Annotated in this window: 43 protein-coding genes, 1 tRNA gene and 1 other RNA gene (1 of these 45 running past the window's edge); 17 read left to right on the top strand and 28 right to left on the bottom strand. The window is 42.7% G+C overall.

Annotation, left to right across the window (positions count from 1 at the left end; genetic code table 11):
- Positions 1–417: 417 nt before the first annotated feature.
- Both AAEY88_RS08820 and AAEY88_RS08815 read right to left on the bottom strand, forming a co-directional pair.
- Positions 418–1,776, bottom strand: a complete 1,359-nt coding sequence (locus AAEY88_RS08820) for an NCS1 family transporter (protein WP_350561511.1) — start codon at positions 1,774–1,776, stop codon at positions 418–420.
- Positions 1,777–1,813: 37 nt separating this feature from the next.
- The gene (locus tag AAEY88_RS08815) at positions 1,814–2,506 is read right to left on the bottom strand and encodes an aspartate/glutamate racemase family protein (protein WP_350561509.1); all 693 of its coding nucleotides are present in this window, start codon (positions 2,504–2,506) and stop codon (positions 1,814–1,816) included.
- Between the two features lie 151 nt (positions 2,507–2,657).
- Here AAEY88_RS08815 and AAEY88_RS08810 point away from each other — a divergent pair, with 151 nt between their 5' ends.
- The 3 genes from AAEY88_RS08810 (at position 2,658) to lspA (ending at position 7,481) form a co-directional block, all read left to right on the top strand.
- Complete coding sequence (locus AAEY88_RS08810; RefSeq protein ID WP_350561507.1) at positions 2,658–3,383, top strand: GntR family transcriptional regulator; 726 nt, start codon at positions 2,658–2,660, stop codon at positions 3,381–3,383.
- Between the two features lie 512 nt (positions 3,384–3,895).
- Positions 3,896–6,775, top strand: coding sequence for an isoleucine--tRNA ligase (ileS, locus tag AAEY88_RS08805; protein ID WP_350561505.1), 2,880 nt, complete (start codon positions 3,896–3,898; stop codon positions 6,773–6,775).
- A complete protein-coding gene (lspA, locus tag AAEY88_RS08800; RefSeq protein WP_350561503.1) occupies positions 6,768–7,481 on the top strand; it encodes a signal peptidase II in 714 nt (237 codons plus the stop codon). Before ileS ends, lspA begins: the two co-directional genes overlap by 8 nt.
- 219 nt (positions 7,482–7,700) lie before the next feature.
- Here the strand turns inward: lspA and AAEY88_RS08795 are convergent, their stop codons facing one another.
- Positions 7,701–8,348: a DUF1294 domain-containing protein gene (locus tag AAEY88_RS08795; protein WP_350561501.1), complete on the bottom strand. Its 648-nt coding sequence runs from the start codon at positions 8,346–8,348 to the stop codon at positions 7,701–7,703.
- A 353-nt stretch (positions 8,349–8,701) separates the two neighbouring features.
- Positions 8,702–9,367: a trimeric intracellular cation channel family protein gene (locus AAEY88_RS08790; RefSeq protein ID WP_350561499.1), complete on the bottom strand. Its 666-nt coding sequence runs from the start codon at positions 9,365–9,367 to the stop codon at positions 8,702–8,704.
- Between the two features lie 509 nt (positions 9,368–9,876).
- Here AAEY88_RS08790 and fkpB point away from each other — a divergent pair.
- Positions 9,877–10,374: an FKBP-type peptidyl-prolyl cis-trans isomerase gene (gene fkpB, locus AAEY88_RS08785; RefSeq protein ID WP_350561497.1), complete on the top strand. Its 498-nt coding sequence runs from the start codon at positions 9,877–9,879 to the stop codon at positions 10,372–10,374.
- A gap of 88 nt (positions 10,375–10,462) precedes the next feature.
- Positions 10,463–11,503, top strand: coding sequence for an aldo/keto reductase (locus tag AAEY88_RS08780; protein ID WP_350561495.1), 1,041 nt, complete (start codon positions 10,463–10,465; stop codon positions 11,501–11,503).
- Positions 11,504–11,611: 108 nt separating this feature from the next.
- Here the strand turns inward: AAEY88_RS08780 and AAEY88_RS08775 are convergent, their stop codons facing one another.
- Positions 11,612–12,412 carry a lysophospholipid acyltransferase family protein gene (locus AAEY88_RS08775; protein WP_350561493.1) on the bottom strand — a complete coding sequence of 267 codons (801 nt, stop codon included), beginning with the start codon at positions 12,410–12,412 and terminating at the stop codon, positions 11,612–11,614.
- A 389-nt stretch (positions 12,413–12,801) separates the two neighbouring features.
- Between AAEY88_RS08775 and hflX the strand changes: the two genes are divergently transcribed.
- The 4 genes from hflX to AAEY88_RS08755 all read left to right on the top strand — a co-directional run bounded on the left by hflX (position 12,802) and on the right by AAEY88_RS08755 (position 17,192).
- Entirely contained in the window at positions 12,802–14,313 is a 1,512-nt protein-coding gene (hflX, locus tag AAEY88_RS08770; RefSeq protein WP_350561491.1) for a ribosome rescue GTPase HflX, read from the top strand.
- Positions 14,314–14,760: 447 nt separating this feature from the next.
- Positions 14,761–15,195 carry a CidA/LrgA family protein gene (locus tag AAEY88_RS08765; protein ID WP_350561489.1) on the top strand — a complete coding sequence of 145 codons (435 nt, stop codon included), beginning with the start codon at positions 14,761–14,763 and terminating at the stop codon, positions 15,193–15,195.
- The gene (locus AAEY88_RS08760; protein ID WP_350561487.1) at positions 15,192–15,902 is read left to right on the top strand and encodes an LrgB family protein; all 711 of its coding nucleotides are present in this window, start codon (positions 15,192–15,194) and stop codon (positions 15,900–15,902) included. The genes AAEY88_RS08765 and AAEY88_RS08760 overlap by 4 nt, the downstream gene beginning before the upstream one ends.
- 489 nt (positions 15,903–16,391) lie before the next feature.
- Positions 16,392–17,192, top strand: a complete 801-nt coding sequence (locus AAEY88_RS08755) for a lytic transglycosylase domain-containing protein (protein ID WP_350561485.1) — start codon at positions 16,392–16,394, stop codon at positions 17,190–17,192.
- Between the two features lie 211 nt (positions 17,193–17,403).
- On the opposite strand, the gene tsf is transcribed toward AAEY88_RS08755, so the two are convergent.
- The 5 genes from tsf to AAEY88_RS08730 form a co-directional block, all read right to left on the bottom strand.
- Positions 17,404–18,288: a translation elongation factor Ts gene (tsf, locus tag AAEY88_RS08750; protein ID WP_350561483.1), complete on the bottom strand. Its 885-nt coding sequence runs from the start codon at positions 18,286–18,288 to the stop codon at positions 17,404–17,406.
- Between the two features lie 357 nt (positions 18,289–18,645).
- Positions 18,646–19,491 carry a 30S ribosomal protein S2 gene (gene rpsB / locus AAEY88_RS08745; RefSeq protein WP_350561481.1) on the bottom strand — a complete coding sequence of 282 codons (846 nt, stop codon included), beginning with the start codon at positions 19,489–19,491 and terminating at the stop codon, positions 18,646–18,648.
- Positions 19,492–19,796: 305 nt separating this feature from the next.
- Complete coding sequence (locus tag AAEY88_RS08740) at positions 19,797–21,056, bottom strand: multidrug effflux MFS transporter (RefSeq protein ID WP_350561479.1); 1,260 nt, start codon at positions 21,054–21,056, stop codon at positions 19,797–19,799.
- Between the two features lie 343 nt (positions 21,057–21,399).
- Positions 21,400–22,212: a crotonase/enoyl-CoA hydratase family protein gene (locus AAEY88_RS08735; RefSeq protein WP_350561477.1), complete on the bottom strand. Its 813-nt coding sequence runs from the start codon at positions 22,210–22,212 to the stop codon at positions 21,400–21,402.
- A 249-nt stretch (positions 22,213–22,461) separates the two neighbouring features.
- Positions 22,462–26,085, bottom strand: coding sequence for an ATP-binding protein (locus AAEY88_RS08730; RefSeq protein WP_350561475.1), 3,624 nt, complete (start codon positions 26,083–26,085; stop codon positions 22,462–22,464).
- 516 nt (positions 26,086–26,601) lie between these two features.
- Here AAEY88_RS08730 and cysM point away from each other — a divergent pair.
- The 6 genes from cysM (at position 26,602) to AAEY88_RS08700 (ending at position 34,707) form a co-directional block, all read left to right on the top strand.
- Positions 26,602–27,573, top strand: coding sequence for a cysteine synthase CysM (cysM, locus tag AAEY88_RS08725; RefSeq protein ID WP_407074439.1), 972 nt, complete (start codon positions 26,602–26,604; stop codon positions 27,571–27,573).
- Between the two features lie 148 nt (positions 27,574–27,721).
- Positions 27,722–28,546, top strand: coding sequence for a 3'-5' exonuclease (locus AAEY88_RS08720; RefSeq protein ID WP_350561473.1), 825 nt, complete (start codon positions 27,722–27,724; stop codon positions 28,544–28,546).
- A 51-nt stretch (positions 28,547–28,597) separates the two neighbouring features.
- Positions 28,598–30,139 (top strand): 23S rRNA (uracil(1939)-C(5))-methyltransferase RlmD, encoded by a 1,542-nt coding sequence (gene rlmD / locus AAEY88_RS08715; RefSeq protein WP_350561471.1) that lies wholly within the window; start codon positions 28,598–28,600, stop codon positions 30,137–30,139.
- A 357-nt stretch (positions 30,140–30,496) separates the two neighbouring features.
- Positions 30,497–33,055 carry a bifunctional (p)ppGpp synthetase/guanosine-3',5'-bis(diphosphate) 3'-pyrophosphohydrolase gene (locus tag AAEY88_RS08710; RefSeq protein WP_350561469.1) on the top strand — a complete coding sequence of 853 codons (2,559 nt, stop codon included), beginning with the start codon at positions 30,497–30,499 and terminating at the stop codon, positions 33,053–33,055.
- Positions 33,056–33,150: 95 nt separating this feature from the next.
- Positions 33,151–34,077: a bifunctional DNA-formamidopyrimidine glycosylase/DNA-(apurinic or apyrimidinic site) lyase gene (gene mutM, locus AAEY88_RS08705; protein WP_350561467.1), complete on the top strand. Its 927-nt coding sequence runs from the start codon at positions 33,151–33,153 to the stop codon at positions 34,075–34,077.
- Between the two features lie 189 nt (positions 34,078–34,266).
- Positions 34,267–34,707: a hypothetical protein gene (locus AAEY88_RS08700; RefSeq protein WP_350561465.1), complete on the top strand. Its 441-nt coding sequence runs from the start codon at positions 34,267–34,269 to the stop codon at positions 34,705–34,707.
- A gap of 163 nt (positions 34,708–34,870) precedes the next feature.
- On the opposite strand, the gene typA is transcribed toward AAEY88_RS08700, so the two are convergent.
- Together typA and AAEY88_RS08690 are read right to left on the bottom strand one after the other, a co-directional pair.
- Entirely contained in the window at positions 34,871–36,718 is a 1,848-nt protein-coding gene (typA, locus tag AAEY88_RS08695; RefSeq protein ID WP_350561463.1) for a translational GTPase TypA, read from the bottom strand.
- 364 nt (positions 36,719–37,082) lie between these two features.
- On the bottom strand, positions 37,083–38,384 hold the full coding sequence (locus tag AAEY88_RS08690) for an OmpA family protein (protein ID WP_350561461.1): 1,302 nt from the start codon (positions 38,382–38,384) through the stop codon (positions 37,083–37,085).
- Between the two features lie 677 nt (positions 38,385–39,061).
- On the opposite strand from AAEY88_RS08690, the gene AAEY88_RS08685 reads away from it, so the two are divergent.
- Positions 39,062–39,682 (top strand): GspH/FimT family pseudopilin, encoded by a 621-nt coding sequence (locus AAEY88_RS08685; protein ID WP_350561459.1) that lies wholly within the window; start codon positions 39,062–39,064, stop codon positions 39,680–39,682.
- A gap of 73 nt (positions 39,683–39,755) precedes the next feature.
- Here the strand turns inward: AAEY88_RS08685 and AAEY88_RS08680 are convergent, their stop codons facing one another.
- The 12 genes from AAEY88_RS08680 to AAEY88_RS08625 all read right to left on the bottom strand — a co-directional run bounded on the left by AAEY88_RS08680 (position 39,756) and on the right by AAEY88_RS08625 (position 55,683).
- Positions 39,756–40,568, bottom strand: coding sequence for a pyridoxine 5'-phosphate synthase (locus AAEY88_RS08680; RefSeq protein WP_350561457.1), 813 nt, complete (start codon positions 40,566–40,568; stop codon positions 39,756–39,758).
- 103 nt (positions 40,569–40,671) lie between these two features.
- Positions 40,672–41,409 (bottom strand): DNA repair protein RecO C-terminal domain-containing protein, encoded by a 738-nt coding sequence (locus AAEY88_RS08675; RefSeq protein WP_350561455.1) that lies wholly within the window; start codon positions 41,407–41,409, stop codon positions 40,672–40,674.
- Positions 41,410–41,463: 54 nt separating this feature from the next.
- Positions 41,464–42,627 carry a GTPase Era gene (era, locus tag AAEY88_RS08670; RefSeq protein ID WP_350561453.1) on the bottom strand — a complete coding sequence of 388 codons (1,164 nt, stop codon included), beginning with the start codon at positions 42,625–42,627 and terminating at the stop codon, positions 41,464–41,466.
- A gap of 219 nt (positions 42,628–42,846) precedes the next feature.
- Positions 42,847–43,644, bottom strand: coding sequence for a ribonuclease III (gene rnc, locus AAEY88_RS08665; protein ID WP_350561451.1), 798 nt, complete (start codon positions 43,642–43,644; stop codon positions 42,847–42,849).
- 311 nt (positions 43,645–43,955) lie between these two features.
- A complete protein-coding gene (gene lepB / locus AAEY88_RS08660) occupies positions 43,956–44,858 on the bottom strand; it encodes a signal peptidase I (RefSeq protein ID WP_350561449.1) in 903 nt (300 codons plus the stop codon).
- A 141-nt stretch (positions 44,859–44,999) separates the two neighbouring features.
- On the bottom strand, positions 45,000–46,796 hold the full coding sequence (lepA, locus tag AAEY88_RS08655) for a translation elongation factor 4 (protein WP_350561447.1): 1,797 nt from the start codon (positions 46,794–46,796) through the stop codon (positions 45,000–45,002).
- A gap of 333 nt (positions 46,797–47,129) precedes the next feature.
- Entirely contained in the window at positions 47,130–48,374 is a 1,245-nt protein-coding gene (locus tag AAEY88_RS08650) for a capsular biosynthesis protein (RefSeq protein ID WP_350561445.1), read from the bottom strand.
- Positions 48,375–48,534: 160 nt separating this feature from the next.
- Positions 48,535–51,111 carry a capsular polysaccharide biosynthesis protein gene (locus AAEY88_RS08645; RefSeq protein ID WP_350561443.1) on the bottom strand — a complete coding sequence of 859 codons (2,577 nt, stop codon included), beginning with the start codon at positions 51,109–51,111 and terminating at the stop codon, positions 48,535–48,537.
- Positions 51,112–51,166: 55 nt separating this feature from the next.
- A complete protein-coding gene (locus AAEY88_RS08640; RefSeq protein ID WP_350561441.1) occupies positions 51,167–52,957 on the bottom strand; it encodes a polysaccharide biosynthesis/export family protein in 1,791 nt (596 codons plus the stop codon).
- A 124-nt stretch (positions 52,958–53,081) separates the two neighbouring features.
- Positions 53,082–54,188, bottom strand: a complete 1,107-nt coding sequence (locus AAEY88_RS08635; RefSeq protein ID WP_350561439.1) for a capsule biosynthesis protein — start codon at positions 54,186–54,188, stop codon at positions 53,082–53,084.
- A complete protein-coding gene (locus tag AAEY88_RS08630; RefSeq protein ID WP_350561437.1) occupies positions 54,166–54,837 on the bottom strand; it encodes an ABC transporter ATP-binding protein in 672 nt (223 codons plus the stop codon). The genes AAEY88_RS08635 and AAEY88_RS08630 overlap by 23 nt, the downstream gene beginning before the upstream one ends.
- Positions 54,838–54,870: 33 nt before the next feature.
- Positions 54,871–55,683, bottom strand: coding sequence for an ABC transporter permease (locus AAEY88_RS08625; RefSeq protein ID WP_350561435.1), 813 nt, complete (start codon positions 55,681–55,683; stop codon positions 54,871–54,873).
- Positions 55,684–55,814: 131 nt separating this feature from the next.
- Between AAEY88_RS08625 and AAEY88_RS08620 the strand changes: the two genes are divergently transcribed.
- Entirely contained in the window at positions 55,815–55,952 is a 138-nt protein-coding gene (locus AAEY88_RS08620) for a hypothetical protein (RefSeq protein ID WP_350561433.1), read from the top strand.
- Here AAEY88_RS08620 and AAEY88_RS08615 read toward each other — a convergent pair.
- The 4 genes from AAEY88_RS08615 to bioA all read right to left on the bottom strand — a co-directional run.
- Positions 55,931–56,007 (bottom strand) — tRNA-Met (locus AAEY88_RS08615). The genes AAEY88_RS08620 and AAEY88_RS08615 overlap by 22 nt on opposite strands.
- A gap of 152 nt (positions 56,008–56,159) precedes the next feature.
- Positions 56,160–56,526, bottom strand: an RNA gene (gene rnpB / locus AAEY88_RS08610) — RNase P RNA component class A.
- Positions 56,527–56,601: 75 nt separating this feature from the next.
- Positions 56,602–57,309 carry a dethiobiotin synthase gene (gene bioD, locus AAEY88_RS08605; RefSeq protein ID WP_350561431.1) on the bottom strand — a complete coding sequence of 236 codons (708 nt, stop codon included), beginning with the start codon at positions 57,307–57,309 and terminating at the stop codon, positions 56,602–56,604.
- Positions 57,310–57,445: 136 nt separating this feature from the next.
- A protein-coding gene (gene bioA, locus AAEY88_RS08600; protein WP_350561429.1) for an adenosylmethionine--8-amino-7-oxononanoate transaminase crosses the window boundary here: on the bottom strand, positions 57,446–57,671 show its 3' portion. Its footprint extends 1,103 nt past the window's final position; 226 of the gene's 1,329 nt are visible here — the last part of the coding sequence; its start codon lies off the right edge, out of view — the gene reads right to left on this strand; the stop codon is at positions 57,446–57,448.

Below are 57,671 nucleotides of genomic sequence, written 5' to 3'. Positions count from 1 at the left end.
GATGGTACGATCTTACGATGATAGCGAACGACTTAAGACAGCAATTATTTGAAAAAAAATTGTACGAGTTACCACTACTTTTTTAACGGCTAACTGATGATAATTGTTTTTTAACGGCTTGTTTTAAATGGCTGAATAGATATCAGCGCTAGCGTGATGATTAGTTATAGCACAGTTTATAATAGGGTGGCTAGCCATTAAGTAAAAAATTAATTATAAATTCATGGTAAACATTTTCTTAGCTCACACGAAATAATTTAGCACAATAATCAACCATTGTTAAGTACAGTTGTACATTTTTTCTAAAATGAGCGATAAGTGGTACTGCTCTTTTTATCCTACCCGACATGCAAATCCCCACGGCAGTGTATTCTACCGTGGGGATTTGTGGGCTACTGATCAGCCAAGCAAGATAATTTATGACATAAAACGTTTTGCGGCAGGCATCTTGAGCATTAATAGCCAATAAACACCACCGGCTGGGATCAAGCCTGCATACCAAGAGATGCTTGAGAATGTCAGCGCAACCACCACGCCAACAATCATAGCGATGACAGCGGCCATATTGACACCTTTATAAGGGCCCTCTGGGTCATAAAGTTTATCAATATCTAAGGTTTGCTTGCGTAGAAAATAGTAATCAACAACTAAGATTGCAAATATTGGACCTAAGAATGCTGAATAAGTTTGAATAAATATGCTTAAACCTGCCGCAGATTCGTCTTTCACCAATTCCCAAGGGAATGTGCAGAATGCCAACAAGCCAACAATGACAGCAGCGGTTTTAAACTTAAGGTTAAAAATGTCCATTAAAGCATAAGCAGGTGGAACAACGTTATTCAAAATATTAGTCGTGACCTGGGCAAAGGCGATAAAAATCATAGTGATGACTAACAAAGGCTTGTTATCGACCGCGCTTGAAAACACACTGATGGGATCAACTTCACCAGTGGCACTGGTTACCATTAGACCGATCAAACCCATGAAAAGGGTCGCCGGTAGGATTGAGTTTGCGTAGATTACAACTTGACGGAATAACCCAACTTCCCTTCGCAATTCGCGTGAATAGTCAGAGACGTTCAGCATCATGGTGCTGTAGACACCCAAGAATAGCATGGTTGCACCCCAGAACGGTGTACCCCAAGTCCCTTCAACATTAACAAGGTTGGTCGAAATAACATCACCGTACTTATTGATTACACTAAAAAACATATAAGCGAGTGAGCCGATGATAAAAACCGAACCAATATTTTCAAGCCATTTTATACCGTGAAAACCAAGGACAGATAAACCAATTTGCAAGAACTGAAAGCCGACAAAAAAGACCACAATATTGTTATAGCCAAACAAGGTATCAGAGACTAAATTTAACGCACCGGCACCGATCCAGCTTTGGAAGCCGAGCCACACAATTGCTGGAACTGAGCGAACCAATGCTGGAATACGGTTACCTGAAAAGCCGAATGCAGACCGGGCTTGCACCATGAACGGAATACCATATTTATGACCTGCTCGACCATTGATCATCAATGCCGCACCGATGACAGTGCAACCAATGGTAATAGCTACCACCACTTGCAGTAAATTCAACGTACCGACAAGACCTGATCCAACCGTGAATGTCCCGATGGATACACACCCACCTAACCAGGCAAACAGATAAGACCAAGGGCCCATGATCCGCGTGGTTTGCGGCGCAAGGCTTTCTTCCCCAACCGCTTTATGATCGAGTACTTTTACCCCTGCCGTCGCTGCGGCAACTTTTGTATTTTCCATTAGGTTTATCTTCCTTGATAAAATTTATTGGTTGGTTTTAGACTGGCATTGCGTAGGCGCCAACTTTACTAGTTTTTAGCCCACAGCCTACCAATGCCTCAACCATACGTGTTGCAACAGCGACGCCGTCAATGACAGGAACCCCTGTTTCTTGAGTCAACCACGTTGTTAGATCTGCCATGCCAGCACAGCCCAAAACGACTGCTTCACAATTGTCTTCTCGTACAGCACGTAGAATCTCATCACGAACTTTTTCACGCGCTCCTGAATCCGGCTCTTCGAGTGCCAGCACTGGTATTGAGGCCGACCGCACACGTCGGCACCGATGGGACAAACCATAACTGTGAATAAGTCCTTCAATCACAGGAACAGAGCGCGGCAATGTAGTGACGACACTGAACGAGGTTGAAATCATGCTTGCCGCTTTGACCGCCGCCTCACATATTCCAAGAACAGGCCCCGAAAAAACTTCGCGGCAGGCACCAATACCAGGGTCATCAAAGCAAGCAACAACGACACCATCGATGCCTTCTGCTTCTGCTTGCTGTAAGCGTTTGATCAAACCGGGTACAGATAAGGCTTCGTCATGGTGTCCTTGAATAGATGCGGGGGCATCAGTTCCAGAGGCACCAATAATTACGGTGCCTGCGCTAGCTATTTGACGGGCACTTTCTACGATCTTATCCGTCATAGAAGTCGTTGAATTGGGGTTCATAACTAAAATTTTCATAGCACCTCACCGTTAATCATTTTATTATTGACAACAAATAATTGTTGTTAACAAACATTGTTAACTATTATTGTTAACAAAACAACTCATTATTAACAAAACAACTGAAAACTTTTAGTATTTGTTGTGAAGGAGAGGATGGCACCCTATAATGGCTGCCATGGATATAGTAAAAACAGAAAAACTGGCATCTAGAGCCGATGAGATACCAGAACAGGCGATTATCAGCTCAATTACAGCTGCAGTGTCAGAACAGCGGTTGCCAGCAGGTACGAAGCTAGGCGAACAAATGTTGAGCGACATATTCAAATGTAACCGAGCAAATGTTAGGCGTGCGCTTTCTACGCTTGCGACCATGCATGTTGTGCAGTTGCGGCCCAATCGAGGTGCTTTTGTCTCAACACCTTCGCCCAAGGAAGCCTGTGATGTGTTTGAGGCGCGCCGCACGATTGAGCGAACCTTAGCGCGCAGTGTGATAAAAAATATTTGCCTGCAAGACATCTCTGATATGCGTGATACGATAGCCGCTGAGGCTAACGCGCGTGCGCAAGGCGACAAACCCGCAGAACTGCGCCTATCACGTGCTTTTCACATGCATTTGGCCACAATCGCCGACAATCAAGTTCTAGAACGGTTCTTGAGCGAACTGACGTTGCGTACTACCTTGATCATTGGCTTGTATAATAAGGTCGGTTCCTCTAGCTGTGCCGAAGACGAACATTTGGGCATTGTAGAAGCGATTGAAGAGCGGGATGAAGAGCGCCTTCTCTTATTGATTGATCGACATCTGAACCATTTGGAGGCTGGCCTTAACTTTCAACACTCTGCAGAACCCTTCTTTACCCTAGCAGAGCAGCTGGCAAGCACAGCAGACTAAATGCTTAGAAAAAGCACTTTTTACTTTGGAGTCACAGCCTTCTGAGTCCGCCCAATAGTGTCCTTTAGGCAGTTTATCCAAATGCAAGTGTCATCAAGGTGTCAGACCGCGCCAGCTGCAAGGTTTGCCGTAGAACCACTTTCAGACCCCAAGTCTGAATTTCTGCACCTAACGATAAATAGTAGTTATATCCACCCTAATCCTGTGATCGACCAGCATGTCGTGTACCTCCCAATAAAAAAGCAAATACTAGCAATATCAACGCACGGCCAAAAAAATGAAGTCGAGCCAACGCCCATCATTTACATCAACTGCTCATTGCCTAGCAACGTCTGAGATCTGAGCATCATGTCCCCTATTTTTAGTCAATTATTTATCCTATAATAGGTGGCCTTGATTTTGCTAATCGTGCTTGCTGATTTATGAGCCACCATTTAACAGATCAAACCCTAACCACTATCTTTCCTGACTATTATCTTTCCACTGTATAAATAGAGACAAAGACAACGACTATGACCGAATCTATCGACTATAAAGATACCTTAAACCTCGCTGACACCTCCTTTCCGATGCGTGCCAATCTTGCCAAACGCGAGCCAGATTGGTTAAGCGCGTGGGAAGAAAACGACGTCTATGGCAAGATTCGTCAGGCTCGCGTTGGCGCTCCTAAATATATTTTGCACGATGGCCCTCCGTACGCCAACGGCCAAATTCACTTAGGCCATGCGGTTAATAAAGTGCTTAAAGACATTATTGTGAAGTCTAAAACCATGTCAGGTTTTGACGCGCCTTATGTTCCTGGTTGGGACTGCCATGGTCTACCAATTGAACAAAAAGTCGAAGCAAAAGTCGGTAAAGTCGGGCAAAAAGTCTCAGCCACAGAATTTCGTGGCCTTTGCCGCGAGTACGCCAGCAGCCAGGTAGCGCTACAAAAAGTAGACTTTAAACGCCTGGGCATTTTTGGCGATTGGGATAATCCTTATTTGACCATGAACTTTGCGCAAGAAGCCAATATTGTGCGTGCGCTTGCTAAAATCTATGACAATGGTCACGTCACACGCGGTATGAAACCCGTCAACTGGTGCTTGGACTGTAGCTCGGCGCTGGCTGAAGCAGAAGTCGAATACCAAGACAAAGTGTCGGACGCTATTTATGTCAGTTTTGATGTATTAGATACCCAAAAGGTCACTGCCTTTGCTGCGATTGACGAGGCTGAGCTAAAAGATGGCATTGCGGCGGTCATCTGGACGACAACGCCTTGGACCTTACCTGCAAACCAAGCCATTGCTGTACATCCTGAGCACGACTATAGTGTAGTGAGTACTGAAAAAGGCAATTTGCTATTAGCAACAGAGCTCATTGAAACGGCTTTAAGTGCGCTTGATTTGAACAATCAAGGGGTATTAGCAACGGTAGCAGGCCGCGAACTTGAAGGTATGCATGCTCAACATCCCCTTATCGAAGATCGTCAAGTGCCGCTTATCTTAGGTGACCATGTTACGACCGATAGTGGTACTGGTCTGGTACATACTGCACCTGGTCATGGTCTAGATGATTATATCGTCGGTCTCAAATATGATTTGCCCGTTGAAAACCCAGTCAGCGGTACTGGCGTCTATTTAAGTACGGCCGCTGTATTTGCAGGCGAGCATATCTACAAAGCCAATCCAAAAATCATCGCTACCTTGCATGATAACGGTCATCTACTGAGCCATACTAAAATCGAGCACAGCTATCCCCATTGCTGGCGTCATAAGTCGCCGATTATCTTTCGGGCAACGCCGCAGTGGTTTATTAATATGGAAACTCAAGGGTTGCGTGAACGCGCTCTTGCTGATATCTCATTGGTGAATTGGACACCCGCATGGGGCAAGAGTCGTATTGAAGCGATGATGATCGGTCGTCCAGATTGGTGTATCTCACGCCAGCGGACGTGGGGCGTGCCCATTGCTTTCTTTATCCATAAAGAAACTGGCGAGTTGCATCCAAATACCTTAGCGTTGATGGAAACTGCTGCCCAGAAAATCGCTGTAGGTGGGGTCGAAGCTTGGTTTGATGCCAGCTGTGAAGACTTCTTAGGTAGTGAGGCCGCTGATTATGATAAAGCCACTGATACTCTCGATGTCTGGTTTGACTCAGGAACGACTCATTTCACCGTACTTGAACAGCGTGATGAGCTGACCAACCCAGCTGATCTGTACTTAGAAGGCTCAGATCAACATCGCGGCTGGTTCCAGACCTCGCTACTAACTTCTGAAGCCATGTACGAGCGCCCCCCGTTTAAGCAAGTATTGACCCACGGTTTTGTGGTTGATGAAAATGGCCGCAAAATGAGTAAATCACTTGGCAACATCATCACCCCGCAGGAAGAGATTAATAAAACCGGCGCAGATATGCTGCGCTTATGGATTGCCTCTAGTGATTATCGTTATGAGATGAATGCGGGTAAAACGGCCTTTAAAGGGGCGATTGATATGTATCGCCGCATTCGTAATACCTTACGTTTTTTATTAGCCAATACCGATGACTTTAGCCCAGTGACCGATAGCGTAGACATTAAGGAGTTGGTTAGCCTCGATAAATTTACTATTGAGCGGGCGCAAACCGTACAAGCCCAAATCATCGAAGCTTATGATGCGATGGACTTTCACCAAGTTACTCAGCACATCACGGCATTTTGCTCACAAGACTTAGGCGGATTTTATCTAGATATCATCAAAGATCGCCAGTACACCACCCAAGCCGATGGTAAACCGCGCCGCTCAGCTCAGACCGCGATTTATCATATTGCTCAAGCTTTGATTCGTTGGATTACACCGATTCTATCCTTTACCGCGCAAGAAGCATGGGAAGTGCTGCATGGTATCGATACCAATTCAGAAAATTCAAATAACTACGTCTTTACCCAAACCTGGTACGAGTTCCCGGAATTGGAGTTAAGTGCGATCAGCACTGATGACTGGCAGCGTATTATGCAAGCTAAAGATATGGTCAATAAACATATCGAAACTGCACGTGGCAACAAACTCATCAATGCTAACTTATCCGCTGATGTGACGTTATATGCTGATGGTGCGATGCATGACAGCCTAGCAAAGCTTGGAGAAGAGCTGCGTTTTGTATTAATTACCAGTAGTGCAACGCTGCAACCGATTAGCCAAGCCCCTACTAATAATGAAAAGCAGATAAATGCTAAAGCAGAAAATAATCTCGAAAATAGTACAGACGAATCGGCAGATTTGAGCGTGACAATCAAGGCAGCTGACGGTACTAAATGTGTACGCTGCTGGCATGTGCGTGATGATATCGGTGTCGATCCTGCCCATCCCGAGCTATGCGCACGCTGCGTGACTAACGTCTTTGGCAACGGCGAGGTGCGGCATTATGCATAACACGCCTGAGCGCGCGAGTAACAATGATGATGAGATTGATTTAAATGATGGTAGTTTAGATGTTGTTAATTTAAATAATGATAATTTAGATGGCGATAAAGCGGTTAATCAATCAGTTGACCCCAGTGAAGATCATGCGCCTAAACCTGCCCATGTGACGACAGGAAGCTCATTAACGCCTAAAGGTCGGCTACTCAAAACGCCAAAGCTGATCGCTAATGGCAAACGCGCCTTTGGGTGGTATCTGCTGTCACTGGCCGTACTTATGCTTGATCAATGGACAAAGTGGCTGGCGGAAACTAAGCTGAATTTTCATGAGCCCGTTGCAGTTATTGAGCCCTTCCTTAATTGGACACTGGCCTATAACTACGGTGCAGCGTTTAGCTTCTTGGCAGATGCTGGCGGTTGGCAAAAGTGGTTTTTTTCAGGTTTGGCACTGGTTATGTCCCTGTTTTTGATAGTCTACCTGATTAAAGTACCGCGTAACGCCAAACTGTTATCTATTGGTTTGGCATTGGTACTCGGCGGCGCAGTGGGTAATTTAATAGATCGCCTGTTACATGGTCACGTTATCGACTTTATTCATGTTCACAATGCTGATATCTGGCATTACCCCATTTTTAATATTGCCGATATGGGAATTAGTATTGGGGTGGCGTTGATTATCATTGATATGTTATTTTTAGAGAAGAAGCGGCAACGCTAATATAAATCAGTACAAATAAAAAACCCTGTCATAGCTTTTTATGGCAGGGTTTTTTATTTATTAAAAAATCTAGTGATATGTTGGGCCATTACAAAAATTAAGGTAATAGCATTATAGTCAATCCATAATAATATGAATACAAGGAAGCCAAGTGCAGGCTATACATCAGTATGGCTAGCGAGGTTGATGATGTAATCGCTTTATTGTGGGGAAACGATATCAAAAGACCTCCAAATCCCCACCTATCAGTATAAACAATAACCCTGCCAAATTAATCAATACCGTCAAATAATAAGTCATCCGAAACTCAGATTTTTGAGATTTATGGCGCAAATAAGTCTGCGCAACCATCGCCCCTACCCAGCCACCAAGCGCACTTAAAATATGCAAGGTTGATTCAGGGGTACGCCAATTACCGCTGTTGGCATCGGCTTTGTCTTTGGCATAAGTCAGGTAAGTTATAAGCCCTAATAGCGCGTACCAACCAATAACTAGCCAGCTGAGCTTATCGGTAATTGCCAGTAGTATCAGCACCACATAAAATCCAGCACCAAGAAACAAACGTTTCTTTTGTCCCGCTTCAAATTCTGCCTGACGGCTACGCTTTTGATTACGGTGGCGAATCTGTTGGTTCTTTTGCGCCATCTGTTGTTGAACGAAGCCAAGCTCTTGTACTTGCTTTGCTTGCGTGCGCCCTTGACTGTCTTGGCCGACGGTAAAGATAACTTGCTCGCCAATATCAGGACGGCGCGGGGCTTTAAACTCACTGACATGAAAGAATACCGACTCGCCCGCTTCAGTCTCAATAAAGCCAAAGCCCTTATCTTCTTGCCATTTATTAATACGGCCTTGTTGTTTGGTTGTCATACTTACCTATTTTTCTGATTATTAACTATTCTCGATAGTTATTATATCTTTTTAAACCTCTAAGACGTGTTGAGCATTCACAAATAAGTACTGCTGATAGATGAAAAGGTTCCAGACAAGACGCAAATTAACGATAATGCTGGTGCCTTAACCAGGTTTGCCACGCAATAGGGCCGTATTTTAGCTTCAGCCCGAAGGCACAGGACTATTTTTTGAGGCTATTTTGTTAAAGCTTATTCTCTTAGAATGTCTAAATTATATAGTCTTTACCTTACATAGCCTAAAAAACAGATTCTGTCAGTGCCATGGTTAAATATTCAACACGCCCTCACTTCATTTAGAGTTGACCGTCTTTAATACTTCCATTCGAGGGTTGGAAATTGCCAATCGTAGCGGATAGCCAGCATGCGTAAGGTAAAAATTGTACTCATAACTGAGATATCAGCAACCCAATCTGTTACGCCCAAATGCTGCAGTGCAAAGTAGAGAACACCGCCCGTTAAAGCTGCGGAGATATAAATTTCTTGCTGCAGCACTAGCGGAATCTCGTTGCAGATCATATCGCGAATGATGCCGCCAACCACGATAGTAATCACCCCTAATAGTAATGCCACGGGCATATTTTCGCCCATACTATCGGCAACCTTGACCCCGATTAAAGTAAATGCTGACAGACCGATAGTATCGGAGAGTTTGAGGAACCTATCGACTCGTCTTGAGTTAGGGTGAAAAAATATTTGCATCACCAATGAAGACATCGTGATGACGGTAAGGTAGCTCATATCTACCATCCAAAATAGCGGATGTCGATCCAAAATTACATCGCGTACCGTGCCGCCACCAATAGCAGTAACTATAGATACCAGCAAGCAGCCGAATACATCAAAGTTTTTATGCTTGGCCAGTATCGTGCCCGAAATACTACAAGCCACAATGCCGATCATATCAAACAAATATATCAAAGAGCGCGGGTCAAAAGTGGTGATCAGCGCTGCAGGATTCAATGCAATAGCCAACATGGGCGAGTCTCACTACTGTCGTAATTATTATTAAACGATATGGGGAGGGATAACTCTAAAAAATAGTCTCTGTCAATGTTATGGTTAAATGTTTAACACGGCCTCATAGAAAAATCTGAGAGTGTGCTCTTAGATTTTTTTAATCACATATATAACGTGTTCTATATTCACACTAGATAACCATAATGTAACTGTTCAGTTAAAGAATGTAAACAATAAGTTAAAACTTGGTAGGATTCTAAAAAAGGTGCTGAGAGAAGGAGGCAGTTAGGTAATTTCTGAACCTATATAGGACGCAAGAAAAATAAGCTTTGGTTCATATTATTGAGCATTCTTCTAGATCAATGAAGGCTATAGCTGATGACAGCATCGTTTTTGAAACACTATCTAATATTTATATCTACGCTCAATGCTTACCATGACATAACCGTGCATAATCATCTGGTTATGCTAAACTATTTATCGTGATTACCCTCCTAAATCCTACTTAATAAAGGATATGCCCACCTATGACCGAACCTCAGTTTATCAATCCCAATGAAGACACACGTATCACTTACGGCAGTCTTGTTAAGCTACATTTTGAAGTCACGCTTGAGAACGGCACTGTCATTGATTCCACCTTTAGCCGTGACGCCCCAGTCACCTTAACCATCGGTGATGAGAGTTTATTACCGGGCTTTGAGCAGGTATTAATGAACTTACGCGCTGGTGACACCCGCAGTGCTCACCTCGATCCTGAGCAAGCTTTTGGTGAAGGGAATCCTGATAATGTTCAACATTTTAGTCGCACTCAGTTTGCACTGATTGCTGATAATCCAGAGATTGGGATGATGATAGAGTTTGAGGATAAAGGTAAAAACACCCTACCCGGTACCATTAGCGCGATAAATGATGAAGAGATCGAAGTTGACTTTAATCACCCTCTTGCCGGTCAATCGGTGTTATTTAAAGTTAAAGTATTTAAAGTGACGCCGCCTGGGGTAACTGGGGTGCAGATAATGTAATAGCTTAAGTATTGGGCACTAACAGCGATAAAAACTATCAGTAGCCTTAAAAATAACTCTTAAAATAAAACTAGAAAAGGATATCTGCATGCAATATCAAATGCTGCCACAGATTAATGAAAAGGTTTCCAAAATTTGTTTGGGGACGATGACTTGGGGACAGCAAAATACTGAAAATCAAGCGCACGCACAGATGGATATGGCACTAAGCGAGGGCGTAAACTTTTGGGATACCGCTGAGATGTATCCGTCACCGCCAGATAAAGACAAGCAGGGCGATACCGAGCGCTTTATGGGTTCGTGGTTTAATAAAAACAAACAACGCGATAAAGTCATACTTGCCAGCAAAATGTCACCGATGAGCTTTTTGCGCGATGGGCAAACGCGTTATAACGCTGAGCAAATTAGCGGCGCTATTGATGACAATCTACAACGCTTACAGACGGATTATATTGATGTTTATCAGCTGCATTGGCCTGAACGCCAAGCCAATTTTTTTGGCCAACGCGGTTATGATACGGAGATGGCAAATCAGTCATTAGAGGGTTTAACACCATTTTTGGAGACCATTAGCGCTTTAAATGACGAAATTAAAAAAGGTAGAATTCGTGCTTACGGACTGTCAAATGATACTTCTTGGGGCCTTATGCGCTATCTGTGGGAAGCGGATAAAAACAACTTAATCGCGCCTATTACTATTCAAAATCCATACAGCTTACTCAACCGTCTTTATGAAGTCGGACTAGCAGAAATATCACATCGTGAAAATGTCGGTCTGCTTGCTTACTCGCCGCTTGGTTTTGGGGTATTATCAGGGAAATATCTCAACGGTAAGCGCCCCGCTGGCGCGCGCTTGACCGAATATGATCGCTTTGATCGTTATGTCAACGAGCAAGCGCAATGGGCAACCGTACAATATGCCAAAATTGCTGCTGACGCTGGTCTGGATATGGCGCAGATGGCCTTAGCTTTTGTTAATTCACGCCCGTTTGTCATCAGTAATATTATTGGGGCCACTAATACCGAGCAGTTGAAAGCCAATATCGATAGTATCAATTTGACCTTAAGCACAGAGGTATTAGACGCTATTGAAGCGGTACACAACCGCCAGCCAAACCCATCACCCTAGCTGATTTATTACGGCAAAAAACCTGTATTCCTAAATAATAAAAAGGCGTCAATTATAGCAATTGATGCCTTTTTTAAACTGGTTGTAATACCCTGTAAATGCTTAGGTTTATTTAGCAAGCGGCGTATTCAGTACCCGCGAATGCAGTTCTACTAAACCGTCTTGCATGCGCTGTTGTAGCTTATTGGTCAGCTCACTTTTTGTATGGCCGTTTGGATCTAACGGTTCAAGAGGCAACACATAAGCCGTCACATCTTTGCTATCCAGCACTCGTTTTATACTGGCTTTCATAGTCAGTTTGCCATAATAAGGCAACTCTTCGCTTAGCGTACCGTCTTTATTGACATAAGCTAATACCAGCGGCTGAATGGGCACTCCAGCATCGATAGCTGCTTGTAATAGCGTACCGTGGATACGCTTAATCTTCTTACCATCCGTGGTAGTCGCTTCAGGGAAAAATATCACCGAAAAGCCTTCATTCAAAAAGCTGGCAATCTGCGCTGTTACTGATCCAACGTCACCAGAGCCACGCTTGATAAATACCGTCCCTGCCGCATGAACCAACCTACCAAATATGGGCCAATCACCAATCTCAGCTTTTGATAAGAAAAAAGCGGGGCTCACACTACCTACTACTGGAATATCCATCCACGACACATGATTGGACACCCATAAACCATGATGCTGCGGCACAGGCTCGACTTGAGCTACTGTGACTCCAAAAGAACCGGCCATCTTACGGCAAAAAGTCTGAATATAACGTGGGAGCCTTTCGCGTGGGGGCTCTCGAAAAGCACCAATACGCTGTGCGGTACGCATACCACCAGCAATAGTGGTCGTCATACCAGCAATTTGTTTACCACGGCCCAGTTGTTTTTTGAGTGAAAAGCCTGATTTAGGTTGGCTCATCTGTGTCCCTCACGATTAGATATCTGTAAAAACGAAATAAGTATAGCAAAATTCTGTCAGTCAGTGATGATTTGTTCACTCGGTTGGGTTTTACAAAATTTTTCTGCAACCCCTTCTTTTCTACCACTGTGATTTTATCATTACTGTTATATTTATTAGCAGCATTATATAAGCCCTATTCATTGCGGCAACTCTAGAATAATAAATTAAATAGTAATTTCTGTAACATAAAACCATTACCAATTATGCTTAGACCCTTTAACATCAAGTGATAAGACTGCATATACGTGGTTATCTGAACGTTGCTTTAATACTAAATATTGATATCGTTGAATATCATTCAATATTAATAGTAGCGGTTTATTTACTTTATTCATAGGTGATACTCTTTGGACTATTTTGAAAAACATAAAGGTGGTGAGCGCGCCATTTTAGTACATTTAGACATTCGTCAAATGCAAGACCCTGATGATTTAGGCGAGTTTGAATTATTGGCAGATTCAGCAGGCGCAGACCGGCATGCGTTGGTAACGGGTTCACGTATGAAACCTGATGCCAAATACTTCGTTGGTAGCGGTAAAGCACAAGAAATCGCTGAATTGGTTCGTGAACACGACGCCGATATCGTTCTTTTTAACCATAGCTTATCTCCATCGCAAGAACGTAACCTTGAAGCCTTGGTACAGTGTCGGGTATTGGATCGTACCGGTTTAATTTTAGATATATTCGCGCAGCGTGCACGTACTCATGAAGGTAAACTACAGGTAGAGCTTGCACAATTAAACCATCTATCGACTCGTCTGGTACGTGGTTGGACGCATTTGGAACGCCAAAAAGGCGGTATCGGTCTGCGTGGTCCTGGTGAAACCCAGCTTGAGACTGACCGTCGCTTACTCCAAACACGGGTCAATCAGCTCAAAAGCAAACTTGAGAAAGTAAGACAGACTCGCGCCCAAGGTCGGGCAAGAAGACAAAAATCAGACGTGCCGACCATCTCGCTAGTGGGTTATACCAATGCGGGTAAATCAACCTTATTTAATCGCTTAGTCGATGAAAATATCTATGCCGCCGATAAATTATTTGCGACTCTAGACCCAACCTTACGTCGATTAGATTGGCAAGGCGTTGGTCGGGTGGTATTGGTCGATACCGTTGGTTTCGTACGCCATCTACCGCATGAACTGGTAGAATCTTTTCATGCGACCTTAGAAGAAACCTTAGAGGCAGATCTATTATTGCATGTCATAGATTCAGCCAGTGAAGATATGCATGAGCAAATCCAAGCAGTAAAAGATGTGTTGGCTGAAATTGACAACAATGTGCCTGTACTCAATATTTATAATAAAATTGATTTGACTGATGAACCTGCCCACATCGGTTATGCTAGCGAAGGCCAACCCAATCGCGTTTATGTCTCATCGAGAGATAATTTAGGTATGGAAGAGCTATCGCTAGCAGTGCAACAACTGCTTACCGGTACGCTGACCACGTTTGATTTGACGCTACCTTATAATGCTGGTCAATTCAAGAATACTTTGTACGAGCTGGGCGTTATTCAGGAAGAAAGCTATGATGATTCGGGTCATGAATGCCTAACCATTCGCTTACCTAGTGACAGGCTTAAACAGTTATTAGGTCAAGCCGAATTATCACCGTTGGACGTGTTGCCACTGGCACAAGCGACTTTACTACTGCCAGTTTTAGAAGCATTTGAAGAAGGCAATGAAGAGAATAAAAGTGACATAGATGAAGGTGAGGAGGAGTTAACCGCTGATGGTTATTTAGCAGAAGAAAAAGTGGTCGATTTCCATATTGATACTGAAACTGATATCGAACCTGGTATTGAAACTGATGCTGGTTCTAAGATTGATAGCAATAAGACGGTTAATCCACAGCTATAAACTTTAACTTTATTTAATAATGGATTGAGTGTACGAGCTGAACTTGGGCTTCTGTACTCAATCCATTTTTTAACAACTCTTAGCGTAGAACTCCCCCACTTCTAAAGCGGTGGGTAGTTCATTATCTTTTCTAATAGCCGTTTAAGTAGCGTTTTTATATCAATGGCAGTTAAAACTTATCTTCAATCCAAATCTGATAATCAAATCTAATTGGCAAGCAGGTTTATTAGTTACTTTATTAGCTATATAATCAAAGAAAGTGTATTAACAAAGTCAACATAAGTCTTTATGGATTACTCTTTATAGATTACTATCTATAATTACCACCCTATTCTAAATCATGGCCGTCTGCGCCAATGACCCTACACTCTATCTTGTTATCCTAACCTTAATAACAATATTCTAATGATAGTCTCTTAATAATTGTCAACGTGGCAAGGATTGTTTATGAAGCCTAGCAATGGCCCCAAACTACCATTATGGATTGCCTTAAGCCTAACGTTGGTTATAGTCATCGTCGTCCGCGAATCAGCCGTGGTCATTTGCCAATGGGCGGGCATTGAAAAAGCGGCCAATGTGGTTGGCATGGTCGCTATGTTTCTAATACTCATAACCTGGCGGATGATTATAGGGTTACCAAACTGGTTGACTAGAGCCAGTAATATACTATTGGTCGATAGTGGTTTTGCATTTTTGCCCGTATCGGCTGGTGCAGGTTTGTTGCTGTTTGCCTTAGGTGATGAGCTTTGGGGCATCATGCTGACTATGGTGATCAGTACATTAATACCCCTTTGGGGACTGGCCATACTCGCCAATCACTGGTTGAGCAATACTGCTACTAAGCCTACTAGCAATACTAATGAACATAAGGGGCAGTCATGAATTTTTTAGCAGCCGCCCTAAGCTTTGATAGTGTGATTGTTGCCACTATTGCCGCGATACTATTAACGCTAGCCGCACATGTGACTGCACGCGTACTGGCGCGGAAACTATCCGGACTGCCAATGGTCATTACTGCCATAGCCTTGGTCATCGTATTTTTATTTATTTTTCAGTGGGATTATAACGACTACTATGACGTTGCTAAACCAGTATTTGACCATCTATTAGGTTATGTAACGGTGCTACTAGCGATACCGCTGGCGGCCATGAACTTTAAGGGTCTGCCCGTTAAGCGTCTGACCATCATTGTGGTAATTGCCAGCGCGGTTGGGGCATTATTACCCATGTCATTGGCGTATCTGTTCTCACTCAGTCATGACACTGTACTGGCGTTTGCGACGCGTTCAGTGACCACCCCAATTGGCTTGAGTGTGGCAAGCCTTATCAAAGCACCGCTAGCGATGGCCAACCTAATTATCATTGTTTCGGGGCTTATAGGCGCAACCTTAGCTCGGTTTTTATTTCACGGTATTGATGACGATCGTGCCAAGGGTTTAGCATTAGGACTGGCAGCTCATGCTTTTGGTACGGTTGAGGCCTGGCAAATCAGTCATACCGCTGGACGTTATGCGGCTTTCGGATTAGCGGTAAATGGCTTGCTCACTGCCGTTTGGGTACCTATATTTATCAGTGCCGTTACTGTTTAAAATCATCTAGCTTGGCGTAACTTTTTCATATTAATGACCCTTTATCTTTTTAACTCTCATTCATATGAGTGATTTTAATTTTCTCTCCTTTTATCTTTAATATTGCTCGGTTAATCTGTATTAATTGGCATCAATAAGGCTATTATTATTACCAGTTTTATAATGCCATGACTATTGAGGTATTAGCGCTATATTTAGAGCCAATAAACTTAATGTTTTGATTTGGTTAAACTTTTTTACAAATCAAAGTTAGTTTTGGCTGCCTTTACAACCCTTCTGATGGGTCTAAAAGTTATTTTATGCTATAGTAAGCAATTATTATTTTTTGTATCTATTACAAGTGGTTTCTGATTAAACGTGATTTTTGTCTGGGATTTATCGCTATTTAGACAACTCTTGTTAGATAACTTTTGTAATCGCTTTGACAAGGCAACTAGTACCCTTATAGACCAAGCGATTTGCTATTATTCGATAAAAAGTGATCTCTATATGATAAATGTTACCACCTTATTTGGCCGCTGCTTTTCTCCTATCTTGCTGACTACGGTCGCACTATCTACCTTATCTATCACCGCCCAAGCCGGTAATATGTATATCTATAAAGATCAAGGCGGACAAGTATTACTCACCAATGTTAATCCAAGTGGTAGTTTTGATAAATTTACTAAAAAAGTAAAAGTCACCTATTATAAAGACTCGAAAATATATGATGGTAGTAGCAATAGTAGTAACTATGGCAGCAGTTCCGCTAGTAAGAGCGGTAGTCGCGATGCTTATGATACTTATATTCGCGCTTCTTCAGCGCGCCATGGCGTTGATCCAGCGCTACTAAAAGCTATGATGCATACTGAGTCGGCATTCAATCCAAATGCGCGCTCTCCGGTAGGGGCACAAGGTTTGATGCAATTGATGCCAGCTACTGCCCGACGTTTTTCAGTCGGTAATCCGTGGAATCCTGCCGACAATATCGAAGGCTCAGCGAAATATATCGCTTGGCTTATGCGCCGCTTCAATAATAAAGTTGAATATGCCGTTGCTGGCTATAATGCTGGTGAAGGCAATGTAGATAAATATAATGGTATTCCTCCTTTTAAAGAGACTCGCAACTACGTTAAAAGCGTCATGAGCCGCTATCATAGCTTATATAAGAACGATTCAGGACTCTCTGACAGTAGCATAAGTGCTAGTAATGCACCCAGCGGCGGCGGAATGCAAACCGTCAGCTACGGTACCAGTAATAATAGTGGCAGCGCCAGCTATTCCAACTCAGCCTATGCCGCATTACGTTAATAGAATTGGTTAAAATGTCAATATAAACAACAGATACAAAAAAGCCCGTTAATCAAATAACGGGCTTTTTTATGCTTGGTCGCTTTAGTCATATCTTACAATATTAAGTATAAAGCCAGCCTGTGAATGCCCAATCAGAAACTCTAATCGGCACTCACAGCTATTTATGAAATGACTTTTATGAAATAGCTTTTATTAAATAATTTATAACTTACTTGTTGGCCAATGCTTGGGTAGCAGCAACTTCAGCAGCAAAGTCTTCTTGTTTTTTCTCAATGCCTTCGCCAACTTCTAGACGTTTGAAAGTTAGCACTTTTACGCCTTCCGCTTTTAGAACGTCGCCAACTTTTTTGTCATTGTCCATAACGTATGGTTGACGTAGCAAGGTTACTTCGTCTAGATACTTACGTAAACCACCTTCAATCATTTTTTCAACGATATTGTCAGGCTTGCCAGATTCTTTTGCTTTGGCTTCGATGATGTCTTTTTCGCGCGCTAATACGTCAGCCGCAACGTCGTTATCATCTACTGCGACCGGGTTAAATGCAGCGATATGCATGGCAAGATTTTTGCCGGTATCATCATTGCCACCTTCAAAAGATACGACCACACCAATACGTAGACCGTGACGGTACGAGGCAATGTTAGAGCCTTCGATAGTTTCAACGCGGCGTAATTGGATGTTTTCACCGATTTTTTGTACCAAAGACACACGTGCTTCTTCAACCGTTTGACCATCGCCGTAAGGCAATCCAGCGATAACAGCGACATCAGTAGTGTCATTTTCTAACGCAATATTGGCCACTTTTTCTGCAAATGCAGTAAAGCTGTCATCTTTTGCGACAAAGTCAGTTTGGCAGTTAACTTCTAGCAAGAACGCTTTGTTATCGCCTTGTGCAATGATGATAGCGCCGTCAGCTGCAATATTACCGGCTTTTTTAGCCGCTTTTGCTTGACCAGATTTACGTAGGTTATCAATGGCAGTTTCAACATCACCGTTTGATTCTTCTAACGCTTTTTTACATTCCATCATGCCAAGACCAGTACGGTCGCGCAATTCTTTTACCATTTTGGCAGATACTTTTACTTCTGTCATAAGAGTTACCTTAGTATTGTTATGTATAAGGACATCAGCAGTGGCGCTAAGTTGTGAGCTTGCGCACGCTTATGTCTATTGATATATAAATATAGGGCTTAAATTTTTTTGCTTCTCAATCAAAAAGCCAACGATCAAGTTAACTCTGATGTCTATAAAACTTATAAATAAAGCATTCAGCGCGGGCGATAATACTCGTCCAATAGCTGCTTACTCGTTAATAGCTTGGCCTACTAACAACAAGGCATGACGAGTAAAACTACATCATGCCTGTTATGAGCTTTTATGCTGTTGTTAACGTTATACGAACGCTGATAAAAAAACTATCAAAGCATTTATATACGTTGTACGCTGAACTTATAGGTCAGCTTGTGCTTCTGCTGGGGCTTTTACAGCAGGTGCTTCTTCTGCTTGTTCAACAGCAGCTGGTGCGTCTTCAGCAACCGGTGCTTTTTCTGCAGCTTGTTCTTGCTCAGCAGCATCTTTACCACTGGCTTGAGTCTGTGCATACTCTTTGCCAGCAATGATGGCATCAGCAATAGCAGTGACATACAAAGTCACGGCACGGATAGCATCGTCATTTGCTGGAATGATGTATTCAACGTTATCTGGGTTAGAGTTAGTATCAACGATACCAATAACTGGGATACCTAGATTTTTAGCTTCTTTAATCGCGATCGCTTCATGATCGACGTCAACGACAAAGATTGCATCAGGTAGGCCGCCCATGTCTTTAATACCGCCTAGTGAACGCTCAAGTTTTTCCATATCGCGAGTACGCTCTAGCGCTTCACGTTTGGTTAGCTTAGCGAACGTACCATCTTCTGCTTGTTTTTCAAGCTCTTTTAGACGATTGATTGACTGACGTAGGGTTTTCCAGTTAGTCAACATACCACCCAACCAGCGATGATCAACATAAGGCATACCAGCGCGAGCCGCTTGCTCACGGATGATACCGCTAGCAGCGCGTTTGGTACCAACGAACAAGACTTTATTTTTCTTGCTGGCTAGACCGTTTACGTAGTTTAATGCTTCGTTGAAAGCTTTAACAGTGTGTTCTAGGTTGATAATATGGATTTTGTTACGGGCACCAAAAATATATGGTCCCATTTTTGGGTTCCAAAAACGTGTTTGGTGACCAAAGTGAGCGCCCGCTTGTAATAAGTCACGCATTTCGATTTTTGTTGGATTCTTTGTAGCCATGTTAAATGTCCTGTTGGTTGGGTTATGCCTCCACATCACAAAAACTGCCTATCTAGCAACACGCATCTGCTAACGGTTAATGCCTTATTAAAGCAGCACCGTAACTGTCTATTACAAGCAAATTAATCAAGTCGCCAAACACCCAGCAATTCTTTACCATGATGTGTGTGTCATTGGTTGGTTTATAAAAATGAGCTATGGTTCAAATTTAAAACTAAATTATAGGAATAGCTGCGCTGTATTTTACCATAAAAACTTTGGTTACTGCTAGTACTATTGTGGTCGGTATATCATGTGAATACCATCTATTCCGCATCATCAAGGTTCAGGTTACGATCAATTTTCCAAATCAAAAAACAACCCAAGCTCATCAACATAAACATTGTAATACCAAGCTTAAGAACCGGATTGACCGGGAATAGATTCAATAATAGACCGCCAAAAATGCCCACTGAAAACATCAGCGAGCCTTGCATTGCACTTGCCATTCCAGCACGGCGTTTTTGAAAGGCCAGCGCAATAGCAGAGGCGTTCGGCTGAGTGAGGCCAAGGCCAGCAATACAGAAGAAAATACAAACCAATACCAATGGCAGCCACGCGTCACTACCAAAAATGAGACCTAAAACGAATAATCCTGCTGAAGCGATCACCTGCATCATCGCCCCAAATCGCAACAAACTTAAGATACGGAAGCGATTAATCAGCCATTGATTAAGCTGCGTTAACGCCACAAATCCTGCCGCATTCATCCCAAAAATCCAACCAAAATGAGTAGATGAGATACCATAATTGTCCATCAACAGCTCAGAGGCCGCGCTGATATAGACGAACATCGCCCCCATCAGTAAACCGCCACCAATGGCTGGATAATTAAAAGTCGGATCTTTAAGTAAATCCCAATACTGACTGAGTACTTCTTTAGCGGGTCGAATATTACGGTTTTCTTCGGTCAGAGTCTCAAAAAAGAAAAACTTGGTTAATATTAAGTTAAGGGTACCAAAAGCCGCCAAAAACCAAAAGATAGAATGCCAACTAAAAAACTGCAGGAATAGCGCGCCAAGCGATGGCGCTAATATAGGCGCTAAGCCCATCACTAAGATCATGATAGAAAATGCTTTTGCAGTCTGCCTAGCAGTGAGCCGATCACGAATCGCAGCGCGGGTAACCACCGCACCCACACAGGCACCGAGCGCTTGCAAAGTACGCCCTGCAAACAACACATATTCATTATTAGTCGTCGCGCAAACTATCGAAGCAATCACATATAAAGTCATGCCAATATATAAAGGCTTGACACGGCCAACGCGGTCACTAAAAGGTCCATAAAAGAGCTGCCCAAAGACCAAACCGACAAAGTACGCGGGTACGGAGTTGGCAATAAAAGCCGTCGGTACACCGAAGCTTTCGGCCATTACTGGCAACGCTGGCAGATACATATCAATAGATAAAGGGCCAACGGCGACAATAAGCCCAAGCATCATAATCCATGCAATAGGCAATTCTGCTGAGCGTACACGAGTGGGGCTAGCGGCTTGATGGGACGAAGTAGATTTTGGAGCAGACATATTTCAAACCATAGATATGAGGTTATTATTTTATTATTAATACGTTGAGTTTATTAACTTTTAGGCATTAACGCTGTTGTTGATTATTATTTTTTCGGTGGCTGGCATTATTTACCACTGCGGCTATAGTCAGGTCAAAATAAAAGAGAGTCGTTCATATCAGCAGCACGGTATCGTTTTTAAATTGGATCGACTCTAGTTAAAACTAAAAAAGCGCCGCGTAGGCGCAAAAAACAGCAGACAGTGTTATATCGTACTATCTACTGATATTACAATGGGCGACTGGGGTTCAGCAAGCCGCGTTCACGTAAAAGCTACGGTGCTCAGTCATTTAGAGGTTGAGTTAGCGAAACTGGCGCTTTGTAAATGCGGTACTGGCTTGCTTGGCTTTTTTGAGGGCGAGCTTGCGATTACGCCCGAGCATTAGTTTAACCTGCCAAATTTTTTCTTGGTATAGCGTTAGAGCTGATTGTTGATACATAGCATTGATAACTCGCTTACTGGCCAGTACCGCATCAGGTGAACGTTGTGCAAACTCAGCAGCAAGTGTCTCTGCATCTTCTAGCGGCGATGCGCTACAATGACTAATAAGTCCTAACTGCTTACCTTGCTTCCCATCAAAAATACGAGCGCTCATCGCTAGCTCTTTTAACACATCTGCACGCACGACGCCCAGCGCCGATTGAGTAAGCCCCATGTCTGGTACTAAGCCCCATTTGGCCTCCATGATGGACAACTTACAATCAGGATGACTGATACGCACATCACAAGCTAGAGCCAGTTGCAAACCTGCGCCAATACAGTGGCCTTCTAACACTGCAATGACTGGAATTGGCACATCACGCCAAATTAGGCAGACACGCTGAAATAAACTTTGGCGCGGTTTAATCAACTCCCACAACGCATAGGCTTGGTTTTTTGGTTGATTTAAATCCCCCAAATCAATGCCCGCACAAAAAGTCTCTTCAGCGCCATTGATAATCACCGCTCTTAAAGTTTTATCTTTACTGATATGAGTCGCAACTTGGATCAGTTCCTGCATCATCTCAAAGCTCATGGCATTTTTTTTGTGTGGACGGTTTAAGGTAAGTGTTAAAGTATCTTGAGTAATACTCAATTGCAGGGTCTGATACTGATAAGCGGCAACAGCGTGCATGACAATCCTTATTAATGACAAATGAGCGACAATTATGATCTGTAAGAAAAGATCTATAGTCTGTCTACTATTGACCCTGCACTAATTTTAACAGGCTTATATCCGCCATACTGCATTAATAACTGACCATCAAGATAGCGGTTTATACCGGTTTGCTGTCAGCAATATTTAGCGCAGCCCATTAACGAGATTTTATCATTTATAACTTATCGGTTCGGTCATATTCTTGCTATCTATATGATTTTCTACCTATATCATTTTCCACGTCATGTCATTTTCGCTGAGACGATGATAATTCAGCTGCGGATAAGGAGATAAATCAAGCATTTGTAGATTGGTTAGCGACAGCAATAATACCTCATAATAAGGTTTGAGCATTGCAAATTGTGCTGGGGTGATATGTTGAATATTCAATAAACATTTATCCTCCAAATTTTGACTGGCTTGGCGCAGTTGCGGTACGCCCGTATAGCGACTGGCACCCAATATACGATGTGCAATCTGCGAGAGCTCACTGCGGTCACGGGCTTGCCATGCCTGACTCAAAGCTTCTTTTTCATCAGCAATAGTATCCAACATCATAATAATGAGCTTTGCCGCTAAATCTGGTTTATTAGCAGAACGGGTCAAGGCATCTTGCCAATTTAAAATATCTAAAGTGTCATGACTGTTATCACTATTATCGTTAGGTGCTAATAGGCTGATTTGTTTTTCATCTTGCCAGCCTGCTTGATTCTGTAGTTGCTCTGGGTAGGCTGCACTACTGTCATAAGACAACTGTCGTTCAGATTGAGCGTCACGTTGCGAAACGAATTGTAGTTCACGTAAAGTCTCATCACGTGGTCGGCTATCACGCAGATAATCGTCACGGATTTTCTTCAGCGATAAAGGCCGTGGTATCTTTTTATCTGCGGCCATATCGCTAGTAGTGATACTGTCTAAAGGTTCTTGAGGTACTGCACTTTGAGGTACAGAGCTTTGACTAACAGAGCTTTGATTTGACAAACTTTGTGCTGATACTACTGGTGGTATGGCGTTGGTCGTTGATGCCGTACGGCGTTGAGAGGTTGCCGTTCGCCCTAGCCATTTTTGTAACACTTGTAGTAATTGTGGCTGGCTGATGGGTTTACCCACATAGTCGTCAATGCCGCTTGCAATGAGCTTATCACGCTCATCCGATAGTCCATGGGCGGTTAAGGCAATAATAGGAATATGACTGTCTGCTGCTTCAACTTTACGGATTTGTTTTGCAGCCTCACGTCCTGACATACGTGGCATTTGAATATCCATAAAGATCAAGTCAATCTTGTCTTTATCTTCAGTACGGGCTTTATCTTCAGTAGTATCGGTAGTCGATAACGAGTTAGATGAGGTTTTACTAACTTGGGCGCGCGCTTCAGCTTTTGAGATTTGGGTTTTGTTTGAAAGACTTTGCTGCTCAGATTTCGTCGTTTTTTGGTTTTTAGTTTGCTGCTTACTAATAAGCTCAATAGCGTCAAAACCACTGTTAGCTGTGATGACATGAATACCAAGCTCACTAAGTAGCGCATCTAGTACCAATAGATTGGGTAAATGGTCATCAACTGCCAGTACGGTCACTCCAAGCCAACGCTTCTCTTGCGTTTGTACCGGTGTGCTGCGCTTGCGGGTATCGAGCATGGCATATAGCTGCCGCTTATCTAGGGGCTCATATAAAATATTGGCATGATAACGGTTTAATAACGCTTGATCGACGGAGACTTGATAACCAAATACCGCAAGCTTACCTTGATAATGCAAGCGAATTTGTTTAAGCAGCGCCATCATGTCATCTTGAGTATCGTCATCAACGATCACCCAATCCCAGTAATTGCCCTGCTCTTTTAACGATTCAAGTACGCCTGGTAGTGAATTGGCTTGGGTTAATTTAATAGGCAGATTTTGCAAGCTGGCCTTAAGTACTTGTCTTGAAGCGGTATGATTAATCCAAACTAAAACGTGAAACTCATCGGTGGCACTAGCGAGTGGCGCCAGAATCGGGGGCTCAATGGTTTGCCCAGTGGCTGCCTCTAACACATCCACATGGGCGGGCATGCGAAACCAAAACGTCGCACCTTGATTGGCAATGTTTTCTTGCATATTGTCATAAAAACCAATATCACCACCCATTAGCCGGGTCAATTGTTTAGAGATAACTAAGCCCAATCCTGTACCACCGTATTGGCGGGTAATAGACGGATCGCCTTGACTGAAACTTTGGAACAGCATTTTTTGGTCGGCATCTGAGATACCTTTACCGCTATCTTGAACACTGATCATCAGATAATTATCGCGATGATCATCCAAGCTGACTCGCACCACTACATCACCAACGTCCGTAAATTTAATAGCATTGCCGACAATATTGGTCAGTACTTGCTTGAGACGTAGCGCATCGCCAATGATACGCATGGGTACGTCGTTATAAAACAATACCGCCATCCGTAGACCTTTTTCTGCAGATACTGGCGAGAGCATATCAACCACATCATAAATGGTATCGTAAAGATCAAACTCGTGACGGTCTAATACTAACTTACCCGCTTCAATTTTGGAGAAGTCCAAGACATCGTTGACCAATGCCAATAAATGCGCAGACGATTTTCGAATGGTTTGTACATATAGATCTTGCTCAGCATTCAGTTCACCGTGACGCGCCAGTAGATTAATAAAACCATCAATGCTGTTTAATGGTGTGCGCAGCTCATGGCTGATATTGGCCAAAAATGCAGATTTAGCTTGGCTGGTTGAGATAGCGGCATCGCGTGCATTGCGACTTGAGATATTTTGCATTTCCATCTCATCGAAGGCAAGGCGTAGGTCATCTTCGGTTTGTTCAGCATGATTTTTAAGCTCTTGAAAACTGCTGTGCAGGCGGCGTAAAGTTTTAACCAAATCCTGCTGCAATAAGTTCAACTCACCATCAGACTCAACCGGAATAGGTTTGTATAAATTATCGACATGGGTACGCTGTAATTGCAAGCGCAGCTCATAAATAGGGGCAATCCAGCGCTTGGCGTAGATATTTAGACTTAACAACAGTATTAGGATAGTGAACAGACCGGTAATAGCCAGCGCCATAGCGATACGATAGCGCGCAATGTAAAGCGGCTCGTTATCCATATCAACTAGCAACCACAGCCTTTGCCCTTCAAAATCACCCAATACGCTGCCATAAGCCGTACCTATAGAGGTCGACTGTTGTGATAAAAATCTCTGTGAGACATCTATCAAAGGCCAGGTCTCATTGACGCCGTAACCGACGGTCGCAAGCACTTGGTTGTCTTGATTAATAATAGCAATGCGCTGTACATGCTGCTCAGACTGCATGCGGCTGAGCTTATCGCGAATGGCTACTAGCGTCGCCATAGCACCGTGCGGTGCTACATTGATACTGGCATCACTCTCATCAACTATTGCTGAACTAGATACCCCGCCTAGTACTTCCTCTGAGAGCGCAGCACCATTAAGACTACTAGCGCGCGCGCCAAGATACCCAATATAATGGTCAGAGTGTACCTGTGACAGCGGCAGCTGCGAATTATTCATACTGGTCTCAAGCGCTGCCTGACTGGCAGATGCCATGCCATCGATAATTTGCTGAGCTGTTTTTTCATTGTCTTCTAATTGCTGGCGCTCTTGCTCAAGTAAAGCAGGAATGAGCTCAGTGACCATCGGTTTATAACGTATCAATACCGCCTCAGCTAAAGCTTCTTGCTCTGAATTACTGGCGCGCATAGTCTCATGGAACACTAAAATACCACCGACTGCGGCCAACACACAGATTGGCAAAAACACCAGTATGATTAATTGACCATAGGCGCTACTGGTATTAAAGCGTTTTTTATATGCCATACTTGATTTAAACCTCAATGACGTTTGCACTGTTTAGACTTGTGCTAGTTACGTTTGTTCGGCATTAATAACTACCCGTTAATATGATTGACATGGCGAGCGACTTGAATACCGTCTCTTTATGTATCAAACTCTTTATGTATCAAACTCTATCACCGTTTCAATACGGTGATAGAGTTTAATGGTAGTTGCTTTAATGGTAGTTGCTTTAATGGTAGTTACTTTAATAGGGGTTATTTTAACAGTATTCTACTTAGGGCGGGTTTGATATTCAATGACGGCTCTCACAGAGACTATTTTTTAGACGATGCCATCAGCGCAGCTAAAAACAAAATGATATAATGCCGTAAGTTTTTAGCCGCCATAATCGTTACCCTAATTTCTCTAGTTAGAATTGAGCCTGTTCATGATGCTTCATGGGGTGATAACCACTCTTTAAATTGTTATCTATCCAAATTATTCAAGAACTAGAATTAACTATTAAATCAACCTTTAAAATACAAACAAGGATGCCTTATGTCGTCTACGACCATGCCAAACGCTAACTTTATCACCCAAGTCACTGATCTTGCTGATTGCGTGGGACAGACGCCATTAGTTCAATTGCATCGTCTGCCTGAACAAGAAAACATCGTAAATGGGGCAAAGCTGCTGGCCAAACTTGAAGGTAATAATCCAGCCGGTTCTGTTAAAGATCGCCCTGCTTTTAATATGATTTATCAAGCTGAGAAACGCGGTGATATCAAGCCCGGTGATACCCTCATTGAAGCCACCAGCGGTAATACTGGCATAGCATTAGCGATGGTAGCAGCGATGCGTGGTTATCCAATGACTCTTCTGATGCCAACCAATTCGACCCAAGAACGTAAAGATGCGATGGTGGCCTATGGTGCAACCTTAATCGAAGTTGATGAAGGTATGGAAGCCGCACGCGACTTAGCCTTACAGATGCAAACGGACGGTCTGGGCGTGGTATTAGATCAGTTTAATAATCCCGATAATAAGCAAGCGCATTACCTGACCACAGGTCCTGAATTATGGGAACAAACCAACGGTAAAATTACGCACTTCATCAGCTCAATGGGCACTACAGGCACGATTACAGGAGTGTCACAGTACCTAAAAGAGCAAAATCCGGCAGTAAGAATTATCGGCCTGCAACCTGATGAAAATGCCTCTATTGCCGGTATTCGCCGCTGGCCTGCTGCTTATATGCCTGGGATTTATGAGGCAGATTTAGTCGATGAGGTCATGGATATTGATCAGCATATTGCTGAGGTTTATATGCGTAAATTGGCCAAAACTGAAGGTATTTTTGCTGGGGTTTCATCAGGAGCAGCGGCATGGGCAGCCATACAAATTGCGCAACAGAATCCTGATGCAGTGATTGCTTTTATTGTCTGTGATCGCGGCGATCGTTATTTGTCTACCGGTTTATATAACATTGATGACAGCATTGATAATGCTATCAATAATGACGCCAAATAATTATAAGGATTGATGTAGTCGCCCCTAAATAAATCCAATACCATAAAACCGAGCGCAGATAGTAGCTGGCTTATCAAAGTAGGTAAATCAAGCAAGGTTGACACAATAGCGGTTTTATATAGGTTTGACTATAGATAAGGATTATTTTATGACTCACGCCCTACCTTCTAATCCCGTGCTGGTCTTCGACATTGAGACTATTGCCGATACCGCTGCCGCTCGCAAAATTTATCCACAGCTGGCTGATTTGAATGATACTGATACGCTAAGTGCGCTAACGGCTATTCGTATTCAAGAAGCCGGACATGACTTTATGCGTTTGCCATTACAGCGCATCGTCTGTATTTCAGCATTTTATGTGCAAGGTGAAAAGAAAACCTTGTTTTCATTGAGTGCTGAACACTTATCAGAACAAGAGATTTTGCGTAAGTTCTTCAAAGCTTTTAGCGATCTTGATAGCTTGCCACAACTGATCAGCTGGAACGGTTCAGGGTTCGATATTCCAGTGCTGATTTACCGTGCCATGCAATACGATTTGTCTGCACCTTGGTTATTTGAGGAAGGTGATCGCCATAAAAATATGCGTTTTGACAACTATGTTAACCGTTTCCAAACTAAACACCTTGATTTGATGGATAGATTTAGCCAATATGGCGCCAGTCGCCGTGAAGCAATGGACGTGGTCGCCAGCCTCTACGGCCTACCCGGTAAAACTGATGTGGATGGCAGTATGGTTGGTGCTTTGGTTGCTCAAGAAGATTGGCGGACGCTATCAAGATACTGCGAATCTGATGTGATGAATACTTGGCTGATTTATCTACGCTGGCTGCGCTTGACCGGCAAGTTAACGTCAGAAGGCTTTGGTTTTTGGCAGCAACAAAGTCATGATTATTTGGCACAACTCACTGAAACAGATGGCAGCGTACGCCATCAAGAGTTTATTGCTGATTGGATATCTTTACCCTCATTATAAGTGATGACATTTATCATCACTCTTTTTATCATTTATTGTTAAGGCAGGTTTATGCAACCCACCGACTCGAATACTTCTACTACACCCGACGCCACGCAACCCACTAATGACAATCAAGCCATTATTACGCCGCCCAATAAGAAAAAATCTAAGCCCTCATCGCGTACGCGTAAACGATTAAAAGACGCGCAGCCACTATCTTTTACCATTGACGGTTTATCACATGATGGTCGGGGGGTTGCCGTTTATGGCAATGGCTTTGGCGAGGCAGACGGTCATGTAGAAGAAAAACACGGTAAGAAAGTGTTTGTTAGCTTTGCGCTACCGGGTGAAAGTGTCGAAGTTAAGCTGACCAATAGCCGCACTAGCTTTGAGGAAGGTGATGCGCTCCAAGTCACTGCCAATCCCAATCCTGAGCGCGCCGTACCACCATGTCCCCATTTTGAGGTTTGCGGTGGTTGCAAATTACAACATTGGCAGCCGGATGCTCAAATCAACTTTAAGCAGTCCGTACTTGCCGAGATGTTAATGCATCAAGCAAACGCTGAGCCTGATACTTGGCTTGCCCCAGTGGTTGGTGACCGTCTTGGCTATCGTACTAAGGCACGACTTGGTGTGCGCTATGTCGCCAAAAAAGAAACAGCGCTAGTCGGATTTCGTGAGCGTTCTAGTAATTTTTTAGCCGAGCTCAATGAATGTCATATCTTAGACCCAAGAATTGGCTTTGAGATTGAGAATTTAAAGGCACTTATCAGCTCGCTTGAAAGTCGCAGTCAAATCGCCCAGCTTGAGCTGGCGATGGGTGAATACCTACCAGAATTGCCTGATGGCGATCAACCGGTGGCGCTAATTGTGCGTAACTTATCCCCATTATCAGATGCGGATGTGGATAAGCTCAAAGTATTTTTTGCCGCACGTAACTGGCAGCTGTACTTGCAATCAAAAGGCGTTGATAGCATCAAGCGTATTGCACTTACTGATAACGATGACATGAGTCAGCAGTTTGGTCGCCTATATTACCAGCTGCCTGAATACGATTTAACTTATGAGTTTATTCCTACCGATTTTACTCAAGTCAACCTGTCGGTGAATCGTCAGATGACCAGGCTTGCGTGCGATTTATTAGACCTAAAAGCTGGCGAGCGAGTGCTTGATTTATTCAGTGGCTTGGGTAACTTTAGTTTGCCATTAGCACGTTTGGTCGGAGAGACTGGCTCAGTTGTGGGCGTTGAGGGTAGCGAGGCCATGACCCTACGCGCTGCTGAAAATGCTCGTCGTAATGGTATCAATAATACCGAGTTTTATAGCCAAGACTTGACTCAGGATTGTACCGATCAGCCATGGGCCAACCAAGGTTTCGACGCCCTGCTTATTGATCCACCACGCTCAGGTGCTTGGGAGATTATGCAGTATCTGCCTAAGTTTAATGCTGAGCGTATCGTTTATGTCTCATGTAATCCTGCTACTCTCGCCCGTGATACTAAGGCACTGCTAGAGCAAGGCTACCAGTTAACACATGCTGGTGTCATGGATATGTTTTGTCATACGGGTCACGTCGAGTCGATTGCGCGCTTTGAGAAAGTATTAACTTAATTTTACTTTCGATATACCGTTAAACATCCTATCAACGGCGTTTAGCTCTAACCGATAAAAGTTTATAAAATGACATTATGCTGACACATATTATTATTACAGAGCTCTGCTTGAATCGTGGTTTTAATATGAGATAATAACACCAGTATGATAGGTATATTCTTTAATTAGAATATGGCATATACTGGCGTTCATAGCCTTGAAATACAGGCTATTGACCTTTATCGCAGCTGCTGAAAAATGGATTTTTTAGCAGCTGCGTTGATTTGTATCTGATAATTTATTGGCGGTTAGATCAGGATAGCGCGTAGCAGATAAGGCCATAAATAATTTAAAAATAGCTAAGAGGACTCGGCTATGGTAAAGATTCGTGAAGGATTACCCTTGGTAGATGGACAAACCACGCAAACTGACAGTGCGACATTAACAGCGCAACTGGTCGCCAGTCAACGCTCTCAGAAGTCTGCTAATAGCTACGCCCAAATCCCATTTGATATTAAGCAACAGCTAGCTACTCACAAGCTACACACGACGTTTGATCGTTCAGTACGGCACACTTATAATAGTCATGACCCTAAATTTGACAATAAGTATTTAGATACTACTCTTTTAGACGAAGCGCCCCTGCTCTCAGAAGAACTTGAAGCTATCGACTTGAATCATGCCAACATTGATGTTCCTGCTTGGCTAGACAATGTTGCTAAGCGTATCGGACAAGAGTCAGTACCTGAGCTGACCATGGCCTGTGATTTCATTCGCAGCCGTATGAATACCAGTGAGTCTGAGCGTTCAGGCGCCTATGTGACTGGCATTGGCATGACAGATATCTTAACGTATCTTTATCAAGATGAAGATGCGTTGGTCGCTGCTATGCTATATCGCAGTGCGCGCAAATCCTTAATCAGTTTGGCAGATATTGAGCATAACTTTGGTGCTGATATTTCCACCTTAGTCAGAGACACTTTGGCGATGGGTAAACTATCAGAAATTATTGAAAGCAATAAACGTCTAGAAGATCACTTTGTTAATAATCAGCGTGATCAGCTGTCCAATATTTATAGCATGCTCATCTCGGTCACCAATGATGTGCGTGTAGTACTGATCAAGCTTGCTGAACGTACTTTTGCCATGCGCGAATTAACCTTTTCTAATGCCGAGCGACAACACCGTGTGGCACGCGAAGTCATGACTATTTACGCACCGCTGGCACACCGTTTGGGTATCGCACAACTTAAATGGGAGCTTGAAGACTTAGCTTTTCGTTATCTCGCTCCTGAGCGCTATAAAGAAATTGCCAAATTATTATCCGAAAAACGTAGTGAGCGCGAATCTTACATTCAGCGGGTTGAAAACAAACTTACTGACGCTTTAAGCGAGGCCGGTATTGCGGGAGAAGTCTCGGGACGCGTCAAACATATTTATTCTATTTACCGAAAAATGAAGCTTAAAGGCTTATCCTTTGATCAGCTTTATGATATTCGTGCCCTACGAGTATTGGTCACTAATCCCTCAGACTGTTATCACGCTTTAGGCCTAGTACACGGCTTATGGCGCTACATTCCTGAGCAATTTGATGACTATATTACCAATCCAAAATCGAATGGCTATCGCTCACTACATACTGCTGTTATTGCTGAGAACAAGTCACTTGAGGTACAAATTCGTACTCATGAAATGCACTTTGAAGCTGAGCTTGGTATGTGCGCGCATGTCAATTATAAAGAAGGACTGAAGAATAAAAAGGACAGCTATCTTACCCAAAGAATTAGCTCACTACGTCAATTGCTATCTGTTAACAATGAAGCCCGTAATCAGCTGCGCTCAGCATTAGAAGCAGGTGAGACCCTAGATGAACACGAACTTAATGAGCTTGACGAGGAAGAGCAACTCGTTGATTTTGATGAACTTGAACGTATTTATGTTTTCAGTCGTGATGGTGATATTACAGAGCTTCCCAAAGGGGCAACGGTGCTCGATTTTGCTTATTATGTACATACGCAAGTCGGTAATCGTGCCCAAGCGGCACGGGTCAATCAGCGCTATGTGCCGCTGACTTATCAGCTTAAAACTGGCGAGCAAGTCGAAATCATTACCAAGGCTTCGCGCGAACCTAATCGTGATTGGCTGGTGGCATCACTGGGTTATATTCATACCAGCCGTGCGCGCTCAAAGCTGCGCCAATGGTTCAATAAGCAAGATCGCGATAAAAATATTGAGATCGGTCGTCATATGCTGAGTAAGGAGCTTGAACGCTTATCAATCCATCCCAATAGTCTTGACTTGAATGATTATACTCATTTTTTCCATGTCAATCACGCTGATGATATTGTCGTGGGCTTGGTGACTGGTGATATTAGTCTCCATCAACTGACGGGTCGTATTTCGCGCGAGCTCCACTTAGAACCAGAAAAGCAGGAAGAAGAGTTTGCCCCAAGCGTTGATCCTAAGACCACAGGCAAGATTGATGCTTATAAGATATGTATCGATGGCTTAGATAATATTGAAATCAATTTGGCAGGCTGCTGTCATCCTGTGCATGGCGAGCCGATTGTCGGTTATATTACTTTATCGCGTGGCGTTAGTATTCACAATCGTGGCTGCCCAGAATATATACGTCTGATTGAACGTGATCCTGAGCGTGAAATCAGTGCAGGTTGGAAGTCTAAATCTGGTCGTTATCAGCCCGTTGATATTCATATTGAAGCTTATGATCGTCGTGGCTTATTGCGTGATTTGACTCAAATTATTGATAAAGAAAACGTTAATATTCGTCAAGTTGAGACCATGAGTACTGATGACAATATCGCTTTTCTAAAATTTCATATTGAAGTCTCAGGTCTTGCACATTTATCTAAACTGTTGGCCAAGCTTGAGCAACAGCCTGGTATTCTACATGCCCGTCGTGCCGTTGCTTAATAATCTATCATTTAGTGTCTGTCTTTTAGAGAGGGACACTCGCTTCTTTTAATAATATATATTTTTAAAAAACAAGGTCATCATAAAAAACCACTATGCCTGAGTTGCCTGAAGTCGAAACCACAAAAACCAGTCTGAAGCCATTACTAGGACAGCAAGTTGCTGAGGTAAACGTTTTTCAACCAAAATTGCGTTGGATGATGCCAGATGATTTGGTTGAATTAACAGATTACACGTTGCAAAATGTCGAACGCCGAGCCAAGTATCTAATCTTAACCTTTGTTCCTGCGACAGTATCTACAACCAATGAGAAAAATGTGACTGATAAGATAATTTTATCGCCGGAACGCCAGCTCATTATGCATTTAGGTATGTCAGGAAGTCTGCAGCAGCATCCTATTGGCACTGATAAGCGCAAACATGATCATTTGATAATGACGTTTATCGATAATAACGCTACAAAGATGCAGCTACATTATCATGACCCAAGGCGCTTCGGTGCGGTATTATGGTATGAGGACTATAGTGCAAAGTTGCTGAATCATTTAGGTCCCGAGCCCTTATCGACAGATTTTACGGCCGACTATTTATATCATCTGATTCAGCGTACGGCTGTTTCTAATGAAATGTTGGCCAGTAAGTCGAGGAAGCGCCCTATCGCGCGCGCTATTAAATCAGTCATTATGGAGCAGCAAGTAGTGGTTGGCGTAGGCAATATCTATGCGACTGAAAGTCTCTATCTAGCAGGTATTCATCCAGCAACCCCCGCCCATCAACTATCCTATGAACAAATTGTACTCTTAGTCGATCATATTCAAACTATCTTAAAAAAAGCCATTGAACTTGGGGGCTCAACCCTGCGGGATTTTACAGTAGCCAGTGGTCAAACCGGTTATTTTCAACAGACTTTAAAAGTCTATGGCAAACAGGGTAAATCATGTCCACACTGCGATACTGCGCTTGATAATATTAAGATTAATGGTCGCGCCAGTGTTTACTGTTCTAATTGTCAGCCGTTATAAGCAAACATGAAAATATTTCGCTTTTCAAAAATTAAGATAACAAATTTATTGGCAGTGCTCGGCCAATAGGCGCATTTATGTTGCTTATCAGCACGCATCTTGCTTTAATAGTGGTTAATGCTGCCGTTCAATTAGTCTTAATCAGCAGTGCTCATTATTCATATTGCTTATAAGTTTTAGGACCTCATAATGACTATCAATGCCAAGCAACAACGCCCTGTTAAGTATAAGCTTCTAACCACAATTATAAGTGTCAGCGTTGCTATGGCAAGTATGCAGCCTGCATCAGCGGCGATAGAAATAGATGAGACTGATTTTGGGCCTTCTTATGAAACCATGGCAGTAGATACGATCGTTGGCAAACCCTTACAGCTAATCACAGCCATTGCTGGTACCGCAGTTTATTTGGTTAGCCTTCCCTATTCCCTTATCGGCCGCAATGCCGATCAAGCGCAGCAAAAGCTATTTGTTGAGCCTTGGGATGCAATGGGACGTTGCTTGGGCTGTACGGTTGCTGAAGACAACTATTACAAGTCACAAGCAGTCAATGATAACGTCGTACGTATCGTCGTCGATCGTCCCTCAGAGATTTTAATTAATACCAATGATCATGTGATTGTCACGCCTTAACCTTAACTTTTATAAGTACCCATCAAAGCAAAACCCTTAGGACAATTTCGTTAAAAAGACAGCATTTATATAACAGTTTTCATATAAAAACTAATGCATAAAAAAAGGCTAACATCGCGTTAGCCTTTTTTATTTCAATCCCAATTCTCATCAAGAATAGATATTAAGCACCTTTCTTACGACCATGACGCTTACGTTCACTTTCAGTTAAGTAGCGTTTACGAATACGGATAGCTTTAGGCGTCACTTCAACCAGCTCATCATCTTGAATGAATTCAAGCGCCTGCTCAAGGGTAAACTTAACCGCTGGCGTTAAGGTCAAAGCCTCATCAGTACCACTAGCACGGACGTTGGTGAGCTGTTTGGCAGTTGTAGGGTTAACGGCCATATCATCATTACGTGAGTTCAAGCCTACAATCATACCTTCATACACTTCAAGCTGAGGCTCTGCAAACATCTTGCCACGTTTTTGCAGGTTAAATAACGCGAAGCCTAAGCAAGTACCCGTTGCCATAGATACTAATACACCATTAGCACGAGCACCGACATCACCGATTTTTTGTGGACCATAATGCGAGAAGCTTGACGTTAAGATACCAGATCCTGAGGTCAAGGTTAGAAACTCAGAACGGAAGCCAATAAGACCACGAGCGGGTACTGTTGCTTCAATACGCATACGACCTTTGTTGTCCAACACCATATTAGTCATCTCGCCTTTGCGTAGACCAATTTGCTCCATAATGCTGCCTTGATGCTGTTCTTCAATGTCAAAAACCACATTTTCATACGGCTCTTGTAGCTTACCATCAACTTCTTTAATGATAACTTCTGGACCTGATACGCCAAGCTCGAAACCTTCACGGCGCATGTTTTCGATAAGTACTGATAGATGTAGCTCACCACGACCTGATACTTTGAACTTCTCAGGTGAGTCTGTGTCTTCTACACGCAATGCCACATTATGAATAAGCTCACGCTCTAAACGCTCACGAATATTACGTGACGTAACGAACTTACCTTCACGACCTGCGAATGGTGAGTTATTTACCTGGAAGTTCATCGATACCGTTGGCTCGTCAACGGTTAACGCTGGCAAGGCTTCAACATGATTAGGATCACATATCGTATCAGAGATGTTAAGCGCATCAATACCAGTAATACAGATAATATCACCTGCTTGTGCGTCATCAACTTCGATACGCTCAAGACCATGATAGCCCATGATTTTTAGAATGCGGCCGTTACGTGTTTTACCTTCTTTATCGATCACAGTCACTTGCGTGTTGGTTTTAACTTTACCGCGCTGAATACGACCGATACCAATAACACCAACAAAGCTATTATAATCTATGCTTGATATTTGCATGCGGAATGGCGCATCTGCATCAACCTGTGGTGGCTGTACAACATCTACAATGGTTTCAAATAATGGCGTCATATCATCAGCAAGATCGTCTGCTTCCAAACCGGCAACACCATTCAATGCAGACGCATAAACAACTGGAAAGTCTAGCTGCTCATCGGTTGCACCAAGGTTATCAAACAAATCGAAAATCTGATCCATTACCCAGTCAGGACGTGCACCAGGACGGTCAATTTTATTGATAACAACGATTGGTTTTAAGTTTTGCTCAAATGCTTTTTGAGTCACAAAACGTGTTTGTGGCATTGGTCCATCAACAGCATCAACGACTAAAAGTACGCAGTCAACCATTGACATGACACGCTCAACTTCTCCACCAAAGTCAGCATGACCTGGGGTATCTACGATGTTGATACGATATTCAATATCTTTTTTAGGGTGCTGCCATTTAATAGCAGTATTCTTGGCCAGAATCGTAATGCCACGTTCTTGCTCAATATCACCTGAATCCATTGCGCGTTCCGCAATGTTTGCACGGTCACCGAAAGTACCCGATTGATGTAATAATTTATCAACCAAAGTCGTTTTACCGTGATCAACGTGGGCAATGATTGCAATATTACGCAAATTTTTAATGTCGTTCGCCATATAAAATGCTCGTTTTGTCTTAATAAAAGGCAGTAGCAGTAAGCGCCGCTGGATAAGCTTTCATCATCAATCAGCCAGATAGTTCACTCTGCTCTTAAACGCCTGCACAATAAGTGCGCTGGAATAAGTAGTAACAGTAGAAGTAAACATCTATACCGATACATCCATCGTACCGTTAGCCATGCTAGTGTACACCCTGTCAATTTACAAAGTGTTTGGGCGGTTAGTATAGCATTATTGCATCATGAATTTATGCAATAACTTATTTATCTGAATGCTTTATTTCAAAGCAATAAAAAAAGCCACCTTAAAGGCAGCTTTTTTTGCAAATTTAGCGCTGATATTTTATTTAATAAGCAGTTGCTTACTGAATAACCATATCTTTAGTTTGTTCAACAGTCATGGTTTTGTCACCAGTGATGATGGCATATACACGACGGTTCATAGCGCGACCTTCTTCAGTATCGTTTGGCGCGATTGGACGGTCATAACCGTAACCAACTGTTGATAGACGGTTTGGTGCAATACCAAATTCGTTAGTCAACATAGATTTTACAGCAACCGCACGGGCTTCAGACAGACGTTGGTTATAACGTGCTGATGGGCCAGTTTTAGAAGCATGACTTTCAACGCGAGCGGTAGAGTTAGGATACTCACGCATCTTCTCTGCTACTTTAGCGATCTCAGGCTTGTATTGGTTTTTGATAGCTGATTTATCGTTATCAAAGAATACACGAAGTTCCATTTTCAGCTCGTCAGTAATATCTACTGGTACTGGGCAACCACGTTCATCTACAACCACATTCATTGGAGTGCCTGGGCACGCATCAATGCTATCTGGTACGCCATCACCATCTGAATCAACATCTACATCAGTTTCAACAACAACGATTGGTGGTGTATCCATAGTAGGTTCTACTACTGGTGGTACAGCTACTGTTGGGGCTAAGTGACCACCAAGGACGACTTCTAGACCAGCTAAGGCCATGCCTTCCCACCAGTTGTTATCGAAGTTATGGATAGCACGGGCTTCACCACGTAGGCTTAGTGCATCGTTAATACGATACATAGCACCTAGACCTAAGTTACCAATAGTATCTTTTGAGCTTGATACTTCAGTACCAGCTGGAACGTTAACACCAGGTGTTGTGTTGTCAGTAACATATTGTTCTTGGTTTTCTACTTCAATTTTAGATTGACCAGCACCAACTAGAACGTATGGCTTGAACTTGCCATCAGTATAACCAGTGAATTCTTCAGTACCGATTAAGAAGTTACCAGAAATCATGGTTTGTTCGATATCAAAACGGTTAACACCAGCATCTGCAGAATCTTCAGAAGCTTCGCCATTCGCACTTGATACACCATATTCTACTTGGAACTGAGTAGAAGGAGTAAGCTCGATACCTAGAGCGGCACCAGTATATAGGCTACTTTCTTTAGCAACGCCGCCATTATTATTGCCACGATCGCCATTACCAATTTGATCACCATTGGCGTTTTCGTAAAGGTTCTTACCAGTCGTAAGAATTTCACGCTGTTCATCAGCGGCTTCGTCAGTGTAATGATAACCTAATAGTAGTGGGCTGATAGTAACGCCAGCGTTCGCTGCTAAAGGCGCAGCTGCTACGGCAACTAGAGCTAAAGCGATTTTATTCAATTTCATGGACTTCCTCCAAAGGATGATTTGAGTGATGTGTTAAGCAATATCACTTCCTAAAATGCCTCAACAATAGACATCTTTTTAGAATGTGTAATTATACAACAAAACCAATTAGGAAGTAGCTTATCGACTATCAATTAAGTTTACAACTTTTTTCGTTAGGCAGCTACACATTATTACACGATAGTGTTGTAACTAAAACACAATCGCCCGATTATTTTACTGAGAACTAACATACCTTGCATTTTTCGTCTTTTAAATGTCAGTTCACAATAAATAGAACTAAGCCCTATCTGCTGTCTGTGCTTAGTCTAATACAATTGGTTTTTTTTCTCTATTATTAAAACCCAGCATTCACGAATTGAAACATTTTTTGACAGTAGGTATATATTCTGTTTATATGGAGATAGTAAACATAATTTGATTTTAAAGACAAATATTGAAAAATAAGGCTAATTATTAGCGTATTGTCGCAATGAGAGGCTAAAGGTAATATAAAAAAGGCTAATTATTGTAAAGACCCGTTAAATGGTATCGCTCAGTCTAACTGCACTATATATAGAGGTAACTATCATTTAGAGCTATATTAGGCAAGGCAATAACGAATAATCAATAGCCCTATATGTTTATATTCAATTGATTTAAGCGTTACCAACTATCAACTGGTTTATAGGTGATCAGTGAAAAATGTTTCTAGGTTTTGTTCTAAAAGTGAGGTGATTCCTATATTCCATGTAGATTATAAAATTCTTAAGAACAGTCCAAAATACTATATCGAACGTGGTTTTACTCTGGTAGAACTGATAGTAACGATAGCAGTGTTAGCGATTATAACGGCTATCGCTACACCAACAGTGCTAACACAACTGGCTAATATGGAAGCCAAACGCATCCGGTATGGCTTAGTGAGTACTCTTGTCATTGCTAAAGCTGAGAGTTATATTCAACATCGAAATTTACTTGTTTGTTTATCAAACACAGGAGGACGATGTGATAAAAACAGTAAGAAGAATCTACTATTGTTTATGGATAAAAATGACAATCAGGACTACGATGCCAGTATTGACGAGCTATTAGAGAAGCAACGGTTAGACCCTGAATACGGCACACTACATCTACGTGCTGGCGGACGACATTATGTCAGATTTGCCGGTGATAGCGGCAAGCCACGCGGGTTTTTTGGACATATTAAGTACTGCCCAAGCTCGACCTATAGTCAAGCTATGTATCAAATATCATTTAATCAAAACGGTATCATTAAGTATAAACCCAATCGTATTCATGATACGGGTTGCTTATAAATGCTTTATTTAGCAAATAAAAAAGTAAGGCTTGTGAGGCATATTAATTGGCATTAATTAGGAACCCCTAACTTCAAGCTTTATGATACATCGCTGTTTTCATCATAGTCACTGCTTGTGCTAAGCCTACAAATACAGCATCAGCGATGAGCGCATGACCAATATTAAGCTCGTAGATACCGTCAATTTGCGCAATGGCATAAACATTATCGCGTGTTAAACCATGACCGGCATTAATCAAAAGACCATCATTTGCTCGCTGGGCAGTAGTTACCGCTTGCTTAATACGTTGTAGCTCAGCATTCTGTGCAGCGCTACTACCTGCTAGGCTAGCCTCAGCATAGGCACCCGTATGTAGCTCGATAGCATCAGCGCCACAAGTTACTGCTGCCGCAATCTGTTGGTCTTCTGGATCAATAAACAATGATACCTTGATATCAGCTGCCTGTAGTTGAGTGATATAGTCTGTCAACCAAGCAACCTGCCCTACCACATCAAGACCGCCTTCAGTAGTCAGTTCTGCACGTTTTTCAGGTACCAAACATACCCAAAATGGCTTTACCTTACAAGCAATTCCTAACATCTCAGTAGTCGCTGCCATCTCTAAGTTTAATCTAGTTGTTATTTGCGGAGCAATCTCATAGACATCCGCATCTTGAATATGACGACGATCTTCACGCAGGTGAATAGTAATACCATCCGCACCCGCTTGCTCACATAATAATGCTGCCGCTACAGGACTAGGATAAGCAACACCGCGTGCTTGACGTAACGTTGCCACGTGATCAATGTTAACGCCTAATAGTGGTTTTTTTTGTAGTGGTTGGTTTTGGGCTTGCTGTTTAGGTTTTTGTGCAGTTGTAGACAGTAGTGATGAGGTAGCCATAAAATATCCTTTTAATAATGGTACTCAGTTGATGGGCTGGACGTACTAGTAAACGTTCGCTATAGCGCTTATATTAAACATAAGCATCTATTAGACTATAAATTTATTGTTGATAGCGTTGTTGTTGTTGCCACAATAAGCGGCTTTGTAAGGGCTTATAATCAAGCAAGTGGTCAATCAAGTGTCGATGTAGGCGTGACCATGAGCTAAGCGTAGTCGCTGTAATACCCGTTTGCACCATCATGAGTATTTCGCTACCACTAAACACTGCTTGCAAGACACTATTTACTGAATGATCGGAGGCAATAATAGGTACTAAACCCACATCGGGTAAAAACCGATAATCACACTCTGGCTCAATAGCAGCAAGAGTGCTGTCATGCGCAAGCGTTAAGCCAAAGCCCAACTCCTTGAACAAATAATTCTCAAAACGCCGCAAACTTAAGCGTAGCTCAGTAGCGGACAAGGGCTGCTTAAGCTCCAACAAGCTATCTTGATAATGTTGCCACAATACTGGCATAGGGTCTTCGGTTGGCAGTAGCTTCCAGAGAAGCTCGTTGAGATATAAAGCAGCGTACTGCTGTTGACCGTTGATCTGCTGATAGGAAACTTGCTCTGCTGTAATAACGGCGCTATCAGCTTGAGCCATATTAATCTGACTAAAGGTTTTTAAATCACGTTTACCTGTGGCAAAAAGCTGTAACGGTATAAATAGAGGTGCCCCTTTTTTACCAATACCGTGCACTACCCCATGCTGCTGCGAGAATAAATAATAGAGCGCACGCTTTTCTTGATAAGGGCGCTGATGTAATAAGTAACCGGTTAATGCTTCATTACGCATCTATTATTACCTCAGCGATGACCATATGATCGCAGCGCTACTTTTTAATCGCTATTAATAGCCCAAGCTGGTCAGTGCCCGTTCGTCATCAGACCAACCACGTTTGACCTTCACCCATAGAGTCAACATAACTTTTTTGTCAAACAGCTGCTCCATGTCTTTACGGGCGTCAATGCCAACTTGTTTAATACGTTGACCTTTGTCACCAATGACGATGGCTTTTTGGCCACTGCGTTCAACATATATCGTCGCATCAATAAAGGTACAGGCTTTGCGCGGACGACCAGTCTTAGGATCAGTATGGGCCGCTTCATCTTTAAATTCATCAATCTGTACGGTTAAGTCGTAGGGCACTTCATCACCGGCACTACGCATTATCTTTTCACGGATAATTTCACTGGCTAAAAAGCGCTCAGAGCGATCGGTAATCTGTTCTGTATCATAAATAGGGGCGGCAATTGGCAAATGCGAGGCAATCACTTCTTGCAGGCGATCAAGATTCTGACTCTTTAATGCCGATACCGGTACGATATCAGCAAAATCAAAGCTATCACTAAAGGTTTCAATTAATGGCAGGATGCTACCTTTATCTTTTAAGGTATCGGCTTTATTAATGACCAGCACTACAGTTAGATTGGTATCGCCAAGCTTTTGTAGCACTAGTAGATCATCATCACGCCATTGATCTGAATCCACCACAAATAGCACTAAATCAACATCGACTAGTGCTGATACAGCGGCTTTATTCATACGCTCATTGATAGCGCGCACTTCATTACGGTGAATACCAGGCGTATCAACGAACACCGCTTGCATCTCATCATTAGACAAAATACCGTGAATACGATGGCGCGTGGTTTGTGGCTTACGCGAAGTGATAGACAGCTTTTGACCCAATAAATGATTCATCAAAGTAGACTTACCAACGTTCGGACGACCGACAATTGCTACATATCCTGTTTTAAAATTGTCTGCAACGTCAGCCTTACTACTCGGCGCAAAAAAATCTTCAATGGCAACGTTATGATTAACTTCGACGCTTTCATTGAACTCAATATTGTCATTAACTTCAATACTGTCATTACTCTCAACATTACTAGCATCTGCTTGATTATTGTCTTGCTCAGATTCTGTATTATTGGCTAGGTTTGTATCAATATTTTGGGTCATATTATCAGCGTTATCTTCATTAGGTGGCAAGGCGGTGCTGTTGCTCATAGGTCGATCCTGTAAGGAGTATATAGTGAGACTAGCTACCTTTTATAAGTTTTAGATAGGGCAGCTAGACTAATATTATTTCGAATGTATTAAAAAAAGGAAAATACTTAAATTAGACTTTAGCGCATTTAGGTGTTTAATTTTTTTGATCACTGCTACTGCATATCAGACACTTCAGTAATAAGATATTTGCGCTAAGGATATTTGCGTATAAATATCTTACGAGCGCTTTTTAAGTAAGCTAGGTCGTTTATACAATTGATTGATCATCAGCTCCGCTGCTTTTTGTTCAGCGATACGGCGACTTTCGCCAGACTCGGTGATATTAGGACAATCACTGATATTAACCTGACAGCGCACCACAAAAATCTGATGCGGCGCATTACCACGCGTCTCCATTAGCTCATACTGCGGTAAATCAAATTGTTTAGACTGTAGCCATTCTTGCAAGCGACTTTTAGCATCTTTGAGTACTTTTTGTTCATTGACGTCATTGATAAGACTCCCATACCACGCCAATACACAAGCACGGGTAACATTCATATCTTGACTGTCTAAATAAATAGCACCAATTAGCGACTCTACAGCATCGGCTAATATCGAAGCGCGATTGCGTCCCCCACCTTTACGCTCACCAATACCTAAGATTAAGTGATTACATAGCTCTAGATCTTGGGCAATAGTCACCAGCGACTCTTGGCGCACCAAAGTAGCACGCATACGCGTCAAGCGCCCTTCGTTTTGGGTAGGATAGCGATGATATAATGCCTCACCAACAATCATACCCAATAAGGCATCACCTAAAAACTCTAAACGCTCGTAGTTTTTTTTGCTATCGAATGAGCGGTGAGTCAGCGCAAGCTTGGGTAAACTTAAATCCTTAAACACATAACCTAGCTTGCGTGTCAGTACTGCCAACTGTTGGATAAAGTCTGAGCTGACAACAAAGCTGTCCGCAGTCGCGCTATTTTTTTTGGCAGTAGGTATCGTTTGGTACTGTGGTAACGTTGGTTTCATGCGTGGCTTTTGGTTATCCGGTTATTTTTACAAGTGGGGTGGTTTGAATGAGTGTAATCAAACAAAATTTGTATCATAAACTACTTTTTAGATAAACTAACAGTCTGTCTATAGTCGATCGTAGGTACAGCAACGATTAAAAAAGCGCCATTATTGTTAATATCAGCATAACATCTAATCAATAAAATGATTATAGTCGACACCAAATAATTAGAATATAGGGAAGACGAGCTTAGGTAGTAACTGGCTTATGACAGCAAGCACAGTAAGCGCATCTTACCCTATAGTCTTTTCATATAAATTTGATGATATTAATCAATAGCGCCATTGCGGGCAAAGGTCGGTAGATTCAGACCTGGCGGCTTATGCATCCAGATATATACGGCTTTACCCGCTAAGTTATCATCTGGAACAAACCCCCAAAATCGACCATCAGCACTGCGATCACGATTATCACCCATCACAAAGTACTGACCTTCAGGTACGGTAACATGCCACTGCATACCTTCAGAATCCACCACTTCTGGTGATTGCTGCTGTAAAAATGGCGCGTACTGCGAGCTGTTCATTCCGTTTAGATAGCGCACTAGATGTTCATGCTCGCCTTGAGTTTCTTGAAAATACTGGGCGTACTCTTCTTCTTCTTGGCCCATTTGCACCGCCCCATCCTCAGTGAGTACTTGCCCTGGTGCGACTTGTCCTGCTGAATATAATTGTGAGGTCAACTCAGGATTAGCATCAAAATTTATTGGCTTGGTATCTACCGCTATATTATTAATAGCAAGCTTGCCTTGATCATAGCTGACCGTATCACCCGGCAGACCAATCACGCGCTTGATATAATAAATACTTGGGTTTTCAGGGTAGCGAAATACCATGACATCACCGTGTTCAGGGCTGCCTGTATCTATAATTTTATTATAAGTCAGCGGCAGACGAACCCCATATGCGTATTTATTGACAGCAATAAAGTCGCCAGTATATAGAGTCGGCACCATAGAGGAAGATGGAATGTTGAATGGCTCAATTAAAAATGAGCGCACAAACAGCACCACCGCCAATACGGGGAAAAAGTCATACGCCCAGCGTACCGCCCAGCTTTCTTTACCCGGACCACGCGATTTGCGCTGTTTCCATACCAGCTTATCTAATAGCCAGACCAGCCCTAAGCCTAAGGTTAATGGCACCAACACTAAATTAAAATCAAAATCCATACTCAATTGCCTATTAACGAGCTGCTTATCTGACAGTTTTAACGGATAAGACTAACAATAGTGACTTATTATTTTCAATAATTGTTAATAATTATTATTAATAATGACCTGTATCTAACTTTTAAGCATACACTCGATTATCTAATCTACTTGCAATACGGCTAAGAAGGCTTCTTGTGGAATCTCCACATTACCAACTTGCTTCATGCGCTTTTTGCCTGCTTTTTGCTTAGACAGTAGCTTTTTCTTCCGCGAGACATCACCACCATAACATTTGGCTAACACGTCTTTACGCATGGCTTTAACCGTACTACGGCCAATGATTTGGCTACCAATAGCGGCCTGAATCGCCACATCAAACATCTGCCGCGGAATCAGCTCTTTCATCTTACCAACCAGCGCATTACCACGGTAACGGGCTTGTGCTTCATGAACAATCATTGCTAAGGCATCAACTTTATCACCGTTAATAAGCACATCAACTTTGACTAATTTATCTGCTTGATAACGCTCAAAGTTGTAATCAAGTGAGGCAAAGCCGCGTGAGACTGATTTTAGGCGGTCAAAGAAATCCATCACCACTTCGCCCATCGGAATATCAAATATCAGCTGAACTTGTCTGCCCATAAAACGCATGTCGACTTGTGCGCCGCGACGCTCAATACATAGAGTCATGACATTGCCCAAGTAATCTTGCGGTACTAAAATCTGGCAGCGGGCAATCGGTTCACGAAACTCTTCGATATTATTAGGTTCAGGCAGTCTTGATGGGTTATCAACGTACATGATTTCGCCATCTTTCTTCACAATCTCATAAATTACCGATGGCGCAGTAGTGATTAAGTCCAAGTCGTATTCGCGCTCAAGACGCTCTTGGATAATCTCCATGTGCAGCATACCTAGAAAGCCGCAACGGAAACCAAAACCGAGCGCATCTGAAGTATCCGGTTCAAAAAACAACGAGGCATCATTAATTTGTAATTTTTGTAGCGCCTCACGAAACTTTTCAAAGTCAGTAGATTCGACTGGGAACATACCCGCATACACCTGCGGAGTAACTTGCTTAAACCCAGGGATACAATCGACATCAGGCGTCTTAGCATGAGTAATCGTATCGCCGACCGGCGCGCCAGCAATGTCTTTAATACCCGCAATGATAAAACCAACTTCACCGGCTTCTAAAATACCAGTATCTAATGGCTTCGGAGTAAAGACCCCAATTGAGCCGACCGGATGCGCATCTTTAGTCGACTTAATATAAATTTTATCGCCTTGGCGTACCGTACCTTGGCGCACACGTACTAGTGAGACCACGCCCAGATAATTATCAAACCATGAATCGATAATCAGTGCTTGTAGCGGCGCTTCGCGATCCCCTGTCGGCGCTGGAATAAACTCAACCAAGGCCTCCAGCAGCTTATCAACACCAAGTCCAGATTTTGCTGATACGCGCGGTGCATCAATCGCTTCGATACCAATGATATCTTCAATCTCTTGAATAACGCGCTCAGGCTCTACTTGTGGCAAGTCAATTTTATTCAGCACCGCCATTACTTCTAGGCCTTGATCAACTGCAGTGTAACAGTTGGCAACAGACTGGGCTTCGACCCCTTGTGCGGCATCGACAACCAATAATGCCCCTTCACAGGCGGCTAATGAGCGTGAAACTTCATAAGAAAAATCCACGTGGCCTGGCGTATCAATAAAATTGAGCTGATAACGCTCACCATTGGGGTGATCATAATACAAAGTCACCGACTGCGCTTTAATGGTAATACCGCGCTCACGCTCAATATCCATGGAGTCGAGTACTTGCGCCTGCATTTCGCGATCTTGCAGCGCGCCGCACATTTGAATAAAACGATCAGCAAGGGTCGACTTGCCATGATCAATGTGGGCAATGATAGAAAAGTTACGAATATTGGCTAATGCAGTCACAAAGCGCCTACTAAATAAGGGGTGATTGAATAATGGGAATAAAAAATGATGTCAGGCGCAATTAATAAAATAATCGCCCATAATTAATATCAGCTGGTTCGCTAATATTATCGCCTCAAATCAACAGCTCATAGCGCTTACTAATACACGCAGGCATGTGCAGGTATTCTAGCAGTTTTCTGCTATAAAGTAAGGCGATTTTGTCAGCAAGCATTTGATTTAACGATGAAGTTAAAGCGTGATAAGCATTATCGTTTAATAAGCGAATCTTATAGCGGGGATTTATGAGAGTTTTTAGTTACTGCTAGAGAGTCATTACTTAATAATATATTGTTATTTAGGAATATTGTGCTCGGAGAGATTAGCCTCTAAGTTGATGTTCTCTTTTTGGTGCAAATATTTATACATCCAAGGTGATTTACCATAAAACGCGCCATTTAACTGGGTTTGTTCTATCAGATATTCACGAAATCGTAGGTAAAATTCATTATCTGGAATTTTAGGATGTTGCCAAAATTTATCGAGTGTCTTTGGATCAGTCAACTTATGGGTGTTATAAATCGCCCTTCCCATTATTTTGGTAGGCTTTTTATGGTACACCGACTGTAGACCGGTCGTGCTGTTGATCGTAACCATGCCAATACTGTGCTTCATAAGCGTTGGCAAATGCATATCACAGCCATAAAAAATGCGACTACTAACTTGGTAGCGCTTGGCTAAGCTGGCTACCAGTTCGCGATAGTCCCGATGCCCGCGATCTAATGGATGATGCTTGAATACCAGCATCTGGGTTTTATAGGCATGGGTTGCAAAGCTGGCAATAGTCTCATCAATAAATTGCACCACATCATGGTAACCACTATGGTGGGTTATTTGTGAGTCATTATGCACTTGCAAACTAACTACAAAGTAGTTATTGCGGTCTTGAGTGGTCAGACGCTGTTGGAGATGTTTATCAGGTAGATAGTCGCGTAGCTTACGCCATGGTGCTTTGAGCCATGCTATCGCCTCTTGCCAAGCGGTCATACCACGGTAGTGTGAATAGTGTGGATAACGTGCCTTGTATAGCCAAGCGATAATGTAATAAACAATAGCAGCGATGCTCAAACGATAAAAACGATTATGAGTGTATAACGGATGGTCATTAGCTTTGTTAAGCGCCTTAATATCGGCAATATTTAACCGTGAATAACCATTAATACCGTATTCTTGTAAAGTAATATAATCAGGGCGTAGATACCCTTCTTCAAAAACAAAAAAAGAGATGCCTAGGCGCTCACATAATTGTGCGGCTTGGGTGTGATGTGGACGACAGTCCCCAAAGCAAACCACCGCATCAATACTATTTGCTTCAATAAACGCAGTCAGCCAAGGAGAAAATTGCGCCAAGGTATCCGTATAATCATAAGCATCTGCATGCCGATAAAAAAATGCATCACCAGCATTAAAGTTAATTTTACTAACTTTAATGTTTTGGCTTTGTAAAAAGGTCGCAAAACGACTAAAAAATCCACCCATTTTTCCTTGTAACAGCAAGATATGTCGATGAGTAAGCAATTGATGCATCGAAGCTGCCATAATATTGGGTTACCATTAATTAATGAATGGAAAAATGAAGACGAATGACACAATAATTTTAGGCAAGCAAATATAGCCTGCAAGTCATTATAACGAAAAAGAACACAGTTGTCGTAAAGGATTTAGGCGGCTAAATTAAGCCTTGTTAACTACAAAGCCGTTAGGTTGACCGTTTACGCAGAAGCTGCTGGAATCTATAGCGCTGCTGCATAAAACGCGTAGCGGCCTGACGTTTAATTTGCATCGGTATATTAGATATGGCTTTAGCATTTATCATCTGTGAGTTATTGATATTTTTATCATCCGTTACTTTATCGATAGCAACCATGGCTGTAGGCGGATATAAGTGATCAATCACTTGCTCTACCTGTGCTAAGCCATAGCCTTCTGGTAAACGATATAAGGGATAACGTATTAGCGCACAATATAATAACTGTTCTAGGATTAATGGGGTACTGCGCTGACGGCGCTGTAGATAATTGGCCTTTGGTGATAACGCTGCATCTTTATCTATGGTTAAGCCCCAACCTGCATAAAAGGGCAAACCATAACAAACGACCTTAAGATTACGTAGCAATGCCTCAAAGCCAGTCAATGAGCTGATAGTGTGTACCTCGTCAACGCAGGCTAAGCAATCTGGCATTGCGGTATCATAAGCAACGGCTTGCACATCTTTTAAGTATTTTGATGCAACTTTACCAGCACGCAGTCCCGCTTCAACATCCGGATGCGGTTTATAAATTAGATAAGCATTAGGATTGTCCTGCCGTACTCGCTCAATCAATGCACTATTGGTTTGAATACGTGAGCCACAATACTGTACAGAAAGGTCATCTTCAACTTGTCCAACGATCAGTATTCGCAGTTTTGACGTTGTTTTTGCCGCTTGTAGCCAGGATGTCTGTGAACTAGATGCATCAGTATTGGTATTACCAACATTATATTTACTGACCCGCTGAGTCAACAGCTTGTTTTGCAGCGTATGTACTCGCGCTGTTTGCCGTGGTGTTAATACCTGACAATCACGTAGCAATACCTCCAAGTCTGAAGTCTGGGTCGCATCGTAATAAATGCCGCGCTTATCTATGACTACGGACAACGGCGCTAACAATGTAGCTCCTAAGCCATTGGAGCGAATAAAACCATCTTCCATACAATAAATAGGTGGCACTACTGCTAACTGCGGCATGGTCGTTTGTTTTTGTAGTGGTTTTTGCAGACGCTTCTGTAACTGTTGCCGCTTTGCTAGACCCCAAACCAATAGGGGCTGCTGGTAATTGACCCGAAAGTGGTCAGGATGCAATAGGTTTTTTAGACGAGGCTTGGGTTTAATAAATAATGAGGTACGTGGCAGATCGACAAATGCCTTAACAAAGGGCAGTTTCCAGCGGCTAAACTCATATACCGTCAGAGCACCTGCAAGATACGTTTGCCAATAGCGATTGGTCAGTAACCATTCTATCGCAGTATCAATGTCACAAGCTTGCTTGGTGGCCGGATCGACATAGTGGCTGTAGTCAATGTAGGCACTATAAAATAGCATTTCTAGTGATACTTCTAATGATGGCTCTAACAGAGGCGTTAACTTGGCAGAGAATTTCTTTTTTCGTGATGACCTGACAGCGTTGACAAGGCTATTGTCAGCATTTGATGACGACGCTGAAAATAGTTGCCGACGTTGCTTGACCTTTTTAAGTAAACGTTTGGGCGCCCCACTATCGTCAGTAAGCCCCCAACCACTATACCAATTTACCCCAAAACAATGCACGGTTTTACCGAGCAGTAACGCCTCAAAACCCATATGTGAGCTGACGGTATACACCTCATTCACTTGAGTTAACAGCTTAATAGGATTGAGTGCTTGCGATAATACGCGTACGTTTTTAGGCAGTTTAAGGTCGGTTAAATAGCCTGCTTTTGCTGCAGGGTGGGCCTTTATCCAAATATGAGCATCGGGGTGAGCACGGCAAGCAGCCTTTAACATGCGTTTAAACTGACGTTTATCGGCACCTGCCCCTGTAATTGAGGCATCGCCTGCGACTTGATCGATTAATAAGATATGCGGCTTTAATGTGCTGTTTATTGCGTTAGCATCTGCAACAAGCTTATCGAGTGACGGGCAATGAGTGACCGCGTTGTATTTACTTAACTGCTCATCACCAATACGCGCTATCAAACCCTGAGCGTGGTCTTTGTCTGCGCTGGCCTGATTAGAATCATTTTGTGCGCGCTCAATAATTAACTGTTCAAGGCGTGAGGGTTGAGTCAGATCAAAATAAATACCAATATCATCAATCACTACACTAAGCCCGTGACGGCTACTAATGCCTGAATCTAATGAGCGTAAAAAACCATCTTCGATACTCAAAGTTGTAAGACCCTGCCGTTTAGCAGCCTTGGTTGCACGTTGATAGCTTTTTTTATGACCCCAACCAATAAAGGCGTCAGGTAGTGGATTAGATAAATAGTTAAATCGACGTTGGGTGAGCTTAGGGAATAGCGTTGCCGTTTTGGTGCTCAGTCTCTGTTGTAGACCTGACCATAGATACCAGCGCTGAATGTCTGCTTGCAACACTTGCGCGAGTAGCTCATTGTTATGGCGCATACCTTTGCCAATAACGGCCAGTCGGTTTGGTGCTAGAGTTTTAGATAATAAGGGCGACTGAAGCACGTCAGCAGATACAGACGTTGTAAACTTGACTGATATCTTGTCATCATCTGCTGCGCTTCTTATCATTGGTGATACCTTCTTTGATCGTTTATTTCTCAAACCATACATACAGCCTTAATCGTTATAAGTCTAATATAACTTTAGCTGCAACGGCCAGCTGATAGACAATCTGCGATAAACCGCGCGCGATTTCTACTCGTTTGGTTTTCACTTTTGGCAATACCATAATCTCATCACCTTGCTGAATACGGTAAGCAGTATTAACCACTTCATTCGCACCATTCTGGTGAATAATTAAGATCTCTTTAGTATCAGCATTGTCATCGAAGCCGCCTGAGTTGGCAACATAATCGCCGACAGTATAGTCAGGATTAAAGGTCAATGCCCCTTGTGCCCGCACTTGACCATTAACCGTAATGATCGAGGTTTGTGCTGGTACTTCAATGATATCACCTTGCTGTAAGATAATATCTTGCCACGAATTAGGAACCACCACTATCTGTCCAGTAGGTTGCACGTTACGGGCTTTGGCAACGAACTGTTTGACTAAATTAGCATCATCTTGACGCAGTGCTGCCTCTTCCCGCGTGGTTGATTGCGTGGCAAGGGTTAGCTCTTCTAGACGATCAAGTGACTTATTGATCATGAGCTTTTGCTGCACAGCGACAGACTCACGATAAATAGTCAAATGGGTAAGCTTCGCTAATGGGCTTGGCTGCAACTGCGAAACGATATCTTTGAGACGGGCGCCATAAGGTACTACCACCGCACCATTACCGGTATGCGCGCCTTTAACCTGCACCGCAATCGTACCGGCATAACGATCAGAGGTTACTACCATTTGGTCGCCGTTATAAACCCGTACGTTTTGTGCATCTGCAAGCGTATAGTATTCTGCCGTTTGCGCCCGACCCGCACTACGAGTAATGCTGACGTTGGTGGCATTGGCAGCAGGATTGGCCACTTGTAATACATCACCAATGGTTAGATCAGTGACATCAAACTCAAAAGTATATTCGTTCTGAACTTGCCCGCCCACTTGAAAGGTTTTTTTCTGTGGGGCAACGGTAATCACATCGCCATCTCGAAACGAGTAAGGTTGCAGCTTACCAGCCAATAAAAAGTCATATAAATTGACTTGCTGGACCAGTTGACCATTACGGCGTATTTGAATGTCAATATAACTACCGCGTCCAGGATCTACACCGCCTGCTCGGTCCAAATATGACAATACTGAATCCGCCGCTAAACCACCATAATAGCCCGGCTGGTTAACAAATCCGGTGACAAATACCTTCACTGGCTGAGCTTGCTCTAATGAGGCATAGACGCCGACGTTTGAGCGATAAATACGGCTGACTGCGCTTTTAACCACACTTTGCAGGTTGCCATTTTGTACACCTGAAATACGAACGGGACCGATATTAGGTAGAAATATATTACCTTGCGGATCGACCGTCATAGTCGCTGCGTACTGATAGGCGCCCCACATCCGTACTTGTACGTTATCACCTGGATTAATCACATATCCATCATTAAAAGTCGAACCAGAGGTGGTCGAAAAAGCGCCACGGAACAGCTGTTCACCAAACATAAGGTCTTTAGTGTCAATATCTTGATAGGGACGCGTGGTATTGATCACTGACTGGCTAGGTAGGCTGGCTGCATTAACCGCTTCTTGAGTCGTTGCTTGACCAGGAACACCACCAGCAAAGGCCTGAGTTGACACGTTAATATTATTACGGTTTTGATCTTGGCCCATGCTGTTAGCACCCGTACCAAAACTAGACCCTGCTATTTGATCTGCATAACTGCTTGCTGCTAGTGCTGGGACGCTGGTTGCAGCCAGCGTCAAGCTGAGCACTTTGATCGCTTTGATCATTGGCACGATACGACGTGGTTTCATGTTCATGAGCTGTATTCCTTTGCTGATCTGCCGATCATTACTGGTATCTGGTTGTTCAAGTTCGCTAAGTACCGGGCACTGCGAGTGTTTATTAATGATCAATTAGTTACTATAGCGTTGGTCAATAAAACTAGCTACGGTGGTCACGAACGACCGCCATCACTAAACGCACAAAGCCATAAAACATCAATAACAGAGCAAGTGATGTCCAAATAATATAGATACTACGAGGATATAGTGCTTCCTCGGCTTCATAAGGTGTTGAGATAACAATAAGGTTCTTCATCTTCTTAAAGGCTTCTAATCGAGATTTTTCAAGCGATGATAAAGACAGCTTATACAGCTCAGTAGCAAATTCCACATCGGCTTTAATGGTTTCAAATTGCACGGTTTGTCGATTAAGCTTAGTGGTATTCGGTGAGGTCAATTTGGTCTGCTCTTGAGTAATTTGCTCATCAACCGCTTTAATTTGACTTCTTAGTGACACCACTTGCGGGGCATCGGGATTGAGATAGCTAAGCAGTTGTCGCTCTTCGGTCCGCAGTGAGCTAAGTTGCCCCTGCAAACTCCCAATCAGTTGATTGACAATCTGTGCATTGGCTTGCGGGTCAAAAATTTCATTTTGATTCTGATAAGTAAGCAGTTGCTCTTTGGCATCATTTAGACGGTCTTGTGATTCATCGAGTTGGGTTTCAGCAAAAACCAGCTGATCGCGAGCGACCTCTTGTGAAATACGATTCACAAACTGCTCAGACTCACCCAAAATAGCTTTATTTAAAGCATACGCATACTTTGGCGCAAAAGCTTCTGTCGATACAGTCAACACCGAACTTTGCTCATCTAAATCGATATGTACACGTTTTTTAAAGTACTCAAGCAAATCCTCTTGACTGGCTTCAGGATCAATCTCATAAATAGGATCTGAGCCATCCATATAATAAGCGTCACGAAACTTAAACTTATCATCTAAACGTTTCACCATATCATTAGATAAGATATATTGAGTTAAATAAGTCGCATCTTCTTTGCTGGTACTATTAACGCCCAATAGCGCAGATAGACCACCGCCTGCAGATATATTAGTATCACTAACTTGCTTGACCACCACATCGGCAGTTGAGACAAAGCGCGGATGCGCAATCGTCATAACATAATAAATCACCAGCACCCAAGGGAGGATCACCAAGCCGATAAACAGCGAGAAGTTGATAATCTTATTTTTTCGCTTTGTGGACATGCTCTTCATATACCTCAATCGCTTCTTTTGTATCTTCAAACACATGTGCTGTTTGATCCATTAACACAATACCAATATCGCAGTTACGCTTGATGTCACCAATATTATGCGACACTATCAAAAATCCTGCTTGGGCACGGCGGGCGGCTAAAATATCTTCACTGCGCTTACGAAAAGCGGCATCACCAACAGCCCCTGCTTCATCAAGCATATAATAATCAAAATCAAAGGCCAAGCTGAGACCAAAGGTTAAGCGCGACTTCATCCCTGATGAATAGCTTTTAACCGGCATATCAAAGTAACTGCCGATATCAGCGAACTCTTCAACAAAACGAATCTTCTCATCAATATAAGGACCACTTGAATACAGACGACAGACAAAACGTACGTTCTGGCGTCCGGTTAAGCTGCCTTGAAATCCACCTGCCACGCCAACTGGCCATGAAATGGTAGAGTTAGTAATGATCTCACCATGGTCTGGCTGATCAAGCCCGCATATAATACGCAGCAAGGTTGACTTACCAGCGCCATTACGGCCTAGCAAACCCACATTTTGTTTATCACCAATGGTCAGATTTAAATCTTTAAATAAATAATGTCGACCTTGTTTGGTCATAAATGACTTGGAAACGTTTCTTATTTCAATCATTTATTTACCTTACGTCAGTTATAAGTATTGTACTTAGCGAGAACGAATCATATCTCGCTCAGCAAATTTATAAAGTAGTAATCCTAGGAAGTTTACAGCAAACATCCATTTTAAAAAGTACCCTATATCAATATGATAGGCTGGATAATTGGGAGCAAATGCATGTCTAATTAACTCAATATTATGAATAAAGGGATTGTACAGTAGATAACTAAAATAAGGCTCGGGAATAATATGAATGGGATAAATAATGCCAGACGTAAAGTACAGTATAGTAAATAATATAGTTATTACCTTACTAATCTCGCCGCCATAGTAGCCAATTACCATCATAATAAGGGCGATGCCAAAACTAAATATAAAAAGCGTTATCCAACAAAATAATACAATATGAAGATTTTCTAAGTTGGCATATATATTAAAGAAAGACAGACCCAGTAATAGCAATATTGAAGTAAAGAAGTAAATGACTAGCTCTAAAAATGAACGAGCAATAATGACATCAATGTGCCTAATCGAGCGATACATCAATAGACCCTTGTTAGCCTCAACAGCACCTAGTGCTCTGGTTGCTATTTTTTGAAACATTCGAAAAGGAACCATCCCCGTGACTAAAAATAAAGAGAAATCCATTCCTGGTACTAAACGCTCACGAATAGCGCCAAAAATCACTAGAAATATAAGGACTTGGAACAGAACCTCTAGCGGGGCCCATAAATAGCCCAATCGGTAGCCACCAAAGCGCGTCTGCAGCTCACGCATAAGCAAGGCATGAAAGGCAGCGCCCATGACCTTGAGACCACTGCGATGCTTAATAGGGCGATAAGGAGGCAATTGTACAGACATAGCGTCACAAGACTTCACTAAAAACAGTCCCTATGATAAGTAAGCGCGACATAAGTTACAAGAATTAATCTGTGAACAAACAGATAAGTCTATGAATCAGTAAGAAATGAGTAAGTAAATGAAGATAAGAGATGGATAATAATTTTTCTCATGTCCATATCATGCTGAATAACTGGCAAGTTATTTTAGGCAAAAAAAAACCAATCACAAAGGATTGGCTTTTTAAATTTGAGCAACTACCTATAAATGGTGGCGATGAAGAGACTTGAACTCTTGACCTCACGATTATGAGTCATGCGCTCTAACCAGCTGAGCTACATCGCCATTTAAGGCTCGGTATTATGCCGAAACAGGAGACTGACGTCAACCCTTAAGCAGCATTTCTTGCAAAAAACATTGAATTAAATTCAAAATAATTGCAATTTTAAAATACCAAGCCTGTACTACAATGTACTTTTAAAAAAAAGCACTTAAAAAGGTTTGGTAAACCGATAAGCCGGGTTCTGTCGTGGACAATCATTCCTCTAGGCGTATCATCGCTAATACGCTCAAGCAACCTACCCGCATCGAACGCGGGCCGCGCCATACCGATGCCTATTTGGTCTTGCTACGCGTGGAGTTTACCATGCCGTGAACTGTTGCCAGCCACGCGGTGCGCTCTTACCGCACCCTTTCACCCTTACCGATAACATCTTGCGATGCCAAAGGCGGTCTACTCTCTGCTGCACTGGTCGTCAAGTTACCCTGCCCAGCCGTTAGCTGGCACGCTGCCCTATGTAGCCCGGACTTTCCTCCCCTGCTCATCTGTTGCCAGTGTGCAGCGGCGATTGCCTAGTCTACCAAGCGCGCTAGTATAGCAAACCTTACACTTAGTTGGGAAAGTCTTTTACGCTTATTTTTAACGATACAACAAACCAATTAAATAAAGTCTTTTGGTAAAGTTAAATCATGATTGTGTGACGTATTATTCAGCTGTTTATATAATGACAGCCAATGGCTATTTGGATAGTTCTGTTGAAGATAGTTTTGCAAAAAATTAATCGTACTAGCTGCAATCTGTTCGTCTTCGTTATGAATATGGTTATAAACAACGCTATGAACCGTTAAGCCACGCGATTTTATTGCTTCAAGGCTAAGCAAAGTATGATTGATACTGCCCAAACGCCCGGAGGTGACTAAAATAACTGGATAACATTGAGTGGCAATATAATCTAAGGTTAATAAGTCCTCGGTTATCGGCACTAATAACCCGCCTGCTCCTTCTAGCATCACTACTTCATATTCAGCTTGTAAGCGTCGAGTAGCGCTCGTAATCAACTCAGGGTTAAGAGTTTGCCCTGCAAGCTTGGCGGATAAATGCGGTGACGCAGGCTTCTCATAACGATAAGGACAAGTTGTATAATCAAAGTCGCACGGTTGTAGCGCAATGCCCATCAATTGACGATGAGTAATAATATCATCGGCGATACCCATCTCGCCACTATCTGAATCTATTGCTACGCCGGTCTGCACCAGTTTTTGGGTAATGACATCAATGCCTTGCTGCTTGAGCGCTTTTGCAATCATGCCAGTGGCATAGGTTTTGCCAATATCGGTATCGATACCGGAGATAAATAACACGCTCATAACTGACCTTTAAAAACATACTGATTTAAAAAAAACGCAGTTCGGCTAGCAGTAATTTTTGCAACCTCTGTCATGTCTGCGAACAGCAAGCGATAAAAATTTGATAGCCTTGCGATTTTTATGACCCGAATCTATTTCATTTAGTATTTACTGTCACTGGTTTTGAAATTTGAGCCAAATAAATGGTCACCACTTTTAATAATGCTTGGCATAAAGTCACAAGTTCTTCATCGGTAATAATATACGGCGGCATGATATAAACTAATTTCCCAAAAGGTCTAACCCAAATGTCATTATCAATCAGCAATGCCTGAAAAGTAGGCATATCAACGGCTTCGTCCAGCTCAATCACAGCGACTGCA

Origin of the sequence: Psychrobacter sp. CAL346-MNA-CIBAN-0220, from assembly GCF_040309805.1 — a bacterium.
In the GTDB taxonomy this organism is placed as follows: Bacteria; Pseudomonadota; Gammaproteobacteria; order Pseudomonadales; family Moraxellaceae; genus Psychrobacter.
The sequence above is the reverse complement of the archived record's forward strand: the minus strand, read 5'-3'. Positions and strand labels throughout refer to the sequence as shown.

What these genes read in the sequence shown, in the direction of transcription:
- AAEY88_RS08820 (WP_350561511.1), bottom strand. Translation starts at nt 1,776, where the DNA reads ATGGAAAATACAAAAGTTGCCGCAGCGACGGCAGGGGTAAAAGTACTC.
- AAEY88_RS08815 (WP_350561509.1), bottom strand. Translation starts at nt 2,506, where the DNA reads ATGAAAATTTTAGTTATGAACCCCAATTCAACGACTTCTATGACGGAT.
- AAEY88_RS08810 (WP_350561507.1), top strand. Translation starts at nt 2,658, where the DNA reads ATGGCTGCCATGGATATAGTAAAAACAGAAAAACTGGCATCTAGAGCC.
- ileS (WP_350561505.1), top strand. Translation starts at nt 3,896, where the DNA reads ATGACCGAATCTATCGACTATAAAGATACCTTAAACCTCGCTGACACC.
- lspA (WP_350561503.1), top strand. Translation starts at nt 6,768, where the DNA reads ATGCATAACACGCCTGAGCGCGCGAGTAACAATGATGATGAGATTGAT.
- AAEY88_RS08795 (WP_350561501.1), bottom strand. Translation starts at nt 8,348, where the DNA reads ATGACAACCAAACAACAAGGCCGTATTAATAAATGGCAAGAAGATAAG.
- AAEY88_RS08790 (WP_350561499.1), bottom strand. Translation starts at nt 9,367, where the DNA reads ATGTTGGCTATTGCATTGAATCCTGCAGCGCTGATCACCACTTTTGAC.
- fkpB (WP_350561497.1), top strand. Translation starts at nt 9,877, where the DNA reads ATGACCGAACCTCAGTTTATCAATCCCAATGAAGACACACGTATCACT.
- AAEY88_RS08780 (WP_350561495.1), top strand. Translation starts at nt 10,463, where the DNA reads ATGCAATATCAAATGCTGCCACAGATTAATGAAAAGGTTTCCAAAATT.
- AAEY88_RS08775 (WP_350561493.1), bottom strand. Translation starts at nt 12,412, where the DNA reads ATGAGCCAACCTAAATCAGGCTTTTCACTCAAAAAACAACTGGGCCGT.
- AAEY88_RS08765 (WP_350561489.1), top strand. Translation starts at nt 14,761, where the DNA reads ATGAAGCCTAGCAATGGCCCCAAACTACCATTATGGATTGCCTTAAGC.
- AAEY88_RS08760 (WP_350561487.1), top strand. Translation starts at nt 15,192, where the DNA reads ATGAATTTTTTAGCAGCCGCCCTAAGCTTTGATAGTGTGATTGTTGCC.
- AAEY88_RS08755 (WP_350561485.1), top strand. Translation starts at nt 16,392, where the DNA reads ATGATAAATGTTACCACCTTATTTGGCCGCTGCTTTTCTCCTATCTTG.
- tsf (WP_350561483.1), bottom strand. Translation starts at nt 18,288, where the DNA reads ATGACAGAAGTAAAAGTATCTGCCAAAATGGTAAAAGAATTGCGCGAC.
- rpsB (WP_350561481.1), bottom strand. Translation starts at nt 19,491, where the DNA reads ATGGCTACAAAGAATCCAACAAAAATCGAAATGCGTGACTTATTACAA.
- AAEY88_RS08740 (WP_350561479.1), bottom strand. Translation starts at nt 21,056, where the DNA reads ATGTCTGCTCCAAAATCTACTTCGTCCCATCAAGCCGCTAGCCCCACT.
- AAEY88_RS08735 (WP_350561477.1), bottom strand. Translation starts at nt 22,212, where the DNA reads ATGCACGCTGTTGCCGCTTATCAGTATCAGACCCTGCAATTGAGTATT.
- AAEY88_RS08730 (WP_350561475.1), bottom strand. Translation starts at nt 26,085, where the DNA reads ATGGCATATAAAAAACGCTTTAATACCAGTAGCGCCTATGGTCAATTA.
- cysM (WP_407074439.1), top strand. Translation starts at nt 26,602, where the DNA reads ATGTCGTCTACGACCATGCCAAACGCTAACTTTATCACCCAAGTCACT.
- AAEY88_RS08720 (WP_350561473.1), top strand. Translation starts at nt 27,722, where the DNA reads ATGACTCACGCCCTACCTTCTAATCCCGTGCTGGTCTTCGACATTGAG.
- rlmD (WP_350561471.1), top strand. Translation starts at nt 28,598, where the DNA reads ATGCAACCCACCGACTCGAATACTTCTACTACACCCGACGCCACGCAA.
- AAEY88_RS08710 (WP_350561469.1), top strand. Translation starts at nt 30,497, where the DNA reads ATGGTAAAGATTCGTGAAGGATTACCCTTGGTAGATGGACAAACCACG.
- mutM (WP_350561467.1), top strand. Translation starts at nt 33,151, where the DNA reads ATGCCTGAGTTGCCTGAAGTCGAAACCACAAAAACCAGTCTGAAGCCA.
- AAEY88_RS08700 (WP_350561465.1), top strand. Translation starts at nt 34,267, where the DNA reads ATGACTATCAATGCCAAGCAACAACGCCCTGTTAAGTATAAGCTTCTA.
- typA (WP_350561463.1), bottom strand. Translation starts at nt 36,718, where the DNA reads ATGGCGAACGACATTAAAAATTTGCGTAATATTGCAATCATTGCCCAC.
- AAEY88_RS08690 (WP_350561461.1), bottom strand. Translation starts at nt 38,384, where the DNA reads ATGAAATTGAATAAAATCGCTTTAGCTCTAGTTGCCGTAGCAGCTGCG.
- AAEY88_RS08680 (WP_350561457.1), bottom strand. Translation starts at nt 40,568, where the DNA reads ATGGCTACCTCATCACTACTGTCTACAACTGCACAAAAACCTAAACAG.
- AAEY88_RS08675 (WP_350561455.1), bottom strand. Translation starts at nt 41,409, where the DNA reads ATGCGTAATGAAGCATTAACCGGTTACTTATTACATCAGCGCCCTTAT.
- era (WP_350561453.1), bottom strand. Translation starts at nt 42,627, where the DNA reads ATGAGCAACAGCACCGCCTTGCCACCTAATGAAGATAACGCTGATAAT.
- rnc (WP_350561451.1), bottom strand. Translation starts at nt 43,644, where the DNA reads ATGAAACCAACGTTACCACAGTACCAAACGATACCTACTGCCAAAAAA.
- lepB (WP_350561449.1), bottom strand. Translation starts at nt 44,858, where the DNA reads ATGGATTTTGATTTTAATTTAGTGTTGGTGCCATTAACCTTAGGCTTA.
- AAEY88_RS08650 (WP_350561445.1), bottom strand. Translation starts at nt 48,374, where the DNA reads ATGGCAGCTTCGATGCATCAATTGCTTACTCATCGACATATCTTGCTG.
- AAEY88_RS08645 (WP_350561443.1), bottom strand. Translation starts at nt 51,111, where the DNA reads ATGATAAGAAGCGCAGCAGATGATGACAAGATATCAGTCAAGTTTACA.
- AAEY88_RS08640 (WP_350561441.1), bottom strand. Translation starts at nt 52,957, where the DNA reads ATGAACATGAAACCACGTCGTATCGTGCCAATGATCAAAGCGATCAAA.
- AAEY88_RS08635 (WP_350561439.1), bottom strand. Translation starts at nt 54,188, where the DNA reads ATGTCCACAAAGCGAAAAAATAAGATTATCAACTTCTCGCTGTTTATC.
- AAEY88_RS08630 (WP_350561437.1), bottom strand. Translation starts at nt 54,837, where the DNA reads ATGATTGAAATAAGAAACGTTTCCAAGTCATTTATGACCAAACAAGGT.
- AAEY88_RS08625 (WP_350561435.1), bottom strand. Translation starts at nt 55,683, where the DNA reads ATGTCTGTACAATTGCCTCCTTATCGCCCTATTAAGCATCGCAGTGGT.
- AAEY88_RS08620 (WP_350561433.1), top strand. Translation starts at nt 55,815, where the DNA reads ATGGATAATAATTTTTCTCATGTCCATATCATGCTGAATAACTGGCAA.
- bioD (WP_350561431.1), bottom strand. Translation starts at nt 57,309, where the DNA reads ATGAGCGTGTTATTTATCTCCGGTATCGATACCGATATTGGCAAAACC.